The 56,861-nt window shown below is 72.9% G+C and carries 47 protein-coding genes, 3 rRNA genes and 1 pseudogene (2 of these 51 cut by a window edge); 38 read left to right on the top strand and 13 right to left on the bottom strand.

What is annotated here, in order from left to right; all coding sequences use genetic code 11:
• The 15 genes from rplT to argH form a co-directional block, all read left to right on the top strand.
• On the top strand, window positions 1-343 hold the 3' portion of the coding sequence (gene rplT, locus GA0074696_RS21095) for a 50S ribosomal protein L20 (protein WP_030335718.1). It extends 50 nt beyond the left edge of the window; 343 of the gene's 393 nt are visible here — the last part of the coding sequence; its start codon lies off the left edge, out of view; the stop codon is at window positions 341-343.
• A gap of 29 nt (window positions 344-372) precedes the next feature.
• A complete protein-coding gene (locus GA0074696_RS21090) occupies window positions 373-1,212 on the top strand; it encodes a TrmH family RNA methyltransferase (protein ID WP_088962700.1) in 840 nt (279 codons plus the stop codon).
• Window positions 1,213-1,425: 213 nt separating this feature from the next.
• Window positions 1,426-2,505, top strand: coding sequence for a phenylalanine--tRNA ligase subunit alpha (gene pheS, locus GA0074696_RS21085; protein WP_088962699.1), 1,080 nt, complete (start codon window positions 1,426-1,428; stop codon window positions 2,503-2,505).
• 40 nt (window positions 2,506-2,545) lie between these two features.
• Window positions 2,546-5,092: a phenylalanine--tRNA ligase subunit beta gene (gene pheT, locus GA0074696_RS21080; RefSeq protein ID WP_088962698.1), complete on the top strand. Its 2,547-nt coding sequence runs from the start codon at window positions 2,546-2,548 to the stop codon at window positions 5,090-5,092.
• Window positions 5,093-5,363: 271 nt separating this feature from the next.
• Window positions 5,364-6,575, top strand: a complete 1,212-nt coding sequence (locus GA0074696_RS21075) for a nucleotide sugar dehydrogenase (protein ID WP_088962697.1) — start codon at window positions 5,364-5,366, stop codon at window positions 6,573-6,575.
• Window positions 6,572-7,360 (top strand): glycosyltransferase family 2 protein, encoded by a 789-nt coding sequence (locus GA0074696_RS21070; RefSeq protein WP_088962696.1) that lies wholly within the window; start codon window positions 6,572-6,574, stop codon window positions 7,358-7,360. The genes GA0074696_RS21075 and GA0074696_RS21070 overlap by 4 nt, the downstream gene beginning before the upstream one ends.
• An 8-nt stretch (window positions 7,361-7,368) precedes the next feature.
• Entirely contained in the window at window positions 7,369-8,394 is a 1,026-nt protein-coding gene (locus GA0074696_RS21065) for an NAD-dependent epimerase/dehydratase family protein (RefSeq protein WP_088962695.1), read from the top strand.
• Window positions 8,395-8,567: 173 nt separating this feature from the next.
• Window positions 8,568-9,569, top strand: coding sequence for an N-acetyl-gamma-glutamyl-phosphate reductase (gene argC, locus GA0074696_RS21060; protein ID WP_088962694.1), 1,002 nt, complete (start codon window positions 8,568-8,570; stop codon window positions 9,567-9,569).
• Entirely contained in the window at window positions 9,566-10,738 is a 1,173-nt protein-coding gene (gene argJ / locus GA0074696_RS21055; RefSeq protein ID WP_088962693.1) for a bifunctional glutamate N-acetyltransferase/amino-acid acetyltransferase ArgJ, read from the top strand. The genes argC and argJ overlap by 4 nt, the downstream gene beginning before the upstream one ends.
• Window positions 10,735-11,676, top strand: coding sequence for an acetylglutamate kinase (gene argB / locus GA0074696_RS21050; RefSeq protein ID WP_088962692.1), 942 nt, complete (start codon window positions 10,735-10,737; stop codon window positions 11,674-11,676). Before argJ ends, argB begins: the two co-directional genes overlap by 4 nt.
• The gene (locus GA0074696_RS21045; RefSeq protein WP_088962691.1) at window positions 11,673-12,938 is read left to right on the top strand and encodes an acetylornithine transaminase; all 1,266 of its coding nucleotides are present in this window, start codon (window positions 11,673-11,675) and stop codon (window positions 12,936-12,938) included. The genes argB and GA0074696_RS21045 overlap by 4 nt, the downstream gene beginning before the upstream one ends.
• Complete coding sequence (gene argF / locus GA0074696_RS21040) at window positions 12,935-13,861, top strand: ornithine carbamoyltransferase (protein WP_088962690.1); 927 nt, start codon at window positions 12,935-12,937, stop codon at window positions 13,859-13,861. The genes GA0074696_RS21045 and argF overlap by 4 nt, the downstream gene beginning before the upstream one ends.
• On the top strand, window positions 13,858-14,373 hold the full coding sequence (locus tag GA0074696_RS21035; protein WP_088962689.1) for an arginine repressor: 516 nt from the start codon (window positions 13,858-13,860) through the stop codon (window positions 14,371-14,373). Before argF ends, GA0074696_RS21035 begins: the two co-directional genes overlap by 4 nt.
• The gene (locus GA0074696_RS21030; RefSeq protein WP_088962688.1) at window positions 14,370-15,572 is read left to right on the top strand and encodes an argininosuccinate synthase; all 1,203 of its coding nucleotides are present in this window, start codon (window positions 14,370-14,372) and stop codon (window positions 15,570-15,572) included. The genes GA0074696_RS21035 and GA0074696_RS21030 overlap by 4 nt, the downstream gene beginning before the upstream one ends.
• A 17-nt stretch (window positions 15,573-15,589) precedes the next feature.
• Window positions 15,590-17,053: an argininosuccinate lyase gene (gene argH / locus GA0074696_RS21025; RefSeq protein WP_088962687.1), complete on the top strand. Its 1,464-nt coding sequence runs from the start codon at window positions 15,590-15,592 to the stop codon at window positions 17,051-17,053.
• 38 nt (window positions 17,054-17,091) lie between these two features.
• On the opposite strand, the gene GA0074696_RS21020 is transcribed toward argH, so the two are convergent.
• On the bottom strand, window positions 17,092-17,445 hold the full coding sequence (locus GA0074696_RS21020; RefSeq protein WP_088962686.1) for an MmcQ/YjbR family DNA-binding protein: 354 nt from the start codon (window positions 17,443-17,445) through the stop codon (window positions 17,092-17,094).
• Between the two features lie 22 nt (window positions 17,446-17,467).
• On the bottom strand, window positions 17,468-20,053 hold the full coding sequence (locus GA0074696_RS21015) for an AMP-binding protein (protein ID WP_088962685.1): 2,586 nt from the start codon (window positions 20,051-20,053) through the stop codon (window positions 17,468-17,470).
• 74 nt (window positions 20,054-20,127) lie between these two features.
• On the opposite strand from GA0074696_RS21015, the gene GA0074696_RS21010 reads away from it, so the two are divergent.
• The 6 genes from GA0074696_RS21010 (at window position 20,128) to GA0074696_RS20985 (ending at window position 24,726) form a co-directional block, all read left to right on the top strand.
• Window positions 20,128-20,751, top strand: a complete 624-nt coding sequence (locus GA0074696_RS21010; protein WP_088962684.1) for a DNA-3-methyladenine glycosylase — start codon at window positions 20,128-20,130, stop codon at window positions 20,749-20,751.
• Window positions 20,752-20,834: 83 nt separating this feature from the next.
• Entirely contained in the window at window positions 20,835-21,911 is a 1,077-nt protein-coding gene (locus GA0074696_RS21005; protein ID WP_088962683.1) for a WD40/YVTN/BNR-like repeat-containing protein, read from the top strand.
• 2 nt (window positions 21,912-21,913) lie between these two features.
• Complete coding sequence (locus GA0074696_RS21000; protein ID WP_088962682.1) at window positions 21,914-22,189, top strand: ubiquitin-like small modifier protein 1; 276 nt, start codon at window positions 21,914-21,916, stop codon at window positions 22,187-22,189.
• Between the two features lie 70 nt (window positions 22,190-22,259).
• Window positions 22,260-22,673 carry a hypothetical protein gene (locus GA0074696_RS31455; protein ID WP_088962681.1) on the top strand — a complete coding sequence of 138 codons (414 nt, stop codon included), beginning with the start codon at window positions 22,260-22,262 and terminating at the stop codon, window positions 22,671-22,673.
• A gap of 326 nt (window positions 22,674-22,999) precedes the next feature.
• On the top strand, window positions 23,000-24,106 hold the full coding sequence (locus GA0074696_RS20990; RefSeq protein ID WP_088964700.1) for an LLM class flavin-dependent oxidoreductase: 1,107 nt from the start codon (window positions 23,000-23,002) through the stop codon (window positions 24,104-24,106).
• Entirely contained in the window at window positions 24,103-24,726 is a 624-nt protein-coding gene (locus tag GA0074696_RS20985) for an FMN reductase (RefSeq protein WP_088962680.1), read from the top strand. The genes GA0074696_RS20990 and GA0074696_RS20985 overlap by 4 nt, the downstream gene beginning before the upstream one ends.
• 4 nt (window positions 24,727-24,730) lie before the next feature.
• Here the strand turns inward: GA0074696_RS20985 and GA0074696_RS20980 are convergent, their stop codons facing one another.
• Window positions 24,731-25,612, bottom strand: a complete 882-nt coding sequence (locus tag GA0074696_RS20980) for a universal stress protein (RefSeq protein WP_088962679.1) — start codon at window positions 25,610-25,612, stop codon at window positions 24,731-24,733.
• Between the two features lie 258 nt (window positions 25,613-25,870).
• Here GA0074696_RS20980 and GA0074696_RS20975 point away from each other — a divergent pair, with 258 nt between their 5' ends.
• Complete coding sequence (locus GA0074696_RS20975; RefSeq protein ID WP_088962678.1) at window positions 25,871-26,341, top strand: cyclic nucleotide-binding domain-containing protein; 471 nt, start codon at window positions 25,871-25,873, stop codon at window positions 26,339-26,341.
• Here GA0074696_RS20975 and GA0074696_RS20970 read toward each other — a convergent pair.
• The 3 genes from GA0074696_RS20970 to GA0074696_RS20965 are packed head-to-tail and all read right to left on the bottom strand — an operon-like array spanning window position 26,317 to window position 29,180.
• Window positions 26,317-28,371 carry a M48 family metalloprotease gene (locus tag GA0074696_RS20970; protein WP_172894365.1) on the bottom strand — a complete coding sequence of 685 codons (2,055 nt, stop codon included), beginning with the start codon at window positions 28,369-28,371 and terminating at the stop codon, window positions 26,317-26,319. The two genes, GA0074696_RS20975 and GA0074696_RS20970, sit on opposite strands and share 25 nt — an antisense overlap.
• Window positions 28,368-28,838 (bottom strand): hypothetical protein, encoded by a 471-nt coding sequence (locus GA0074696_RS31220; RefSeq protein ID WP_172894362.1) that lies wholly within the window; start codon window positions 28,836-28,838, stop codon window positions 28,368-28,370. The genes GA0074696_RS20970 and GA0074696_RS31220 overlap by 4 nt, the downstream gene beginning before the upstream one ends.
• Window positions 28,839-28,889: 51 nt before the next feature.
• On the bottom strand, window positions 28,890-29,180 hold the full coding sequence (locus GA0074696_RS20965) for a hypothetical protein (protein ID WP_088962676.1): 291 nt from the start codon (window positions 29,178-29,180) through the stop codon (window positions 28,890-28,892).
• A 273-nt stretch (window positions 29,181-29,453) separates the two neighbouring features.
• Between GA0074696_RS20965 and GA0074696_RS20960 the strand changes: the two genes are divergently transcribed.
• From GA0074696_RS20960 to GA0074696_RS20950, 3 genes are all read left to right on the top strand, one after another.
• Window positions 29,454-29,957 carry a GNAT family N-acetyltransferase gene (locus GA0074696_RS20960; protein ID WP_088962675.1) on the top strand — a complete coding sequence of 168 codons (504 nt, stop codon included), beginning with the start codon at window positions 29,454-29,456 and terminating at the stop codon, window positions 29,955-29,957.
• 10 nt (window positions 29,958-29,967) lie between these two features.
• Window positions 29,968-30,600: a YgjV family protein gene (locus GA0074696_RS20955; protein ID WP_088962674.1), complete on the top strand. Its 633-nt coding sequence runs from the start codon at window positions 29,968-29,970 to the stop codon at window positions 30,598-30,600.
• Between the two features lie 112 nt (window positions 30,601-30,712).
• Entirely contained in the window at window positions 30,713-32,041 is a 1,329-nt protein-coding gene (locus GA0074696_RS20950; protein WP_088962673.1) for a hemolysin family protein, read from the top strand.
• 112 nt (window positions 32,042-32,153) lie between these two features.
• On the opposite strand, the gene GA0074696_RS20945 is transcribed toward GA0074696_RS20950, so the two are convergent.
• From GA0074696_RS20945 to GA0074696_RS20930, 4 genes are all read right to left on the bottom strand, one after another.
• Window positions 32,154-32,465: a hypothetical protein gene (locus tag GA0074696_RS20945; protein ID WP_088962672.1), complete on the bottom strand. Its 312-nt coding sequence runs from the start codon at window positions 32,463-32,465 to the stop codon at window positions 32,154-32,156.
• On the bottom strand, window positions 32,452-32,832 hold the full coding sequence (locus tag GA0074696_RS20940; RefSeq protein ID WP_088962671.1) for a hypothetical protein: 381 nt from the start codon (window positions 32,830-32,832) through the stop codon (window positions 32,452-32,454). Before GA0074696_RS20940 ends, GA0074696_RS20945 begins: the two co-directional genes overlap by 14 nt.
• Complete coding sequence (locus tag GA0074696_RS20935; RefSeq protein ID WP_088962670.1) at window positions 32,829-34,055, bottom strand: NRAMP family divalent metal transporter; 1,227 nt, start codon at window positions 34,053-34,055, stop codon at window positions 32,829-32,831. Before GA0074696_RS20935 ends, GA0074696_RS20940 begins: the two co-directional genes overlap by 4 nt.
• An 88-nt stretch (window positions 34,056-34,143) precedes the next feature.
• On the bottom strand, window positions 34,144-34,527 hold the full coding sequence (locus tag GA0074696_RS20930; protein ID WP_172894699.1) for a PaaI family thioesterase: 384 nt from the start codon (window positions 34,525-34,527) through the stop codon (window positions 34,144-34,146).
• A gap of 106 nt (window positions 34,528-34,633) precedes the next feature.
• Here GA0074696_RS20930 and tyrS point away from each other — a divergent pair, with 106 nt between their 5' ends.
• From tyrS to rrf, 4 genes are all read left to right on the top strand, one after another.
• Window positions 34,634-35,917, top strand: coding sequence for a tyrosine--tRNA ligase (tyrS, locus tag GA0074696_RS20925; RefSeq protein WP_088964699.1), 1,284 nt, complete (start codon window positions 34,634-34,636; stop codon window positions 35,915-35,917).
• A gap of 734 nt (window positions 35,918-36,651) precedes the next feature.
• A 16S ribosomal RNA gene (locus tag GA0074696_RS20920) occupies window positions 36,652-38,168 on the top strand.
• A 377-nt stretch (window positions 38,169-38,545) separates the two neighbouring features.
• A 23S ribosomal RNA gene (locus GA0074696_RS20915) occupies window positions 38,546-41,656 on the top strand.
• A gap of 88 nt (window positions 41,657-41,744) precedes the next feature.
• Window positions 41,745-41,861 (top strand): 5S ribosomal RNA (rrf, locus tag GA0074696_RS20910).
• The 16S, 23S and 5S rRNA genes sit together here, the layout of an rRNA operon.
• Before the next feature lie 90 nt (window positions 41,862-41,951).
• Here the strand turns inward: rrf and GA0074696_RS20905 are convergent.
• Entirely contained in the window at window positions 41,952-43,910 is a 1,959-nt protein-coding gene (locus GA0074696_RS20905; RefSeq protein WP_157746079.1) for a hypothetical protein, read from the bottom strand.
• 3 nt (window positions 43,911-43,913) lie between these two features.
• Between GA0074696_RS20905 and GA0074696_RS32665 the strand changes: the two are divergent.
• A pseudogene (locus tag GA0074696_RS32665) lies at window positions 43,914-44,505 on the top strand (hypothetical protein); the annotation flags it as partial.
• A 418-nt stretch (window positions 44,506-44,923) separates the two neighbouring features.
• Entirely contained in the window at window positions 44,924-45,946 is a 1,023-nt protein-coding gene (locus GA0074696_RS20895) for an HAD-IIA family hydrolase (RefSeq protein ID WP_088962666.1), read from the top strand.
• A gap of 49 nt (window positions 45,947-45,995) precedes the next feature.
• Here GA0074696_RS20895 and GA0074696_RS20890 read toward each other — a convergent pair whose 3' ends face one another.
• On the bottom strand, window positions 45,996-46,331 hold the full coding sequence (locus GA0074696_RS20890; protein ID WP_088962665.1) for an SCP2 sterol-binding domain-containing protein: 336 nt from the start codon (window positions 46,329-46,331) through the stop codon (window positions 45,996-45,998).
• A gap of 112 nt (window positions 46,332-46,443) precedes the next feature.
• Between GA0074696_RS20890 and GA0074696_RS20885 the strand changes: the two genes are divergently transcribed.
• The 5 genes from GA0074696_RS20885 to GA0074696_RS20865 all read left to right on the top strand — a co-directional run bounded on the left by GA0074696_RS20885 (window position 46,444) and on the right by GA0074696_RS20865 (window position 53,151).
• Complete coding sequence (locus tag GA0074696_RS20885; protein ID WP_088962664.1) at window positions 46,444-47,061, top strand: phasin family protein; 618 nt, start codon at window positions 46,444-46,446, stop codon at window positions 47,059-47,061.
• A 25-nt stretch (window positions 47,062-47,086) separates the two neighbouring features.
• Entirely contained in the window at window positions 47,087-47,341 is a 255-nt protein-coding gene (locus GA0074696_RS20880) for a hypothetical protein (protein ID WP_088962663.1), read from the top strand.
• Window positions 47,342-47,361: 20 nt separating this feature from the next.
• Window positions 47,362-48,222: a TlyA family RNA methyltransferase gene (locus GA0074696_RS20875; protein ID WP_088962662.1), complete on the top strand. Its 861-nt coding sequence runs from the start codon at window positions 47,362-47,364 to the stop codon at window positions 48,220-48,222.
• A gap of 97 nt (window positions 48,223-48,319) precedes the next feature.
• Complete coding sequence (locus tag GA0074696_RS20870; RefSeq protein ID WP_088962661.1) at window positions 48,320-49,204, top strand: NAD kinase; 885 nt, start codon at window positions 48,320-48,322, stop codon at window positions 49,202-49,204.
• A gap of 212 nt (window positions 49,205-49,416) precedes the next feature.
• On the top strand, window positions 49,417-53,151 hold the full coding sequence (locus tag GA0074696_RS20865) for a S8 family peptidase (RefSeq protein WP_088962660.1): 3,735 nt from the start codon (window positions 49,417-49,419) through the stop codon (window positions 53,149-53,151).
• Window positions 53,152-53,394: 243 nt separating this feature from the next.
• Here the strand turns inward: GA0074696_RS20865 and GA0074696_RS20860 are convergent, their stop codons facing one another.
• Window positions 53,395-54,375 carry a helix-turn-helix domain-containing protein gene (locus tag GA0074696_RS20860; RefSeq protein WP_088962659.1) on the bottom strand — a complete coding sequence of 327 codons (981 nt, stop codon included), beginning with the start codon at window positions 54,373-54,375 and terminating at the stop codon, window positions 53,395-53,397.
• A gap of 79 nt (window positions 54,376-54,454) precedes the next feature.
• On the opposite strand from GA0074696_RS20860, the gene recN reads away from it, so the two are divergent.
• Complete coding sequence (recN, locus tag GA0074696_RS20855; protein ID WP_088962658.1) at window positions 54,455-56,212, top strand: DNA repair protein RecN; 1,758 nt, start codon at window positions 54,455-54,457, stop codon at window positions 56,210-56,212.
• Between the two features lie 119 nt (window positions 56,213-56,331).
• On the top strand, window positions 56,332-56,861 hold the beginning of the coding sequence (steA, locus tag GA0074696_RS20850; protein ID WP_088962657.1) for a putative cytokinetic ring protein SteA. Its footprint extends 649 nt past the window's final position; the window shows 530 of its 1,179 coding nt (coding positions 1-530); the start codon lies at window positions 56,332-56,334; its stop codon lies off the right edge, out of view.

Genomic DNA, 56,861 nt, shown 5'->3' with positions numbered 1-56,861 from the left:
GCTGGAGACCGCGAGTGGTTACCGCGGTCAGCGCTCCCGGCTGTACCGCAAGGCCAAGGAGCAGGTGCTGCACTCGATGCAGTACGCCTACCGGGACCGTCGTGACCGCAAGGGCGACTTCCGGCAGCTCTGGATCCAGCGCATCAACGCTGGCGCCCGGGCCAACGGCATGACCTACAACCGGCTGATCCAGGGCCTGCGCCTGGCCGGCATCGAGGTCGACCGCAAGATCCTGGCCGACCTGGCCGTCAACGACGCCGCGGCCTTCGCCGCGATCGTCGAGCTGGCCCGGGCCGCCGTGGCGGCCGAGGGCACCGGTGGCGCCGCGGCCCAGGCCGCCTGATCCACCCACAGCAGATCGAGGCGTCTCCCATGCAGTCAGCATCGCGCGGGAGGCGCCTCGACGCTGTCGCCGGCCCGTTCACCCCGCGTACCCCGCGTATCGTCGCCGCCCGCCGGCTCCAGCGCCGCCGGGACCGCGACGCCGCGGGCCGGTTCCTGGCCGAGGGGCCGCAGGCGGTCCGCGAGGCCCTCGCCCGGGCCGGCACGGTCACCGAACTCTTCGGTACGCCGGCCGCCCTCGACCGGCACCCCGACCTCGCGGCGCAGGCCGCCCACGCCGACGTGCCCGTCTCCGAGGTGACCGACGAGGGGCTGGCGGCGCTCGCCGAGACCGTCGCCCCGCAGGGCCTGGTCGCCGTCTGCCGGCACCTCGACGTGCCGCTGGAGACCGCCCTGGCCCACGGCCCGCGCCTGGTCGCGGTGCTCGCCGAGATCCGCGACCCGGGCAACGCCGGCACGGTGCTGCGGACGGCCGACGCGGCCGGCGCGGGCGCGGTGATCTTCGCCGGCGACGCCGTCGACCCGTACAACGGCAAGTGCGTGCGGGCCTCCGCCGGCAGCCTCTTCCACGTCGACGTGGTCCGCGCCCCCGACCCTCTCGACGTGGTCGCCGCGCTGCGGGCCGCTGGGCTCACCGTGCTCGCCACGACCGGGTACGGCGACAGCGACCTCGACGACCTCATCGACTACGGGCGACTCGCCGCCCCCACCGCGTGGCTGTTCGGCTCCGAGGCGCACGGCCTGCCCGAGGAGCTCACCGCCGCCGCCGACGCCCGGGTCCGGGTGCCGCTGCACGGCCGCGCCGAGAGCCTGAACCTGGCTGCGGCCGCCGCCGTCTGCCTGTATTCTTCAGCCAGAGCACTGCGCTGACCTCGTCACGCGCGCTACTGAGCACAGGGGAGTCGTCCGCATGGTGAACGCGTCACGGCGTTCGTTTAGCCAGCCCGCCGGTGTCGGCGGGCGGCGGGCCTGACCCTTCCCCCGCGTAACTCCCACCGGCGGGCTGCGGCACAGCCGCGCGTCCGTAGACTCGCCTAGCCGCCCGCGAGGGCCGGCGCCGCCGTGAGGGAGTGCCCGTACGCCATGAGCTACCGCAACGATCCGTACGACCCGAAGCAGGTCGCCCTGCTGGACCCGGCCGCCCTGGCCGAGGCCGTCGCCGCCGCCGAGAAGGCGTTCGCCGACGCCGCCGACCCGGACGCGCTGACCGCGCAGCGCCCCGCGCACCTCGGGGACCGGGCCCCGGTCTCGCTCGCGCGCCGGGAGATCGGCGCGCTGCCGCCGGCCGCGAAGTCCGACGCGGGCAAGCGGGTCAACGAGGCCCGCCGGGCGATCGAGAGCGCCTACGCCGCCCGCCAGGAGGTCCTGGAGCGTGAGCAGGCCGCCCGGGTGCTGGTCGAGGAGCGGGTCGACGTGACCCTGCCGTACGACCGGCACCCCCGGGGCGCCCGCCACCCGTTGAGCACCCTGATGGAGCAGATCAGCGACCTGTTCGTCGGGATGGGCTACGAGGTGGCCGAGGGACCCGAGGTCGAGCTGGAGTGGACCAACTTCGACGCGCTGAACATCCCCGCCGACCACCCGGCGCGGGGCCTGATGGACACCTTCCACATCGCACCTTCGGACGGCGCGGCAAGTTCCGGCCTGGTGCTGCGCACCCACACCTCGCCGGTGCAGGCGCGCACCATGCTCACCCGCAAGCCGCCGATCTACGTGGTGGTGCCCGGCCGGGTCTACCGCACCGACGAGCTGGACGCCACCCATGCGCCGGTCTTCCACCAGGTCGAGGGCCTGGTGGTGGACAAGGGCATCACCATGGCGCACCTGCGGGGCACGCTCGACCACTTCGCCCGGGCGATGTTCGGCGAGGGCGCGAAGACCCGCTTCCGGCCGCACTACTTCCCGTTCACCGAGCCGTCGGCCGAGTTCGACGTCTGGTTCCCGGAGCACCGGGACGGGCCGCGCTGGGTGGAGTGGGGCGGCTGCGGCATGGTCAACCCGCGGGTGCTGCGCGCCTGCGGCATCGACCCGGAGGCCTACTCCGGATTCGCGTTCGGCATGGGCATCGACCGCACCGTGATGTTCCGGCACGGGGTCAGCGACATGCGGGACATGGCCGAGGGCGACGTGCGGTTCACCCGCGCGTTCGGGGTCGGGGCGTAGGCGATGCGGGTACGAGTCACGGGAACGGTGGTCTGAAGTCATGCGAGTTTCTGTCAGTTGGCTGCGGGAGTACGTCGATCTCCCCGCCGACCTGCCCACCGGCGACCTGGAGCAGGCCCTGGTCGACCTCGGCATCGAGGTCGACTCCGTGGTGGACCTGCGGGAGACCGTCACCGGTGCGCTGGTGGTCGGCGAGGTCCTGGAGATCGAGGAGCTGACCGGCTTCAAGAAGCCGATCCGGTTCTGCCGGGTCGACGTCGGCGCCGCCAACGGCACCGGCGAGCCGCAGGAGATCGTCTGCGGGGCGCGCAACTTCGCCCAGGGCGACCGGGTGGTGGTGATCCTCCCCGGTGGCGTGCTGCCGGGGGACTTCGTCGTCGGCGCGCGCAAGACCTACGGGCGCAACTCCGCCGGCATGATCTGCTCGGCCAAGGAGCTTGGCCTGGGTGACGACCACTCCGGCATCATCGTGCTGCCGCCGGACACCCCGGCCAAGCCGGGCGACGACGCGCGCCCCGTCGTGGGGCTCGACGACGTCGTGGTCGAGCTGGACATCACCCCCGACCGGGGGTACGCGCTGAGCGTGCGCGGCCTGGCCCGCGAGCTGGGGCACGCCCTCGGCGTACCGTTCCGCGACCCGGGTCTGGCGCCCGCGCCCGGCGGCACCGCCGAGCCGGCGTACCCGGTCGAGGTGCGCGACACGGTCGGCTGCGACCGGTTCGCCGCCCGGATGGTGCGGGGCATCGACCCCACCGCCGTGACGCCCGGCTGGATGTCGCGGCGGCTCACCGTGGCCGGCGTGCGCAGCATCTCGCTGCCGGTCGACATCACCAACTACGTGATGCTCGAACTCGGCCAGCCGATGCACGCCTTCGACGCCGACCGGATCAGCGGCCCGCTGGTGGTCCGCCGCGCCGAGGCGGGGGAGAAGCTGACCACCCTGGACGGGGTGGCCCGCACCCTGACCGCCGAGGACATGGTCATCTGCGACGACACCGGGCCGATCTCGCTCGCCGCGGTGATGGGCGGCGAGACCAGCGAGGTCGTCGGCGGCACCACCGACGTGCTCTTCGAGGCCGCCCACTGGGACCCGGTGATGGTCGGGCGCACCGCCCGCCGGCACCGGCTGTTCAGCGAGGCGGCGAAGCGCTGGGAGCGGGGCGTCGACCCGGCCCTGCCGCTGGTCGCCCTGGAGCGGGCGGTGCGGCTGCTCACCGAGCACGCCGGTGGCACCGTCGGCGAGCAGATCCTGGACATCGACCACGTCCGGCCGGTGCGGCCGGTCGTCCTCCCGGCCGACCTGCCGTCCCGGCGGGTCGGGGTGGCGTACTCCCCGGAGCGGGTGGTCGCCCTGCTGGAGCAGGTCGGCTGCACCGTCGTCCGGGGCGCCGACCGGCTGGCCGAGGACCCGGGCGAGGTCGGCGTGGCCGCCGGCGCCGGCGACGTGCTCACCGTGACCCCGCCGACCTGGCGACCCGACCTCACCGACCCGGCCGACCTGGTCGAGGAGGTGGTCCGCCTCGACGGGTACGACCGGGTGCCGTCCGTGCTGCCCACCGCGCCCGCCGGGCGTGGCCTCACCTGGCAGCAGCGCCGCCGCCGGGCGGTGGCCCGCGCGCTGGCCGAGCGCGGCCACGTCGAGGTGCTGGCCCACCCGTTCACCGCGCCGGAGCTCGCCGACCAGCTCGGCCTGCTCGCCGACGACCCGCGCCGGGCGGCGGTCCGGCTGGCCAACCCGCTGTCCGAGGAGGAGCCGGTGCTGCGGACCACGCTGCTCGGCCCGCTGCTCGGCATCCTCAAGCGCAACCTGGGCCGGGGCCAGCGGGACCTCTCCATCTACGAGATCGGGACGGTCTTCCACCCGCGCCCTGGCGCCGGCACCCCGCCGGCGATGGGCGTGGACCGGCGGCCCACCGAGGCCGAGTTCGCCGCCGCCGACGCGGTGGTGCCGTACCAGCCGCGGCACGTCGCGGTCGTGCTGGCCGGCGACGTCGACCCGGCCGGTTGGTGGGGTCCGGGGCGGGCGGCCGGCTGGGCGGACGCGGTCGAGGCCGGCCGGGTGGTGCTCGCCGCCGCCGACATCCCGGCGGACCGGATCGAGGTGCGGGCCGTCGAGTACGCGCCCTGGCACCCGGGGCGCTGCGCGGAGCTGCTGGTCGACGGGGCGATCGTCGGTCACGCCGGCGAGCTGCACCCGGCCGTGGTGGCGGCGCTGGAGCTGCCCCGCCGCACCAGCGCCATGGAGCTGGACCTGGACGCGTTGCCGGCCCCGCCGGTCGCGCCCGCGCCGACCGTGTCCGGCTTCCCGCCAGCACTGATCGACGTGGCGCTGGTGCTGGACGAGTCGGTGCCCGCGGCGCAGGTGGAGCAGGCGCTGGTCGAGGGCGCCGGCGAGCTGCTGGAGAGCGTCCGGCTCTTCGACGTGTACGCCTCGGAGCAGCTCGGCGCGGGACGCCGCTCGCTGGCGTACAAGCTCACCTTCCGGGCCCCGGACCGGACGCTGACCGTCGAGGAGGCGGTGGCCGCCCGCGACGCGGCCGTCGCCCTCGCGGCGCAGCGGTTCGGCGCCACGCTGCGCGGCGCCTGACCGGCGAGCGAGGGCCCCTTCCACGACGGTGGGAGGGGCCTCGTCGTGTCTGTCGCCGACCGGTGTCGGTAGCGCGCGGTCCCGGCCCCCGCCGCGTTCCGGCCAGGGTGACCGGTTCCTCACACACGGTGAGGCATCGGCCGAAAGGCCATCGCCGACGGCATGTTCGGCTACCCACGGGTCACATGTGAGCGGTTAACCTGCTTGGATTCCGACCACCACCCCGATCACACCCCCACCACCCCCACCACCCCCACCGGGAGCTGACCCCATGTCCGAGGATCCGGGCCCCGCGCCGCTCTCCGTCGACGTCTGCATCGTCGGGGGTTGCGGCCGGGTCGGCTTGCCGCTGGGCATCGCGTTCGCCGCCCGCGGCCTCTCCGTCGTGCTGTACGACATCAACGCCGACGCGGTGGCCACGGTCAACGCGGGCACCCTGCCCTTCGCCGAGCCGGGCGCGGCCGACGCGCTGGCCGAGGCGGTCTCCGCCGGCCGGCTGCGGGCCACCACCGACCCGGTCGCCGTGGGCGCCTCTGAGCACCTGGTGGTGGTCGTCGGCACGCCCGTCGACGAGCACCTCAACCCGGACCTGGGCGCGGTGCCCCGCGCGCTGGAGCGCTGCGCCGAGCACCTGCGCGACGGGCAGCTGGTGGTGCTGCGCAGCACCGTCTACCCCGGCGTGACGGCGCTGACCGAGAAGCTGCTGGCCGGCAAGGGCGTCAAGGCCGACGTGGCGTTCTGCCCGGAGCGGATCGCCGAGGGCCGGGCGATGACCGAGCTGTTCACCCTGCCGCAGATCGTCGCGGCCCGCACACCGGCCGCCCTGGCCCGGGCGGAGAAGCTGTTCCGGCACCTCACCGAGCAGATCGTCCCGCTCGAGCCGGAGGAGGCGGAGCTGGCGAAGCTGTTCACCAACACCTGGCGGTACATCAAGTTCGCCACCGCCAACCAATTCTGGATGATGGCCAACGACTTCGGGCTGGACTTCGCCCGGATCCGGCACGCGGTCGCCCACGACTACCCGCGCGCGGCGGACCTGCCGATGCCGGGCTTCGCCGCCGGGCCGTGCCTGTTCAAGGACACCATGCAGCTGGCCGCGTTCAACCGGAACAACTTCGTGCTGGGCCACTCCGCGATGCTGATCAACGAGGGGCTGCCGCTCTACCTGGTGTCCCGGTTGGAGGACCGGTTCGACCTGTCCGAGCTGACCGTGGGCATCCTCGGAATGGCCTTCAAGGGCGGCTCGGACGATCCGCGGGAGAGTCTGGCGTACAAGCTGCGCAAGATCCTGGCGCTGAAGACCCGGGAGACCATCTGCACCGACCCGTACGTGGCCGACGAGCGCCTGATCGACCTGGACGAGGTGCTGCGCCGGGCCGACCTGCTGGTCATCGCCGCCCCGCACGAGCAGTACGCCCGGCTGGACACCGACAAGCCGGTGATCGACATGTGGGGCCTGACCGGGACGGGGGTGCGGGTGTGAGGCCCCGGGTGTCGGTGATCGTGCCGGTCTACAACGAGGGCGAGGCCATCCTGCGCTGCCTCGAACGGATGCTGCGCGAGATGCTGCTCCCGGCCGAGGTGCTGATCGTGCACGACATGCCGGAGGACACCACCGTCCCGTACGTCGAGCAGATCGCCCGCACCGACCCGCGGGTGCGCGCGGTGCTCAACACGTACGGGCGCGGGCCGGCCAACGCCATCCGGTTCGGCATCGACGCCGCGCTCGCCCCGGTCGTCGTGGTCACCATGGCCGACGGCTGTGACGACCCGCGCCAGATCGACGAGCTGGCCCGGCTGGTGGACCGGGGCGTGGTGGTCGCCGCCGCCTCCCGCTACATGCCCGGCGGGCAGCAGGTCGGCGGGCCCCGGCTGAAGCGGATGATGTCCCGCTGGGCGGGGCGCAGCCTCTACACGCTGGCCCGGGTGGGCACCCGGGACGCCACCAACAGCTTCAAGGCGTACGACACGGCGTTCGTCCGGGAGGTCGGCATCGAGTCGCGCACCGGCTTCGAGATCGGGCTGGAGTTGACCGCGAAGGCCACCCGGCTGCGGCTGCCGGTCGCCGAGATCCCCACCATCTGGCTGGACCGGCCGCTCGGGGAGTCCCACTTCGACCTGGGCCGGTTCCTCCCCGGCTACCTGCGGTGGTACTTCTTCGCCTACGGTCGACGGCTGAGCCCGGAGAAGCTGACCGTCCGCACGGCGCCGGCCGTGCCCGCCCCGCGCGGCGAGCGGGACAGCACCGAGTACGAGAAGACCGCATAGGAGCGCACGTGGCGAAGGTCCTGGTAACTGGTTCGGCCGGCTTCATCGGCGGTTACCTCGTCGAGGAGTTGCTGGGCCGGGGCCATGAGGTGGTCGGCATCGACAACTTCTCCAAGTACGGCCCGGTCACCCACAGCTACGACAGCCATCCCCGGTTCCGGTTCGTGGAGGGCGACGCCCGCGACGTCGACCTGCTCACCGAGCTGCTGGACGGCTGCGACCACCTGGTCGCCGGGGCGGCGATGATCGGCGGCATCTCCTACTTCCACGCCTACGCCTACGACCTGCTCGCCACCAACGAGCGGATCATGGCGGCCACCTGCGACGCGGCCATCCGCGCCCACCGCGACGGCAGCCTGGCGAAGGTCACCTACCTCTCCTCCTCGATGGTCTACGAGTCCACCGAGCACTGGCCGAGCCGGGAGGGCGACGAGCGGCGCATCCCGCCGCCGCTGTCCTCGTACGGCTTCCAGAAGCTGGCCGTGGAGTACTACGCCCGGGCCGCCTGGGAGCAGTACCAGCTGCCGTACACGATCGTCCGGCCGTTCAACTGCGTCGGCGTGGGGGAGGGGCGGGCGCTGGGCCAGGCGGAGGTGCTCTCCGGCAACGTCAAGCTCGCCATGTCGCACGTCGTGCCGGACCTGGTGCAGAAGATCGTCAAGGGTCAGGACCCGCTGCACATCCTCGGCGAGGGCCACCAGGTGCGGCACTACACCTACGGCGGGGACCTGGCCCGGGGCATCGCCACCGCGGTGGAGCACCCGGCGGCCCGCAACGAGGACTTCAACCTCTCCACCGCCGAGTCGACCAGCGTGCTGGAGTTGGCCGAGCTGATCTGGCACAAGATCAAGGGTCCGGACGTGCCGTTCCGGTACGTCTCCGACGAGCCCTACCAGTACGACGTGCAGAAGCGGGTGCCGGACGTGACCAAGGCCCGCCAGGTCCTCGACTTCACCGCCACCACCTCTCTGGACGAGATGCTCGACGAGGTCGTGCCGTGGGTGACCCGGGCGGTCGAGGAGGGCCGCCTGTAGTCCCGGCCCGTTGTCGTCCCGCCCGGCCCGGTTCGCGTCCCGCGACCCGGGCCGGGCCTTTTGCTGCCCGGTGACCGGAGTCACGATCACATGCCCATGCAGTGGGACGCATGAACTTGCAGTGAGGGGGTCGGTGCCGTTAGCCTTTTCCGCATAGTCATGCGGAGGTGAGTATGGGCATTCAAGTCGCGGTCGCCGGGGCGAGCGGATACGCCGGGGGTGAACTGCTGCGCCTGGTCGCCGGGCACCCCGAGCTCGACCTCGTCGCCGCCACCGCCCATTCCCAGGCCGGCCAGCCCGTCAGCGCCGTACACCCGCAGCTCGCGGGCCTCGACCTGACGCTCACGGCGACCGACCCGGCGGCCCTGGCCGACGCGGACCTGGTCTTCCTGGCTCTGCCGCACGGCCAGTCGGCGGCCCTCGCCGCCGCCCTGCCGGCGACGGTCAAGGTGGTCGACCTCGGCGCCGACCACCGGCTGCACGACGCCGACGCCTGGACCCGCTACTACGGCGGCCCGCACGCCGGCGCCTGGACCTACGGCCTGCCCGAGCTGCCCGGCCAGCGGGCGGCGATCGCCGCCGCCACCCGGGTGGCCAGCACCGGCTGCTACGCCGTGGCCACCACGCTCGCCCTGGCCCCGCTGATCGCCGCCGGCGCGGTCTTCCCCGCCGACGTGGTGGTGGTCGCCGCCTCCGGCACCTCCGGCGCCGGCCGGGCCGCCAGGGCCCACCTGCTCGGCAGCGAGGTGATGGGCGACCTGTCGCCCTACAAGGTCGGCGCCCACCAGCACGTACCGGAGATCAAGCAGGCCACCGGCGCGACCAGCCTCTCCTTCACCCCCGTGCTCGCGCCCATGCCGCGCGGCATCCTCGCCACCGTCACCGCGGTGCCGACCGGCGACGCCGACCCGCGCGACGTGCTGGCCCGGGCGTACGCGGACGCGCCGTTCGTGCACGTCCTGCCCGAGGGCGCCTGGCCGCACACCGCCGCCACGGCCGGCTCGAACTCCTGCCACCTGCAGGCGGGCGTCGACGTCGACTCCGGCCGGGTGATCGTGGTCAGCGCGATCGACAACCTCGGCAAGGGCGCCGCCGGCCAGGCCGTGCAGTGCGCCAACCTCATGCTCGGCCTGCCCGAGACCACCGGCCTGACGACCTTCGGAGTGGCACCATGACCGTCACCAACCCCCGGGGATTCCGGGCGGCGGGGGTCGCCGCCGGGCTCAAGACCAGCGGCGCCGCCGACCTCGCCCTCGTCGTCAACGACGGCCCGGACGCCGGGATCGCCGGCGTCTTCACCGCCAACCGGGTCAAGGCCGCGCCGGTGCTCTGGACCCAGCAGGTGGTCCGGGGCGGCGTGGTCCGCGCCGTGGTGCTCAACTCCGGCGGCGCCAACGCCTGCACCGGCCCGGCCGGCTTCCAGGACACCCACGCCACCGCCGAGCACACCGCCGCCGCGCTGACCTCGTTCAGCCCTCGGCTGATGCTCGGCGCCGGCGAGGTCGCGGTCTGCTCCACCGGCCTGATCGGCGAGCGGCTGCCGATGCAGAAGCTGCTGCCCGGCGTGCGCAGCGCCATCCGGGGGCTCGGCCGCGACGGCGGCACGGCGGCCGCCGAGGCGATCATGACCACCGACACCCGCCCCAAGACCACGGTCGCCCGGGGCAGCGGCTGGACCGTCGGCGGCATGGCCAAGGGCGCCGGGATGCTCGCCCCGGCCATGGCCACCATGCTCTGCGTGCTCACCACCGACGCGGTCGCCGGGCCGGAGGCGCTCGACGCCGCGCTGCGGGCCGCCACCGCGGTCACCTTCGACCGGATCGACTCCGACGGCTGCATGTCGACCAACGACACGGTGCTGCTGCTGTCCAGCGGCGCGTCCGGCGTCGAGCCCACCGCCACGGAGCTGACCGCCGCGGTCACCGCCGCCTGCCACGACCTGGCCCAGCAGCTCATCGCCGACGCCGAGGGCGCCACCAAGCAGATCACGATCGACGTGGTCGGCGCCGCCACCGAGGCCGACGCGGTCGAGGTGGGCCGGTCGGTGGCCCGGAACAACCTGGTCAAGACCGCGCTGTTCGGCAACGACCCGAACTGGGGGCGGATCCTCGCCGCCGTGGGCACCACCGCCGCCGCCTTCGAGCCGGACGGCGTCGACGTCGCGGTCAACGGGATCTGGGTGTGCCGCTCCGGCGCCGCCGCCGAGGACCGCGCCAAGGTCGACCTGTCCGGCCGGGACGTCACCATCCGGATCGACCTGCACGCCGGCTCCTCGGCCGCGACGATCTGGACCAACGACTTGTCGCACGCGTACGTGCACGAGAACTCGGCGTACTCCTCATGAGCCTCTCCGCCGATCTCACCCGGGCCCAGGTCAAGGCCGAGACGCTGATCGAGGCCCTGCCCTGGCTGGCCCGCTTCTCCGGCGCCACCGTCGTGGTCAAGTACGGCGGCAACGCCATGGTCGAACCCGCGCTCCAGCGTGCCTTCGCCGCCGACATGGTCTTCCTCCGCTACGCCGGCCTCAAGCCGGTCGTCGTGCACGGCGGCGGCCCGCAGATCTCCGCCATGCTCGGGCGGCTCGGCATCGCCAGCGAGTTCCGGGGCGGCCTGCGGGTCACCACCCCGGAGGCGATGGACGTCGTCCGGATGGTGCTGGTCGGCCAGGTCGGCCGGGAACTGGTCGGGCTGATCAACGCGCACGGCCCGTTCGCCGTCGGCCTCTCCGGCGAGGACGCCGGGCTGTTCACCGCCGTCCGCCGGCCCGCGTACGTGGACGGGGAGCCGGTGGACGTCGGGCAGGTCGGCGACGTGGAGTCGGTGGACGTCTCGGCGGTGACCGACCTGATCGCGGCCGGCCGGATCCCGGTCATCTCGACCGTCGCGCCGGACGTCGACGGGGTGCTGCACAACCTCAACGCCGACACCGCCGCCGCCGCGCTCGCCGTCGCCCTCGACGCCCGCAAGCTGGTCGTGCTCACCGACGTGGCCGGCCTGTACGCCGACTGGCCGGACACCACCAGCCTGGTCAGCGAGATCACCGACGACGAGCTGGCGAAGCTGCTGCCGTCCCTGGAGTCGGGGATGGTCCCGAAGATGGAGGCCTGCCTGCGGGCGGTGCGCGGGGGCGTACCCGCCGCGCACGTCGTCGACGGCCGGGTCGCCCACTCCACGCTGCTGGAGGTCTTCACCTCCGAAGGCTTCGGCACCATGGTCGTGACCGCGTCGGGTGGGCCCGCGAGCCCCACCGTCGCCAACGAGGAAGGCACGGTTCCCGCATGAGCACGCTGGTCGAACGCTGGGGCCAGGCCCTGATGGACAACTACGGCACGCCGCCGCTGGCGCTGGTCTCCGGCTCCGGCGCCGTCGTGGTCGACGAGGCCGGCCGGGAGTACGTCGACCTGCTCGGCGGCATCGCGGTCAACGCCCTCGGCCACGCCCACCCGGCCGTGGTGGCCGCCGTCTCCCGGCAGGTCGCCACCCTGGGCCACGTCTCCAACCTGTTCGTCGCCGAACCCCCGGTGGCCCTGGCGGAGCTGCTGCTGGCCCTCGCCGGCCGGCCCGGCCGGGTGTTCTTCGCCAACTCCGGCGCGGAGGCCAACGAGGCGGCGTTCAAGCTCTCCCGGCTCACCGGCCGCACGCACGTGGTGGCCGCCCGGGGCGGCTTCCACGGCCGGACCATGGGGGCGCTCGCGCTCACCGGCCAGCCCGCCAAGGCCGACCCGTTCCGCCCGCTGCCCGGCGACGTCACCCACGTGACGTACGGCGACACCGCCGCCCTCGACGCGGCCGTCAGCGACGCGACCGCGATGGTGATCCTGGAGCCGATCCAGGGTGAGAACGGCGTCGTCGTGCCGCCCGCCGGCTACCTGGCCGATGCGCGGCGGATCACCGCCCGGCACGGCGCCCTGCTCGTCCTGGACGAGGTGCAGACCGGGATCGGCCGCACCGGGCACTGGTTCGCCCACCAGGCCGACGGGATCGAGCCCGACGTGGTGACCCTGGCCAAGGGGCTCGGCGGCGGGCTGCCCATCGGGGCCTGCCTCGCCTTCGGCCGGGCCGGGGAGTTGCTCGCCCCCGGCTCGCACGGCACCACCTTCGGCGGCAACCCGGTCAGCTGCGCCGCCGCCCTGGCGGTGGTCGCCACCATCGCCAGCGAGGGGCTGCTCGACCACGTCAAGCGGACCGGCGAACGGCTGCGCCGGGGCGTCGAGGCGCTCGGCCACCCGCTCGTCGCCGAGGTCCGGGGCGCCGGCCTGCTGCTCGGGATCGTGCTCACCGCTCCGGCCTCCGGCCCGGTCACCGCCGCGCTGCGCGAGGCGGGCTTCCTGGTCAACCCGGTGCAGCCGGACGTGGTCCGGCTCGCCCCGCCGCTGATCCTCACCGCCGACCAGGTCGACGCCTTCCTGGCCGCCCTCCCCGCCGCCCTCGACGCGGCGGCGCCGGCCGACACGGCAGCGCCCGCCGACACGGCAGCGGCGGCCGACCTCGCGCCGGCCGCCGCCGACTCGACCACCACCAGCGCCACGGAGGTCAACGCATGATCCGGCACTTCCTGCGCGACGACGACCTGAATCCCGCAGAGCAGTCCACCGTGCTCGACCTGGCCGCTCGGATGAAGGCCGACCGGTTCGCGTACACGCCGCTGGCCGGGCCGCGGTCGGTGGCGGTGCTCTTCGACAAGCAGAGCCTGCGCACCCGGATCTCCTTCGACGCCGGCATTGCCGAGCTGGGCGGCCACCCCCTGGTCGTGGACACCCAGGTGACCCACTTCGGGCGGGGCGAGACCCTCGCCGACGCCGGGCGGGTGCTCTCCCGCTACGTCGCCGCGATCGTGCTGCGCACCCACGGCGACGACCGGATCGCCGAGGTCGCCCAGGGGGCCACCGTGCCGGTGATCAACGCGCTCACCGACGACTACCACCCCTGCCAGCTGCTGGCCGACCTGCTCACCGTCCGCGAGCACTGCGGCGGCACCCAGGGCCGGATCCTGGCGTACGTGGGGGACGCCGCCAACAACATGTCCCACTCGTACCTGCTGGCCGGGGCGACCGCCGGGATGCACGTGCGGGTCGCCGGCCCGGCCGGCTTCCAGCCCGACCCCGACGTGGTGGCCCGGGCCGAGAAGATCGCCCTGGGCACCGGCGGATCAGTCCGGGCGCTCGTCGACCCGGTCGAGGCGGTCCGCGGAGCCGACGTGGTCGCCACCGACACCTGGACCTCGATGGGCCAGGAGGACGACGGGCTGGACCGGATCACCCCGTTCCTGCCGTACCAGATCAACGACGCGCTGCTCGCCCACGCCGCGTCCGACGTCATCGCGCTGCACTGCCTGCCCGCGCACCGGGGCGAGGAGATCACCGACGAGGTGCTGGACGGGCCGCGCAGCGCGGTCTTCGACCAGGCGGAGAATCGCCTGCACGCCCAGAAGGCGCTGCTGACATATCTCCTGGAGGCCTCCACATGACCGCCCCGCTGACCCGCGCCGCCCGGCACGGCCGCATCGTCGAGCTGATCCGCGACAAGGCCGTCCGGTCGCAGACCGAACTGGCCGACCTGCTCGCCAGCGACGGGATCCAGGTCACCCAGGCAACCCTGTCGCGGGACCTGAAGGAACTCGGCGCGGTCACCGCCCGCGGCGGTGACGGGCGGGCCGTGTACGTGATCCCCGAGGACGGCCACTGGCCGCTGCGCGACGCCGAGGCCGCCCCGGCCCGGCTGGTCCGGCTGCTGCGCGAGCTGCTCAACGGGGTCGACTCCAGCGGCAACATCGCCGTACTGCGCACCCCGCCGGGCGCAGCCCACTACCTGGCCAGCGCGTTGGACCGAGCGGGCCTGCCCGAGATCGTCGGCACCATCGCCGGCGACGACACCATCCTCGTCGTGGCCCGCGAGGCCGTCGGCGGGGCCGCGCTCGGCGACAAGCTCGCCGGGTGGGCCCGCCGGGAAGAACATGTTGAAGGGAGCACCACACCATGACCGAGCGGGTCGTCCTTGCCTACTCCGGAGGTCTCGACACCTCCGTCGCCATTCCGTACCTCGCCGAGCAGACCGGCGCCGAGATCGTCGCGGTGGCCGTCGACGTCGGGCAGGGCGGCGAGGACCTCGACGCCATCCGGCAGCGCGCGCTGGACTGCGGCGCCGTCGAGTCCGAGGTGGTCGACGCGCGCGACGAGTTCGCCGCCGACTACTGCCTGCCGGCGATGCGCGCCAACGCCCTCTACATGGACCGCTACCCGCTGGTCTCTGCGCTGTCCCGGCCGCTGATCGTCAAGCACCTGGTGGCCGCGGCCCGCAAGCACGGCGGCACGATCGTCTCGCACGGCTGCACCGGTAAGGGCAACGACCAGGTCCGCTTCGAGGTCGGGCTGAGCGCCCTCGCCCCCGACCTGAAGATCATCGCCCCGGCCCGGGACTTCGCCTGGACCCGGGACAAGGCCATCGCCTTCGCCGAGGAGAAGGGCCTGCCGATCGACGTGTCGGCCAAGTCGCCGTACTCCATCGACCAGAACCTCTGGGGTCGCGCGGTGGAGACCGGCTTCCTGGAGGACATCTGGAACGGTCCCATCGAGGACCTGTACTCCTACACCGCCGACCCGGCCGAGCCGCGCGACGCCGACGAGGTCGTGATCACCTTCGACGCCGGCAACCCGGTCGCCATCGACGGCGAGACCGTCACCCCGTACCAGGCGATCCTGGAGCTGAACCGGCGCGCCGGCGCCCAGGGCGTCGGCCGGCTCGACATGGTCGAGGACCGCCTCGTCGGCATCAAGAGCCGCGAGGTGTACGAGGCTCCCGGCGCGATCGCGCTGATCACCGCCCACCAGGAGTTGGAGGCGGTCACCGTCGAGCGTGACCTGGCCCGGTTCAAGCGCGGCGTCGACCAGCGCTGGGGCGAGCTGGTCTACGACGGGCTCTGGTTCTCGCCGCTGAAGGACAGCCTGGACGCCTTCATCGACGACGCCCAGCGGCACGTCTCCGGCGAGGTGCGGCTCACCCTGCACGGTGGCCGGGCCACCGTCACCGGCCGGCGCTCCGAGGCCAGCCTCTACGACTTCGGCATGGCCACCTACGACACCGGCGACACCTTCGACCAGTCCCTGGCCAAGGGATTCGTGCAGCTGTGGGGCCTGCCGAGCAAGATGGCCGCCGCACGCGACGCCCGGCTGGGCGGCTAGGAACGGTGGCAACCACAATGGGCGGCGTGGACGACAAGAGCCTGACCGAGAACAGCGCCGCCACCAACCGGACGAGCCTGTGGGGTGGCCGGTTCGCCGGCGGCCCCGCCGAAGCCCTCGCGCGGCTGTCGGTGAGCGTCCAGTTCGACTGGCGTCTCGCCCCGTACGACATCGCCGGCTCCCGGGCGCACGCCCGGGTGCTGGCCGGCGCGGGCCTGCTCGACCCGGAGGAGCTGGGCCGCATCCTGGCCGCGCTGGACGACCTGGAGGCGGCCTGCGCCTCCGGGCAGTTCCGCCCGACCATCGACGACGAGGACGTGCACACCGCCCTGGAGCGCGGCCTGCTGGAGCGGCTCGGCAGCCTCGGCGGCAAGCTGCGCGCCGGGCGGTCCCGCAACGACCAGGTCGCCACCGACCTGCGGCTCTACCTGCGCGACCACGCCCGGGGCGTGGCCGCCCGGCTGGTCGAGCTGGCCGAGGCGCTGGTCGAGCAGGCCGAGCGGCACGTGGACACCGCCGCGCCCGGGATGACCCACCTCCAGCACGCCCAGCCGGTCACCTTCGGGCACTGGCTGCTGGCCCACGTGCAGCCGCTGCTGCGCGATCTGGAGCGGCTGCGCGACTGGGACCACCGGGCCGCGATCAGCCCGCTCGGGGCGGGCGCGCTGGCCGGCTCCGGCCTGCCGCTGGACCCGGTGGCCGTCGCCAAGGAGCTGGGCTTCCGCACGTCCTTCGCCAACTCGATGGACGCCGTCGCCGACCGGGACTTCGTCGCGGAGTTCCTCTTCGTCACCGCGCTGGTCGGGGTGCACCTGTCCCGCCTCGGCGAGGAGGTGGTGCTCTGGACCTCGCACGAGTTCGGCTGGGTGGAGCTCGACGACTCCTTCGCCACCGGCTCGTCGATCATGCCGCAGAAGAAGAACGCGGACATCGCCGAGCTGGCCCGGGGGAAGTCCGGCCGGCTGGTCGGCGGGCTGATGAGCGTGCTCACCATGCTCAAGGGCCTGCCGATGACCTACGACCGGGACATGCAGGAGGACAAGGAGCCGGCCTTCGACGCGGTCGACACCCTGGAGCTGCTGCTGCCGGCGCTCGCCGGGATGATCTCCACGATGACGGTACGGGTCGACCGGCTGGTCGCCGCCGCGCCGGTGGGCTTCTCGCTGGCCACCGAGGTGGCCGACTGGCTGGTCCGCAAGGGCGTGCCGTTCCGTGACGCGCACGAGATCACCGGCAAGCTCGTCGCGCTCTGCGTGGCCCGGGACTGCGCCCTGGACGAGGTCTCCGACGACGACCTCGCCACGGTCAGCGAGCACCTGGACCGGAGCGTGCGCGACGTGCTCTCGGTCCGCTCCGCGCTGGCCGCCCGGACCACGCCCGGCTCGACCGGGCCCGGCCCGGTGGCCGACCAGCTCGCCGCCGCCGCGGACAAGCTGGCCGGTTGGCGGGAGTGGGCCAGCGAGCGGGTCGTACCCCGCTGAGGTCGAAGGGTCGGCGCGGCGCGACGCCGCGCCGACCCTCACACCGTCGGCCGCTCCCGTTTCGGCAGCTTCGCCACCACCGCCTCGTACGAGCCGTCGACGGCCTCGATCAGCTCGTCGTCCGGGATCGCGCCGTCGAGGCGCAGCGAGTTCCACCCCGATCGCCCGATGTACGCCGACGCCTTCGCGTCGTTCGGGAACCGGTGGATCCACTCGTCGGCGACCTCCCGGTTCGGGCCGCACTTCACGCCGACCCGCGCCTCCCCGCCCGGCGAGCCGAGGAAGGCGAAGATCCGGCTCCCCACCTTCACCACCTCGTCGCCCTCCCAGGGCTGGTCCAGCCGGGCGCCCGGCTTCCCGAGGCAGTACGCCAGCATCTCGTCGCGCGTCATCGCGTCCTCCCGGTGGCAGCGGTCACCGGCACAGTCTCTCCGACCCGTCCACCCCCGGGGCCCCCTCCGCGCCGGCGGGGCGGCGCCGTCGACGTAATCTCGTCCACAGTCCCTTGACGGCCGGCCCGGCCCGCTGCACCAGGGCCGCGTACCCGACGCCCAGCGCCAGCGACGCCAGCAGGGCCAGCAGCGGCTGGTCGCGCAGGTGCGGGTAGACCTGCCAGTGGGTCAGGTAGATGTACAGGGAGCTGCCGGCCAGGACGCCGGCCACCCGGTTCAGCGGACCGAGGCTCGGCACGGTCGGCAGCCAGACCAGCAGCGCGAACCCGGCCACGATCAACGCCTCCCGCTGCGGCTGGCCGAAGAAGCCCGGCACGGTGGCCGCCGCGGCGGCGGTGACCAGCAGCCGCTGCCGTATCCCGTCGGCGCGGGCCGCCGCCCATCCGAGCGCGAAGAGCCAGAACGCCACGATCGCCGTCGGGAGGTCGTACCGGGCGTCCAGGCCGAACACGTCGTAGCGGCTGAGCAGCCCGAGCCCGGCGAGGGTCAGCGGCAGGCCGAACGGGTGGCGGCGTTCCAGCCGGTCCATTCCCGGCACCGCCAGCAGGGCGGCCACCGCGACCAGGATGTAGACCAGCGCCTCGATGAACCAGAAGTGCCACTCGGTGCGCCCGTCGTCCGGGCCGACGAGGCTGTTGAGCAGCAGCAGGTTGCTCCACCGGTACTGATCGGTGAGCACCAGCATCGCCGCGATCCAGGCCGTCGTGGGCAGCACGATCCGGGCCAGGGCGGAGCGGACCTGCCGCAGCCGGTCGGTCCGTCCGGCGTCGGTGAGCAGGAACCGGGCGAAGTTGAAGCCGGCCACCCCGAGCAGGAGGTGCGCCCCCCCGGTGAGGGTGAACATCGGGATGTGCGAGCCGACGACCAGCACGATCGCCACGGCCCGCAGCGCCACGCTGGTTTCCAGCGTCCGCCGGCGGCGCGGCCGCCCGCCGCGTGGCGCGGGCAGCGCCCCGATCGGCAGGGTGTGCCAGTTCGGCGGCAGCTGGCCGAGCACCCGCTCCAGGCGGACCGACATCTCGACGTACGACAGCGAGTCGCCGCCGAGGTCGACGAAGCTGTGCTCCGGGGTCACGTCGGTGCGGTCCAGCACCTCGGCGAAGAGCCGGCACAGGTCGTCGTCGGGGGCGGGCGCCGACGGCGCGGGCGGGGCGACCGGCCCGGCCGCCGACTCGCGCAGCGCCGGGTAGTCCACCTTGCCGGTGGCCAGCCGGGGCAGCCGCGGCAGCGCCAGCACCCGCACCGCCCGGGGTGGCAGGGCCAGCTCGCCGGCGACCAGCCGGCGGACCCGTGCCGGGTCCACCTCGCCGGCCACCGCCACCAGCAGCTCGTCGTCCGCGCCGAGGCAGGCCGCGTCCACGTCGTGCGCGGCCAGCAGCGCCTCCACCCGCTGCGGGTCCACCCGCAGGCCCAGGATCTTGGCGAACCGGCTGCGCCGGCCGACCAGCTCGTACAGGCCGTCCGGGCCGCGGCGGGCCAGGTCGCCGGTGTGCAGCTCGGTCACGGTACGCCCCGACGCCAGGTCGGCCGGGCGCTCGGCGTAGCCGAGCATCACGTTCGGGCCGGCGTACACCAGTTCGCCGACGCCGTCCGGCTGCTCCGGCAGCGCAGCCAGCCGGAACTCGCCGCCCGGCACCGGCACGCCGATCGCCTCCGGTCGGGTGGCCGCCAGGTCCGGCGGCAGGTACGCCATCCGGGCCGTCGCCTCCGTCTGCCCGTACATGACGAACAGGTCCCAGCCGCTGCGCCGGCCCAGCTCGGCGAAGCGCACCACCTTCTCCGGCGCCAGCCGGCCGCCGGCGGCGGTGACGTAGCGCAGGTGCGGCAGGTTCATCGCGGCGAAGCCGACCCGGTCCAGCAGATCGAAGGTGTACGGCACCCCGGCGAAACTGGTGGCCCGGGCCTGGCGGAACAGCTCCCAGAAGCAGTCGTCGGCGACCGAGCGGTCGGTCAGTACCAGCGCGGCGCCCCGGGCGAGGTGGCTGTTCACCACCGACAGGCCGTAGCAGTAGTGCAGCGGCAGGCTGGTCGCCGCCCGGTCGGTCTCCCGCACCCCCAGGTACTCGGCGATCGACTCGGCGTTGGCCTGGAGGTTGGTGTGCGACAGCCGGACCAGCTTCGGCGAGCCGGTCGACCCCGACGTGCTCAGCAGCAGCGCCAGGTCCGGGTGCAGCTCGTGCGCCGACCCGGCCCGGCGCTCGTGCAGCGTCCACACCCCGCCGACCGGCCCGATCACCACGTCCGGGTCGTACGCCTCGGTCAGCGCCCGCGTCGCCGGGCCGTCGCCGGGCACCAGCAGGACCGGGTGCCCACCGTGCAGGCCGGCCAGGTAGCCCACCAGCGCGTCGACCGTGTTGGCGCCGGTGACGAGCACCAGCCGGCGCCGCGGACCCAGCCGGCGCGCGGTCTCGGCGACCCGGCCGGCGAGCTCGGCGTACGACAGCACGCCGTCGGCGGTGACCACGGCGGGGCGGTCACCGTGGTCGGCCAGGTCGCGGGCGAAGGGCACCCCGCGCACGGCCGGCAGCAGGTCAGGCGGGTGCGTCACGGGGCCACTCTAAGGTGAGGCAACCCTAAGCAGAAGGGCGGGTGGCGAGACACACGGCTGGGTACCGTGGTCGCGTGACATCCTCCCGCACCGACCTCTCGCCGCTGGCCGACCTGCTGGCCGGGCCGCTGGTGCCCGCCGCGCGCGGGCTGCTCGGCTGCCGGCTCTCCGCCGGTGGCGTGACCGTCCGGATCACCGAGGTCGAGGCGTACGCGGGGACGGCCGGCGACCCCGCCTCGCACGCGCACCGAGGGCGCACCCCGCGCAACGCGGTCATGTTCGGCCCGGCCGGGCACGCCTACGTCTACTTCACCTACGGCATGCACTGGTGCATGAACGTGGTCACCGGCCCGGACGGCGAGGCCGCAGCGGTGCTGCTGCGCGCCGCCGAGGTGGTCGACGGCGTCGAGGTGGCCCGTGCCCGCCGGCCGGCCGTACGCCGGGACGTCGATCTGGCGCGCGGCCCGGCACGGCTCTGCGCGACCCTCGGCATCGACCGCTCGGCGTACGGCCTGGACCTGCTCGGCGACGGCCCGGTCCGGCTGCGGCCGGCGGTGGCGCCGGTGCCGGAGGCGGCGATCTCCGCCGGCCCCCGGGTCGGGGTGACCGGGGCGCACGACGTGCCCTGGCGGTTCTGGATCACCGGCGACCCGACGGTGAGCAGCTACCGACGGCACGTGCCGCGCCGGCGGGGTTGAGCTTCCCGGCGTGGCCGGGCGATTCTGTCGGGGGGTGTGGCCATAATCACGCCACGCGCTCATCGACTGATCGGAGGACGGTCATGCCCACGCTGCTCGCGATCGGCACCGCCAAGGGGCTCTTCCTCGCCACCAGCACGGGCGGGCGCGGCTGGGAGGTGAGCGGCCCGCACTTCCCGATGACCGGGGTCTACGCCGTCGCCGTCGACCCCCGCCCCGGCACGCCTCGGCTGCTCGCCGGGATGACCAGCTCGCACTTCGGGCCGAGCGTCGCCACCAGCGACGACCTCGGTGCCTCCTGGGCCGAGCCGGAGCTGGCGCCGGTGGCCTTCCCGGCCGACACCGGCGCCAGCCTCGGCCGGGTCTGGCAGATCGTTCCCGGCGGCGCGGACGCGCCGGACGTGGTCTGGGCGGGCACCGAGCCCTCGGCGCTGTTCCGCTCCACCGACGGCGGGCGCAGCTTCACGCTGGTCCGCTCGCTCTGGGACCATCCGCACCGGGAGCAGTGGGGTGCCGGCTTCGGCGGCCAGGCGGTGCACACCGTGCTGCCGCACCCGCGCGACCCCGACCGGATCCTGGTCGCCATGTCCACCGGCGGGGTCTACCGCTCCGAGGACGCCGGCCAGAGCTGGTCGCCGGGCAACACCGGCATCCGGGCCTACTTCCTTCCTGACGAGTGGCCCGAGTTCGGCCAGTGCGTGCACAAGGTCGCCCGGGACGCGGCCAACCCGGAGCGGCTCTACGCGCAGAACCACCACGGCGTCTACCGCTCCGACGACGACGGCCGCACCTGGACGTCGATCGCCGCCGGCCTGCCCAGCGACTTCGGCTTCCCGATCGTGGCCCACCCGTCGCGCCCCGGCACGGTCTTCACGTTCCCGCTGGTCGCCGACTCGCAGCGGTACCCGGTCGACCACCGGTGCCGGGTGTTCCGTTCGACCGACGCCGGCGACAAGTGGGAGCCGCTGTCGGTGGGGCTGCCGGACGAGCCGTTCCACCCCTCAGTGCTGCGCGACGCGATGTGCGCCGGCGGAGCGGGCGACGTCTACTTCGGCACCCGCTCCGGCGAGGTCTACGCCAGCCGCGACGACGGCGACTCCTGGTCGCTGGTCGCCGCCCACCTGCCGGACGTGCTCTGCGTCCGCGCGGCGGAGGTCTGACGATGGTCACCGTGCTGGTGCCGGGTCCGCTGCGCGGCGAGGCCGGCGGCGCGAGCCGGCTCACCGTGGAGGCCGCCGGATCGGTGGGGGCCGTCCTCGACGCGCTCGCCGACTCCTGGCCCCGACTGGCCCGCCGGATCCGCGACGAGCGGGGCGAACTGCGCCGGTACGTCAACGTCTACGTCGACGGGGAGGACTGCCGGCACGCCGGGGGAGTGGCCGCGCCGGTCGCCGACGGGGCCGAGGTGCAGGTGCTGCCCTCGGTGGCCGGCGGCTGACGGGGCAGCCGCCGTGTCCATGATCCGCTAGCATTCGGCGCTCACCCACGACGGACAGGGGAGCGACGGCATGGACGCGTACCAGGCGGGCTACGTCGTGGGCCGACTGGCCTGCCTCGTCGTCCCGCTGCTGCTGATCGTCGGGCTGGTCGTGCTCGGCGTGGTCCTGCTCGTCCGCAAGGGCCGCCCGGCCACGCCGGCGCACCAGCCCGGCGGGTTCCACCCCGCGCCCCGGCCTTTTCCCACTCCGCCGTATCCGACCCCGCCGCTGCCCGGCCAGGCCTACCCTCTGCCCGGGCCGCCGCACCCCGCTCACCCGGGGCCCCACGGCGCGGCCTATCCCGTGCCGGGGCCATTCGGTCCCGCTCGCCCGGGCCCGGTGCCGGAGCCGCACGGCGGGGCGTATCCGCCGCCAGGGCCGCACGGGGCGGCGTATCCACCGCCTGCGCCGCAGGGTGGGGCGTATCCGCCGTCCGGCCCGTAGGTCGGATCGCCCGAGCCGCCGGGCCGTAGCTGCCGCCTGCGCCCGACAGGGCGGCATGTCGCCGCCCGGCCCGTGCCAGCCGCCGGGCGGCAGCTATCGGTGGTGTAGCCATGGCGGGACGTCCCGTCGCACGGCTGTCGCCGCCACGGGAAAGGTTCGCAGTGAGCGGCCGGGCGAGCGGGGTGCGGGTCCGGGACGGTGGCTGCGTCGGTGACCCGGGCCACCCCACGACACTTCGGCGACGGAATAGTTGACTCGTCAAATATGTTGTGGGCAGCGTCCGGGTGGCCACCGCGGCCCCGGTCTTCCCACGCGAGGAGCTGGTCATGCAGTTCGGAGTCTTCACCGTCGGTGACGTCACGGTCGACCCGACCAACGGTCGGGAACCGACCGAGCATGAGCGGATCAAGGCGATGGTGGCCATCGCGCTGAAGGCCGAGGAGGTCGGCCTCGACGTCTTCGCCACCGGCGAGCACCACAACCCCCCGTTCGTGCCGTCGTCGCCCACCACCATGCTCGGCTACATCGCGGCCCGTACCGAGCGGCTGTTGCTCTCCACCTCGACCACGCTGATCACCACCAACGACCCGGTGAAGATCGCCGAGGACTACGCCATGCTCCAGCACCTGGCCGACGGCCGGGTGGACCTGATGATGGGTCGCGGCAACACCGGGCCGGTCTACCCGTGGTTCGGGCAGGACATCCGCAACGGCATCCCGCTGGCCATCGAGAACTACGACCTGCTGCGCCGGCTCTGGCGCGAGGACGTGGTCGACTGGCAGGGCCGTTTCCGTACCCCGTTGCAGTCGTTCACCTCGACGCCGCGCCCGCTCGACGGCGTGCCGCCGTTCGTCTGGCACGGCTCGATCCGCAGCCCGGAGATCGCCGAGCAGGCCGCGTACTACGGCGACGGCTTCTTCGCCAACCACATCTTCTGGCCCAAGGAGCACACCCAGCGGATGGTCGGGCTCTACCGGCAGCGCTTCGCCCACTACGGGCACGGCAGCCCGGAGCAGGCCATCGTCGGCCTCGGCGGGCAGCTGTTCGTCCGGAAGAACTCGCAGGACGCGGTCCGGGAGTTCCGGCCGTACTTCGACAACGCCCCGGTCTACGGACACGGCCCGTCGCTGGAGGAGTTCAGCCGGGAGACCCCGCTGACCGTGGGCAGCCCCCAGCAGGTCATCGACCGCACGCTGGGCTTCCGCGAGTACGTCGGTGACTACCAGCGGCAGCTCTTCCTCGTCGACCACGCCGGCCTGCCGCTGAAGACCGTCCTGGAGCAGCTGGACATCCTCGGCGAGGAGGTCGTTCCCGTGCTGCGCAAGGAGTTCGACGGGCTGCGCCCCGCGCACGTGCTCGAGGCGCCCACCCACGCCTCGTTGCTCGCCGCCCGGGACGCCGCCGGCCTGGCCGGTAGGGAGGCGACCCGATGACCCGGCGCACCCTGGCCGTGGTCTCGGCCGGCCTCAGCCAGCCCTCCTCGACCCGACTGCTCGCCGACCAGCTCGCCGCGGCCGCCCGCGACGAGCTGGTCCGGCGCGGCCACGAGGTCGAGCTGCGCACCGTCGAGCTGCGCGACCACGCGCACGACGTGGTGAACAACATGCTCACCGGGTTCCCGTCGGCGGCGCTGCGCGATGCCCTGGACGCGGTGAGCGGCGCGGACGGGATCGTGGCGGTCACGCCGATCTTCAACGCGTCGTACAACGGGCTGTTCAAGTCCTTCTTCGACGTGGTGGAGTCCGGGTCGCTGGTCGACCGGCCGGTGCTGATCGCCGCGACCGGCGGCACCGCGCGGCACTCGCTCGCCCTGGAGCACGCTCTCCGCCCGATGTTCGGCTACCTGCGGGCCGTGGTGGTCCCCACCGCGGTCTTCGCCGCTCCGGAGGACTGGTCGGGCGGCACCGCCGACGGCGCGCTGCGCGGCCGGATCCGGCGCGCCGGCGCGGAGCTGGCCGACCAGGTCGAGCGGCGACCGCCGTCGACCGGCCCGGCCGACCCGTTCGCCCTCACCACCGACTTCGCGCAGCTCCTCGGCCGCCGGGACAGCTGAGCGGTCACTCCACCCGGTCGTACGGGTGGGCGACCAGGACCGGGCAGTGCGCGTGGTGCACCACCGCCTGGCTGACCGAGCCGAGCAGCAGCCCGGCGAAGCCGCCCCGGCCCCGGGTGCCGATCGCCAGCACCGAGGCCGCACCGCTCGCCTCGATCAGCCCCTGCGCCGCGCCGGCCGCCCGGACCGGGTGCTCGCGCACCACCAGGTCCGGGTGATCGGCCCGGACGGCGGCGGACGCCTCGGCCAGCAGCCGTACCGCCTCGGCCTGGTACGCGGCCTGGGACTCCTCGACCTCCTCCGGCACCGGACGGTCCCCGTCGGGCGGGCCGACGTGCACCAGCACCAGCGGCACGTCGCGGCGGGCCGCCTCGTCGGCGGCGTACCCGGCGGCCAGCCGGGCCGGCTCCGAGCCGTCCACGCCGACCACCACCGGCCCGTCCACCGGGATCGGCTGCTCCTCAGGGCGGACCACCAGCACCGGGCAGTGCGCGTGCGCGGCGACCTGGGCGCCGACCGAGCCGAGCAGCAGCCCGGCGAAGCCGCCCAGTCCCCGGCTGCCCACCACCACCAGCTCGGCGCGGCGGGACTCCTCGATCAGGGTGGCGCCCGGCCCGCCGGCCACCTGGCGTACCTCGACGGCCAGTCCGGGCCAGCGGTCGGCGAGCTCCGCCGCGGTCCGCTCCAGCATCTTCTCCGACTCCTCGGTCGGCGCCGGCAACCCCAGGTCGTACGGGTTGAGCGGCACCCCGTACCCGAGCGGGTGCAGGTAGCCGTGCACCAGGTGCAGCGGCCGGCGGCGCAGCGCGGCGGCGCGGGCCGCATGCTCGGCGGCGACCAGGCTGGACGGCGATCCGTCGACGCCCGCCACGACCGGTCGGTTCATCAGCCCTCCCACGACTCGTCAGCTCATTGTCGACGTACCCGGCGCACGGCACGGGCATTCGGCGCCGGCCCGCGCGCCGCCACCGGGCGTCAGTGCCCGGGCGTCTTCGCCCGGGGGCGTCGGCGGCGGCCGGACGGCGGCGGCCTTTCGGTCGCCGGGGCCGGGACCATCGGCCCTGACGTCGTCGGCCCTCACGGTGTGCAATGGAGTCAGGACACCGAGGTCCCCCGGCCCCGCCGAGGTGAGGAGGACCAGCCCATGACCCCGCTGGACATGCTGCGTGAGCACCCGTTCCTGGCCGGGCTGCCGCCGGAGTGGCTGCCCCGGCTGACCGGGTACGCCCGGCCGGTGGCCTGGCATCCCGGCCACCGGCTGTTCCGCGCCGGCCAGCCGGCGGAGCGGTTCTGGCTGGTCCGGGGCGGCGAGGTGGCGCTGGACTTCCCGGTGCCCGGGCGGGGCGACGTCGGCATCGAGATGATCGGTCCGGGCGGGGTGCTGGGCTGGTCCTGGCTCTTCCCGCCGTACCGCTGGCAGTTCGGCGCGGTCGCCGTGCGGCGCACCACGACGGTGGAGTTCACCGCCGCGGGGGTGCGCCGGTTGATGGACTCCGACGACGTGCTCGGCCGGCAGCTCACCACCCGGTTCATGAGCGTGGTGGTGGACCGGCTCCAGGCGTCCCGGGGGCGGCTGCTGGACCTGTACGGCTACCCGACCTCGTCGGCGAGCTGATAGGTCCGCTTCCGCTGCCGGGGGCGTGGCGCGCCGGCCGGCCTCCGCCCGCGCCGCCGGCCGATCAGGATACCCGCGGCGACGCCCAGCAGGACGACCGCGAGCGCCTGACCGAGGAAGGTCCCCACCGCGTACGTCAGGTCCTCGGGCCGGGCCGCCACGGGACCGTCGGCCCACTCGGCCAGCTGTGCGTCCAGCCCCGCCGCCAGCACCAGCCACCCCGCCCCGGCGGCGAGCGGGCCGGCCGAGGCCCGGGGCAGCAGGATCGCCAGTGGCACGGCCACCAGCAGCGCCACCTGGAGGGCGAGCGCGGCGACCGGGGTGCCGAGCCGGGGGTCCAGCGACGTCCAGACGTCGAGCGCCAGCGCGTCGGCGACCCCCAGCCGGGGCAGCGCCAACACGAGCAGCGCGCCCGACAGGGCCGCCCCGGCCGCCGTGACCAGGGCACCCCGGGTGCTCCGGCGCAGCGTCACCACCAGCAGCGCGAGGGTGGCCAGCGACAGCACCGCGACCGCCCACGGCGTGCCGGCCACCCGCAGCGCCAGCCGTCCGGTGTCCAGCGGTCCGCACTCGACCGGGTAGTGGTCGCACTCGTACGCCCGGCCGCCCACCCACAGCAGCGTCTCCCAGGCCAGCAGCAGCACGCCGACCCCGACCGGCAACGCCGGCAGCAGCAGGACCCGGCGACCCACGGAGGTGGTCGGGGCGGCCCGCCGCACCAGCCCGGTCAGCCACCGGCAGAGCAGCACCGCCGCCGCAACGAGCACGACCAGGCTCGGCAGCAGCGGCCACCCGTCCGGCCGTGGCTGGTGGACCAGTCCGGCGTACGGGGCGAGGCACGCCCCGGCGAGCAGTCCGGCGGCGAAGACCGCCCCGAGCGCGGCGGGTCGCCCCGGGCGCCCCGCGAGCTGCCGTCCTCGTACGTCGCGCCACACGCCGTCGGCCAGGAAGATCGCCGGCTGGATCGCGGCGAGCGCCAGTACGGCGAGCCCACCCCAGAGCACCTCCTCGCCCGCCGGTACGGCCAGCACCTCGTCGTCGATCATCAGGTCGACCAGGAGTTGCGCGTTGGTCAGCGCGACCGCGGTGAACACGCCGCCGGCGAAGAGCTGCCCGAGCGGGAAGGTGAGCGCGGCGGTCGGGTCGGCCAGCGCGGCGAGGCGGGTCGCCACGCTCGGGTGCCGGTCCCACAGCCGCTCCCACAGCCGGCTCGGCAGCCCCCGGGGTGCCTCAGGCCCCCGGTGCAGGGCGACCCGGATGCCGTCCGGGTCGCCACCGGCGGCGCGGACGTCGGCCTGGTGCTCCCGCAGCCGTAGGAACGCCCGGCTGGCGAGTTCGGCGAGGACGGCCAGCAGGGCCGCCCGCACCACCACGCCGAGCGCCCCGCCCGCCGTGAGCGGGCCCGGCACCCAGATCAGCTGGGCGAGCAGCAGCAGCCCGGTGCCCAGCGCGGTGGCCCGGGTGCTGATCCGCAGCACGGTGGCGAAGCGCAGCCGCAGCAGATCGTGGTTCTGCACATGGGCCAGCTCGTGCCGGAGCACCGCCTCGAAGACCGCCCGGCCCTCCGGGCCCTTCGCCGCCGTGGCGAGCAGTTCCGGCCCGAGCGCCACGTACGGCTTGTCGCCGGTGCCGCCGGTGAACGCCCGCCGTCCCAGCCGGGTGCCGAGCAGCACCGGGGTCGGCCGGCGCAGGGCGACCGAGGCGAGCACCTCGGCGATCACCTCCTCGGCGGCGCGGAACATGCCCGGTTCCAGCGGCCGGGTGTGGCGCCGCTGCCGCAGGGTCTGCCAGGCGAACAGCACCACGCCGGGCACCGCCATCAGGTTGAAGAAGTTCGACATCCGCACGAACATCTCGCTGCACGGGTGATTGAGCACGTCGCCGAGGCCGCAGCCGGGCCGGGCGAGCACGGTCAGCCCGAAGACGACGGCGAGCAGCACCGCCGAGCTGAACACCAGCGCGCCGAGCGGGAGCAGCAGGAAACCGGTCTCGTCCGGCCGTCCGCGCCAGACCGTGGCCGGCGCACTCACCGGTCGGGCTCCGGGTCGAGCACCAGGGCCGCGACCACGGCGTCGGCGATGGCCGCGGCGAGGGCCGGTTCGGCGCCCAGCGCGGTGGCCCGCGCGGACGCCATGGTCCGCACCCGGGCCAGCCGCTCCCGGCTGAACTCGGCCGGCGGGGGCGGCGCCGGCCGCCGGCGCAGCGCGCCGAACAGGCCGCGGGTGGCCCGGCCGCCGAGCTGTTCCAGCTCGCCCTCGGCGCCGCGCAGCAGCGCCCCGGTCACGGTCGCGCAGACCAGCGTCACCACCGGCGTCACGGTGGCGACCGCGTCGAGCACCCCGAACTCCAGCCGGCCGCCGTCGGTGGCGGTGTCCACCCCGGTCAGGTACGGCGCGGACAGCATCTCGAAGGCCGGCAGCTCCTCGGGAGCGAGGCGGGCGACGACGGTACGGGCGAGCGCGGCGGTCCGGTCGACATCGACGGGTCTGCGTGGCATGCCTCATTGGTAGCGGGCGGTGACCACCCGTGCCACGGTGGGCACTGTCCGTTATCCGTCGCCGTTTCGCGCCGGGTCGGCGCGCCGGTGCACGATCAACTCGTCCACCTCCAGCCGGCCGATGCGCAGCTCCCGGAGCACGGCTCGGCGTACCGCCAGCCGGCCGATCGCCAGCACGCCCAGCGCGGTGGCCCCGCCGGCGAGCGCGGACACCGCCAGCGACCCGATCGCCGCGGCGCCGATCGCCCGGGCGCCCACCGCCAGTGCGCCGGTCGCCACCGCGCCCACAACGCGCGGACCGACGACGCCCCGTCGACCCCGCCGCTCCCCGATCCCACGCATGTGCCGATCCTTCCCGCCAACGCCCCGCGCCACCCCATGGCCACCCCCACCTCCACCGGCCGGGTGACCCCCCCCCGACCGCCGAACGCCCCGACCCCGCCGGCCGAATCCGGGCGCACTTTCACGGAAAGCGTGGCTATCCGGCCCCGAATAGCCACGCTTTCCGTGAAAGTGCCGCCCCGCTGCGCAGGCGGACGGGGGCGGTGCCGGAAGGGGCGGGCGGGGTGGTTGGCGGTGCGGGGGTGTCGGAGGGGGTGCGTATCGTCCGGGGGCGTGACGGCCGACCTCCAGCTGCGCCCGGTGCGCGACGACGACCTGCCCGTGATCTTCGCCTACGAGCAGGATCCGCAGGCGAACTGGATGGCGGCCTTCGGCCCCGCCGACCCGACCGACCGGGCGGCCTTCGACGCGCACTGGGCGCGCATCCGCGCCGACCCGCGGATCGTGGCGCGCGCCGTCACCGTCGGCGGCGAGGTGGTGGGGCACGTCGCCGCCTTCCCGGTCGAGGAGCGCACCGAGGTCAGCTACTGGATCGACCCGACCCGCTGGGGCCGGGGGTACGCCACCGCCGCGCTCGCCGCGCTGCTGCGCGAGGTGCCGCAGCGGCCGGTGCACGCCCGCGCCGCCAAGGACAACCGCGCCTCCCTCGCCGTGCTGCGCAAGTGCGGCTTCGTCGTGGTCGGCGAGGACTCCGGGTACGCCGCCGGCCGCGGCACGGAGGTGCAGGAATGGGTGCTGGAGCTGCCCGCCGAGGCGGCTGACCAGCGCAACCACTAGTGTCCCCGGGGTGAACTGGCTGGAACTCGTCGGCTGGGCCGGCTCCGCGCTGTTGGTCTGGTCCCTGCTGCAGACGCGCATCCTGCGGCTGCGCGCGCTCAACCTCGTCGGCTGCCTGATCCTCATCGGCTACAACGCCGCCGTGCACGTGTGGCCCATGGTCGGTCTGAACGTGGTGCTCGCCGTGATCAACGTGTGGTACCTGCGGAAGATGCTGGCCACCCGGCACGACGAGGAGACCTATCAGGTGGTCGAGGTGGGCGTGGACGACCAGTTCCTGGCGCACACGCTGCGGGTGCACGCCGCCGACATCGCCCGGTTCAACCCCGACTTCCGGTGGGCGGCGCCCGCCGCCGAGCGGTCGGCGTTCCTGGTGGTCCGCGCCGACGAGGTGGTCGGCGTGGTGCTCTCGCACGCCGAGCCCGACGGGGTGGCCCAGATCGACCTGGATTACGTCACCCAGCGGTTCCGCGACTTCACCCCGGGGGAGTTCGTCTACCGCCGCAGCAGCCTCTTCACCGACCGCGGCTTCCGCCGGGTGGTCAGCCCGCCCGGCATGGTCGCGCCCTACTACCACCGGCTCGGCTTCCGCCCCGAGGGCGGCTCGTACGTGCTGGACCTGCCGACCTCCACCCCGGCGTAGGTCCGGACCCGCCCGGAGAGGATTCACCCGGGCCCGCGCTGGGCACTGACAGGCCTACGCCGGCCGGGTCCTCCGTCCGGCGGCGTCGGTCGCGTGAGGGAGAGAACCGGGCGTGCAGAGCTACTGGAGCCAACTGGCCCTGGTCGGAGTCCTGGTGGTCCTGAACGCGATCTTCGCGGGCAGCGAGATGGCGCTGGTGTCGCTGCGCGACAGCCAGGTGCAGCGGCTGGAACGCGCCAGCCGGGCCGGGCAGGTGCTGGCCCGCCTCGCCAAGGACCCGAACCGGTTCCTCGCCACCATTCAGATCGGCATCACGCTGGCCGGCTTCCTGGCCTCCGCCGCCGCGGCGGTCTCGCTGGCCAAGCCCCTGGTGCCGCTGCTCGGGTTCGTCGGCGGCGCCGCCGAGACGGTCGCCATCGTGGCGGTCACTCTGGCGCTGACCTTCGTCACCCTGGTCTTCGGCGAACTGGCGCCGAAGCGGATCGCCATGCAGTCCGCCGAGCGGTGGGCGCTGCTGGTGGCCCGCCCGCTGGACCTGCTGGCCACCTTCAGCCGGCCGGCCGTCTGGGCCCTCGGCGCCACCAGCGACCTGGTGGTACGCCTGGTCGGGCTCAACCCGAAGCACCAGCCCGAGGAGATCGGCCCGGACGAGCTGCGTGACATCGTCGCCGGCAACCACGGCTTCACCAAGGAGCAGCGCATCATCATCGCCGGCGCGGTGGAGATCGCCGACCGGCAGCTCCGGGCGGTCCTCGTACCCCGGTTGCAGGTCTTCACGCTCGACAGCGGGACCACCGCGGAGGCCGCCCGGCTGGTGCTGGCCGCCACCGGCCACTCCCGGGCCCCGGTGGTCCGGCACGGCGGCCTGGACGACGCGGTCGGTGTGATCCACCTCCGTGACCTGGTCGGCGTCCCCGACGACCGCCCGGTCGACGAGTGCGCCCGCCCGCCCATGCTGCTGCCCGACTCGCTGCCGGTGGTGGACGCGCTGCGCCAGTTCAAGGCGGAGCGGCAGCACATCGCCCTGGTGGTGGACGAGCGCGGCGCCGTCGACGGGATCGTCACGCTGGAGGACATCCTGGAGGAGATCGTCGGGGAGATCTACGACGAGACCGACCGGGACGTCCGTTCGGTGCGCACCGAGGCCGACGGCGCGCTGCTGCTGCCCGGCACCTTTCCCGTGCACGACCTGCCGGACATCGGTGTCGAGGTGCCCGCCCGCCCGGCCGGCGACTACACCACCGTCGCCGGCATGGTGCTGGCCTGCCTCGGGCACATTCCCACCGTCGCGGGGGAGAGCGTCACCATCGACGCCTGGGAACTGGAGGTGTCCGCGATCGACCACCGCGCCATCACCCAGGTCCGGCTGCGCCGCGTCGCCCCGCCCGCCGACGAGAGCACCGTCCAGGAGGAACAGCTCCTGGACGAGGCCCGCAGCTGACCCGACCGGCGGCGGGGCGTCCACCCGCCCGCCGGCCATCCGTGCCGGGGAGGACGACGGGAACCGGCGGCCGGACGAGCCGCGCCCCGCGAGCCGGGGCGGTGGGACCGGGTCAGGATCCCGGGTCCCCGAACGGGAAGCCGCGCACCGGCGGCAGGAGCTGCACCTGGTCGGCGGGGAGCTGCCGGCTGCTGCGGCTCCCCGCCCGCGCCACCACCCGGATCACCCACGGCCCCGACGGGTGCCGCTCCGCCCCGATCAACCGCCCCACCACCCGGCTCCACCAGTGTCGGGTGACGATCACGTCGGTCAGCCGCAGCCGGCCGTCCGGGAAGCCCCCGCGCACCACCACGTCCACCACCCGGCCGAGCCGCCGGCCGTGCAGGTCGTACGCGGCGCGGCCGAGCAGCTCACCCGCTCGCACGGTCGGCTCCGGGAATCCGGTCGATCAGGTGCCGGCGCAGCCAGGCCTCCGCCGGCGGCAGGGGCAGCTCGTCCGCGCGGATGCGCAGCCGTACCGCGCTGTCGATCCGGGCGACCTGGGCGAACGGGATCCGCAGCGCCCGCACGGGCGGGTCGTCGGCGAGCCGGTCGGCGACCGCGACCAGGAATCGGCCCGTCCGCCCACCGATCCGCCGGGCGAGCGCCGCCTGGCCGGTGAGCAGGAAGGCCACGTACGGGAACCCGTCGGCGTCGACGGCGAACTCCACGTCGTCGACCTTGCCGATAAGCCGGCCGTCGCGATCCACGATCTGCCGGTCCAGCAGCTGCCGGCCCAGCTGGAGCCTCATCGGCCCATGCCCGTCGTGACGGCCAGCGGGATCGCGGCCACCGACGCCGCCACGATCACCACCAGGAACACCGCGCCGAGCAGGTTCAGCAGCGGGCCGTTGACCCGGTCGCCGAGGTACGTCCGGTCGTTGGCGACGATCAGGATCGGCAGGTACGTCAGCGGCAGCGCCACCGCGCTGACCACCAGCATGTACTCGGTCAGCCGCACCGGGTCGACCGTGGTGAGGAGCACCAGCACCCCGAGCAGCACGCTGACCAGCAGCACGCTGTGGAAGCGGGCCGCGTCCCGGGGGCTGACCCGCTTGCCCCACTGCCAGCCGAAGTACTGCGCCGCCGTGTACGCCGCCGACAGCCCCGTCTCCAGCGCGGCGCCGAAGGTGACCGCGAAGAACGCCAGCGCGGCGATCGCCAGCCCCACCCCGCCGAACGCGATGACCACCGGCGCGGCCACCTGGTCGAGCGTCGACAGCGTGGTCCCTGTCGGGTGGAAGACCACCGCGGCGGTGGCCACCAGCGACAGGGCGAGGAACCCGCCCACGGGAAAGCCGACCAGCACGCTCGCCCGGGCGTCGGCCAGGTCCGCGGCGCTCCACTTCTCCTCCACCCCGCCCGAGGAGAAGAAGAACACCTCGTACGGGCTGACCGTGGAGGCGAACAGCGCCACCGCCACGAACCAGTACGCCGCCCAGCCCTGCCCGGCCGCGCCGGGGTGCAGCGCGCCCCGGGCCAGCGCGCCCCAGTCGGTCGGCAGCCGGAACAGCGCCACCGCGAACACCACCAGGGCCAGCCCGGCCAGCCCGAAGACCCGCTCCATCAGCTGGAAGCGCATCCGCCACAGCACCAGCCAGACCCCGAACGCGGCCACCGGCACCCACAGCAGGTAGCTCACCCGGGAGGCCAGCTGCAGGGCGAGCGCCACCCCACCCAGCTCGGCGGCCAGGGTCAGCACCGTGACCAGGTAGGAGGCGACCAGGTTGAGCAGCGCGACGCGCGGCCCGAGCCGCTCCCGGACCAGGTCGAACACCGCCCGGCCGCTCACCGCCGCGATCCGGCCGGCCATCTCCGCGTACGCGCAGATGCCGACCACCCCGGCCACCAGCACCCAGGCGTGCCCCATGCCGAAGCGGGCGCCCGCCTGGCTCGCCGCCACGAGGTCGCCGATGTCGACGAAGCCGCCGATGGCCGACAGCACGCCGAGCGTGGCGGCCAGCAGCTTCTTCACCTCGGGTACGCGTCGGCCGGCGTCATCGAGGCCGACGATAGCGGCGTGCGGACCCGCTTTCCCGGCAAACCGGGCAGGCCCGGTCGGGTCAGCCGGCGGTGAGGTTCTGCAGGCGGACCTGGCCGCGCGAGACCAGCCGGCCCTCCCCGTCGGTGATCTCCACCTGCCAGAGCTGCTGGCTGCGCCCCCGGTGCACCGGAGTGCCGACGGCGGTCAGCTCGCCGTCGCGGACCGCGCGGAGGAAGTCCGTCTGGTTGGACACGCCTACCACGGTGCCGCGGCCGCCGAGCCAGATCGACCCGCCGACGCTCGCCGCCGTCTCCACCACCGCGCAGTACACGCCGCCGTGCTGGATGCCGAACGGCTGGTGCAGCTCGGGGCGGACCTCCCAGCGGATGACCACCCGGTCCGGGCCGACCTCGTCCAGCTTCAGCCCGAGCAGGGCGACCAGCCCGCCCGTCAGGTCCGGCATCTCCACGACGTTCCTCCTCGTTTCGCGGAGCCGCCAGCCTAGTCAACCGCCGGAACGACCAAACCCGGTACGGTCCGATGCCCGGCATGGGGGAGAATCGGTGACCGTGACCGACAGCAACCTCCCGCACGGGCGGGACTCCCTGACCGAAGACCTGCGGTGGCGGGGCCTGATCCAGGACTCGACCGGCCTCGACGAGCTGCGCGAGCTGCTCGACAGCGGGAGCGCCACCTTCTATGTGGGCTTCGATCCGACCGCGCCCAGCCTGCACATCGGCCACCTCATGCAGGTCACCACCGCCCGCCGGCTCCAGCTCGCCGGCCACCGCCCGCTGCTGCTGGTGGGCGGGGCCACCGGGCAGATCGGCGACCCGAAGGAGAGCGCCGAGCGGACGCTCAACCCGCCGGAGGTGGTGGCCGGCTGGGTCCAGCGCATCCGCGACCAGCTCTCGCCCTTCGTGTCGTACACCGGGGAGAACGCGGCGCAACTGGTCAACAACCTGGACTGGACCGGCGAGATGTCGGTGGTCGAGTTCCTCCGCGACGTCGGCAAGCACTTCCCGGTGAACAAGATGCTCGCCCGGGAGGTGGTCAAGGCGCGGCTGGAGACCGGTATCAGCTTCACCGAGTTCAGTTACCAACTGCTGCAGGCCAACGACTTCTTCGAACTGCACCGCCGGCACGGCTGCCAGCTCCAGTACGGCGGCTCCGACCAGTGGGGCAACATCACCGCCGGCGTCGACTACGTGCGGCGCCGGGGCGCCGGCCCGGTGGAGGCCTTCACCACCCCGCTGGTGACCCGGTCCGACGGGACGAAGTTCGGCAAGACCGAGGGCGGGGCGGTCTGGCTCGACCCCGAGATGACCAGCCCGTACGCCTTCTACCAGTTCTGGGTCAACGCCGACGACCGGGACGTCACCCGCTACCTGCGCTACTTCAGCTTCCGCTCCCGTGAGGAGATCGAGGCGCTGGAGAAGGAGACCGCCGAGCGGCCGGCCGCCCGGTCGGCCCAGCGAGCCCTCGCGGAGGAGCTGACCACCCTGGTGCACGGTGAGCGGGAGATGGCCCAGGCTGTCGCCGCCAGCCAGGCGCTCTTCGGTCGGGGGTCGCTCGACGAGCTGACGCCCGAGACGCTGCGCGCCGCGCTGACCGAGGCCGGCCTGGTCCACCTGGACCAGCTGCCCGACGTGGCCGGGCTGCTGCGCGACTCCGGCCTGGTGCCGAGTCTCAAGGAGGCGAGGCGGGTGATCGCCGAGGGCGGCGCCTACGTCAACAACACCCGGGTGACCGAGGTGGACGCAACGGTCGCACCGGAGGACCTGCTGCACGGTAGGTACCTGGTGCTGCGCCGTGGCAAGCGGTCGTTCGCGGGGGTTGAGCTGCGCGGATAGTCGCCGCTTGATGGTGTGACGGGGGACGCGCCCGGCCGAGTTGACGATCAACTCGCCGGGCGCGTAACTTTCTCTCTGCCAGCGCGGAACGGACGAAACAGGCGAAAGTCCTGGTAGGCCGGAGCGCGGGAATGGTCTGGGGGTCGGCCGGGTTGCTATCCGGTACGGTCCTGGACCGGGCTCCCGAGGTTTGCGAAAGCCGGTGGGAGTGCGGGAATGACTCCGGGGTCGGATGGGTTGAGTCCCATGTGAGCTTGGACCGGGCGGTGCCCCGGATCGACCTGAGGGCCGATTTGGTGAGGCGGAACCGACCGGGTATGGTTCATCGCCGGTAGGGAACCGGGCGAGCGTGCGGGAGACCGCAGCGGCCGGCCTGTCGGAAGCCATGAGGACAGCGGTGAGAGCCGGTGGATTTGTGGTGCCCGTAATTGCGGTGGAAGTGGTGTGGATCGCGACAGAGCGGTTTGACACGGCGGATATCAGCGGGTAACGTGGTAAAAGTGCCCGGCGCGGAAAGCGCCGGTCGCGACAGAGCGTAAATGCCCCGGGTCGGGGGTCCTCTTCGGGGGTTTCCGGGCGGTGTGTGGTTGTTCTTTGAGAACTCAACAGGGTGCTTGAAAAGCCAGTGCCAATTATGATTTATACCCCGGACTGGCAGTTCTTCTTCGGGAGTGCTGTTGGTTGGGATTCCTTTGGCAACACTTTTGTTGTCAGGACAGTTTTTCGACAAGTTTTTGTTGGAGAGTTTGATCCTGGCTCAGGACGAACGCTGGCGGCGTGCTTAACACATGCAAGTCGAGCGGAAAGGCCCTTCGGGGTACTCGAGCGGCGAACGGGTGAGTAACACGTGAGCAACCTGCCCTAGGCTTTGGGATAACCCCGGGAAACCGGGGCTAATACCGAATACGACTGCTGACCGCATGGTTGGTGGTGGAAAGTTTTTCGGCCTGGGATGGGCTCGCGGCCTATCAGCTTGTTGGTGGGGTGATGGCCTACCAAGGCGACGACGGGTAGCCGGCCTGAGAGGGCGACCGGCCACACTGGGACTGAGACACGGCCCAGACTCCTACGGGAGGCAGCAGTGGGGAATATTGCACAATGGGCGGAAGCCTGATGCAGCGACGCCGCGTGAGGGATGACGGCCTTCGGGTTGTAAACCTCTTTCAGCAGGGACGAAGCGTAAGTGACGGTACCTGCAGAAGAAGCGCCGGCCAACTACGTGCCAGCAGCCGCGGTAAGACGTAGGGCGCGAGCGTTGTCCGGATTTATTGGGCGTAAAGAGCTCGTAGGCGGCTTGTCGCGTCGACCGTGAAAACTTGGGGCTCAACCCCAAGCCTGCGGTCGATACGGGCAGGCTAGAGTTCGGTAGGGGAGACTGGAATTCCTGGTGTAGCGGTGAAATGCGCAGATATCAGGAGGAACACCGGTGGCGAAGGCGGGTCTCTGGGCCGATACTGACGCTGAGGAGCGAAAGCGTGGGGAGCGAACAGGATTAGATACCCTGGTAGTCCACGCTGTAAACGTTGGGCGCTAGGTGTGGGGGGCCTCTCCGGTTCCCTGTGCCGCAGCTAACGCATTAAGCGCCCCGCCTGGGGAGTACGGCCGCAAGGCTAAAACTCAAAGGAATTGACGGGGGCCCGCACAAGCGGCGGAGCATGCGGATTAATTCGATGCAACGCGAAGAACCTTACCTGGGTTTGACATGGCCGCAAAACTCACAGAGATGTGAGGTCCTTCGGGGGCGGTCACAGGTGGTGCATGGCTGTCGTCAGCTCGTGTCGTGAGATGTTGGGTTAAGTCCCGCAACGAGCGCAACCCTCGTTCGATGTTGCCAGCGCGTTATGGCGGGGACTCATCGAAGACTGCCGGGGTCAACTCGGAGGAAGGTGGGGATGACGTCAAGTCATCATGCCCCTTATGTCCAGGGCTTCACGCATGCTACAATGGCCGGTACAATGGGCTGCGATACCGTGAGGTGGAGCGAATCCCAAAAAGCCGGTCTCAGTTCGGATCGGGGTCTGCAACTCGACCCCGTGAAGTCGGAGTCGCTAGTAATCGCAGATCAGCAACGCTGCGGTGAATACGTTCCCGGGCCTTGTACACACCGCCCGTCACGTCACGAAAGTCGGCAACACCCGAAGCCGGTGGCCCAACCCCTTGTGGGAGGGAGCCGTCGAAGGTGGGGCTGGCGATTGGGACGAAGTCGTAACAAGGTAGCCGTACCGGAAGGTGCGGCTGGATCACCTCCTTTCTAAGGAGCACCTTCACCCGAAAGGGTGTAAGGAGCCCGCGCCATCCGAATGTGGTGGCGGGGTGCTCAATGGCGGAGACACTGGCGAGTTCGTGCTCGGCAACGGCCGGGATCATCTAGTACAGCTGCCCCTCGGGGTGGTGGGAACGGTGTCCTGGTGCGGCTGGGGAGGAACGCAGAGCACCCTGTTGGGTCCTGAAAGAACAACCGATGGTTGTCTTTCAGAACCATGACCCCCGCCGTGAGTGGTGGGGATGGTTGCCAGGCATGACCTGGCCTCGCATACCGCCGGCGGATCGTCGGGTTTGGTGTGGGGCGGATCTGGTTGTGGGTTGGTCGTTTGTTGAGAATTGCACAGTGGACGCGAGCATCTTTGTGGTCAAGTTGTCAAGGGCGAACGGTGAATGCCTTGGCACCAGGAGCCGATGAAGGACGTGGGAGGCCGCGATAGGCCTGGGGGAGCTGTCAACCAAGCTGTGATCCCAGGGTGTCCGAATGGGGAAACCCGGCACCAGTCATGTGGTGTCACCTGCACCTGAACACATAGGGTGTATGGAGGGAACGCGGGGAAGTGAAACATCTCAGTACCCGTAGGAAGAGAAAACAAATTAGTGATTCCGTGAGTAGTGGCGAGCGAAAGCGGATTGAGGCTAAACCGGCTGCGTGTGATACCTGTCAGGGGTTGCGTGGTCGGGGTTGTGGGACCCTACTGAACAAGCTGACACTTGTTCGAGGAGTTACAAAGTCAGTGGCTAGTCGAACAGTCTGGAATGGCTGACCGTAGACGGTGAAAGTCCGGTAGGTGAAAGTTGCTGACCTTCTGTGGGTGTTCCCGAGTAGCGGCGGACCCCTGAAATCTGCCGTGAATCTGCCAGGACCACCTGGTAAGCCTAAATACTTCCTGGTGACCGATAGCGGACGAGTACCGTGAGGGAATGGTGAAAAGTACCCCGGGAGGGGAGTGAAATAGTACCTGAAACCGTTCGCCTACAATCCGTCGGAGCCTTACGGGGTGACGGCGTGCCTTTTGAAGAATGAGCCTGCGAGTTAGTGGCATGTGGCGAGGTTAACCCGTGTGGGGGAGCCGTAGCGAAAGCGAGTCTGAATAGGGCGATTCAGTCGCATGCTCTAGACCCGAAGCGGAGTGATCTAGCCATGGGCAGGCTGAAGCGCGGGTAAGACCGCGTGGAGGGCCGAACCCACCAACGTTGAAAAGTTGGGGGATGACCTGTGGTTAGGGGTGAAAGGCCAATCAAACTCCGTGATAGCTGGTTCTCCCCGAAATGCATTTAGGTGCAGCGTCGCGTGTTTCTTGCCGGAGGTAGAGCACTGGATGGTCTAGGGGGCCCACAAGCTTACCGAAATCAGCCAAACTCCGAATGCCGGTAAGTGAGAGCGCGGCAGTGAGACTGCGGGGGATAAGCTTCGTAGTCGAGAGGGAAACAGCCCAGATCACCAGCTAAGGCCCCTAAGCGTGTGCTAAGTGGAAAAGGATGTGGGGTCGCATAGACAACCAGGAGGTTGGCTTAGAAGCAGCCACCCTTTAAAGAGTGCGTAATAGCTCACTGGTCAAGTGGTTCCGCGCCGACAATGTAGCGGGGCTCAAGCACACCGCCGAAGCTGTGGCATTCACATTTCAACCTCGCTTGGACTTGATTCCTTGTGCAGGTGTGTGGATGGGTAGGGGAGCGTCGTGCCGCGGGTGAAGCAGCGGGGTGACCCAGTTGTGGACGCGGCACGAGTGAGAATGCAGGCATGAGTAGCGAAAGAAGGGTGAGAAACCCTTCCGCCGGATGACCAAGGGTTCCAGGGCCAGGCTAATCCGCCCTGGGTGAGTCGGGACCTAAGGCGAGGCCGAGAGGCGTAGTCGATGGACAACGGGTTGATATTCCCGTACCCGCGAAAGAGCGACCCTGACGAACCTCGCTGTGCTAACCACCCGAACTTGGTGAGGTCTTCGGACTGATCCGAGGGAGCGTGGGAACCTGGTGGGTAGTAGTCAAGCGATGGGGTGACGCAGGAAGGTAGCTGAGCCCGGCCGGTGGTTGTGCCGGGGTAAGCGTGTAGGCCGCACCATAGGCAAATCCGTGGTGCATGAAGGCTGAGACGTGATGCCGAGCCGATTCAGGTGAAGTCAGTGATCCTATGCTGCCGAGAAAAGCCTCTAGCGAGTTCTTAGCGGCCCGTACCCCAAACCGACACAGGTGGTCAGGTAGAGAATACCGAGGCGATCGGGCGAACTGTGGTTAAGGAACTCGGCAAATTGCCCCCGTAACTTAGGGAGAAGGGGGGCCGGAGACGTGAAGCCCCACGCGGGTGGAGCGTTGTATGGCCGCAGAGAGCAGGGGGAAGCGACTGTTTACTAAAAACACAGGTCCATGCGAAGAAGTAATTCGATGTATATGGACTGACGCCTGCCCGGTGCTGGAACGTTAAGGGGACCTGTTAGCTCTTCGGGGCGAAGCGGAGAACTTAAGCGCCAGTAAACGGCGGTGGTAACTATAACCATCCTAAGGTAGCGAAATTCCTTGTCGGGTAAGTTCCGACCTGCACGAATGGCGTAACGACTTCCCCACTGTCTCAACCACAGGCCCGGCGAAATTGCATTACGAGTAAAGATGCTCGTTACGCGCGGCAGGACGGAAAGACCCCGGGACCTTTACTATAGCTTGACATTGGTATCCGAATTAGCTTGTGTAGGATAGGTGGGAGCCGGTGAAGTCCATACGCCAGTATGGGTGGAGGCAATCTTGAAATACCACTCTGGTTGATTTGGGTATCTAACTTCGGACCGTTATCCGGTTCAGGGACAGTGTCTGGTGGGTAGTTTAACTGGGGCGGTTGCCTCCTAAAGGGTAACGGAGGCGCCCAAAGGTTCCCTCAGCCTGGTTGGCAATCAGGTGTTGAGTGCAAGTACACAAGGGAGCTTGACTGTGAGACTGACAGGTCGAGCAGGGACGAAAGTCGGGACTAGTGATCCGGCACTTGCGAGTGGAAGCGGTGTCGCTCAACGGATAAAAGGTACCCCGGGGATAACAGGCTGATCTTCCCCAAGAGTCCATATCGACGGGATGGTTTGGCACCTCGATGTCGGCTCGTCGCATCCTGGGGCTGTAGCAGGTCCCAAGGGTTGGGCTGTTCGCCCATTAAAGCGGTACGCGAGCTGGGTTTAGAACGTCGTGAGACAGTTCGGTCCCTATCCGCCGTGCGCGTAGGATACTTGAGAAGGGCTGTCCCTAGTACGAGAGGACCGGGACGGACGAACCTCTGGTGTGCCAGTTGTCCCGCCAGGGGCACGGCTGGTTAGCTACGTTCGGAAGGGATAACCGCTGAAAGCATCTAAGCGGGAAGCTCGCTTCAAGATGAGGTATCCCACCCACCTTTGGTGGGGTAAGGCCCCCAGCTAGACGACTGGGTTGATAGGCCGGAAATGTAAGCCCGGTAACGGGTTCAGTTGACCGGTACTAATAGGCCGAGGACTTGACTACAAAGCTGCTACGCGTCCACTGTGCAACTCCCGACAAACGAACAACACCCAGCAGAAGCTGGTCGAGTTGTTTGACATGTCGATAGAGTTACGGCGGTCATGGCGGAGGGGAAACGCCCGGTAACATTCCGAACCCGGAAGCTAAGCCCTCCAGCGCCGATGGTACTGCACTCGGGAGGGTGTGGGAGAGTAGGACACCGCCGGACAATCTTCCAGTCGAGGGCCGCCCCATCCGGGTCGGCCCTCGACTGCGTAGCGCCACTGATGGCGCAATGAGGAAGGATGTACCTGTGAGTTCAGAACCGCAGGGCGGAGATCGTCCGCGCCGTTACCAGGATCGCGCCGACCGCCCCGAAGGGCGAGGCGCCGGCCCGCGTCGGGATGACCGTCCCCCGTACCGGGGAGACCGCGACGACCGGGGCGGCCAGCGCGGCGGCTCCGGCGCCGACCGCGGCGGCCGTGAGAGCGGTGGCTTCCGCGGCGGTGACCGTCGTGAGGGCGGTTTCCGTTCCGGTCCGCGTGAGGGTGGCTTCCGCCGCGACGGCGACGCGCCGAGCGGTGAGCGTCGTGAGGGCGGTTTCCGTCGCGACGGTGACGCCCCCCGCAGCGGCGGCTTCCGCGGCGGTGACCGCCGTGAGGGTGGCTTCCGTTCCGGGCCCCGTGAGGGTGGCTTCCGCCGCGACGGCGACGCGCGGGGCGGTGAGCGCCGTGAGGGTGGTTTCCGCCGGGACGGTGAGGCGCCGCGTGAGGGTGGCTTCCGCGGTGGTGACCGCCGCGAGGGCGGCTACCGGGGCGGCGAGGCGCCGCGTGGTGGCGGTTTCCGTGGTGGCGAGCGCCGCGAAGGTGGCTTCGGTGGCGGTGACCGCCGTGAGGGCGGTTTCCGTTCCGGTCCGCGCGAGGGTGGTTTCCGCCGCGAGGGCGAAGCCCCCCGTAGTGGTGAGCGCCGTGAGGGTGGTTTCCGCCGGGACGGTGAGGCGCCGCGTGAGGGTGGCTTCCGTGGTGGTGACCGCCGCGAGGGCGGCTACCGGGGCGGCGAGGCGCCGCGTGGTGGCGGTTTCCGTGGTGGCGAGCGCCGCGAAGGTGGCTTCGCCGGCGGTGACCGTCGTGAGGGCGGTTTCCGCCGTGACGGCGAGGCGCCGCGCGGCGGTGGCTACCGGGGCGGGGAGCGCCGTGAGGGCGGCTTCGCCGGCGGCGACCGTGACCGTCGCGAGGGTGGCTTCCGCCGCGACGGCGACACCCGTGGCGGTGAGCGCCGTGAGGGTGGTTTCCGCCGGGACGGTGAGGCGCCCCGTGAGGGTGGCTTCCGTGGCGGTGACCGCCGCGAGGGCGGCTACCGGGGCGGCGAGGCGCCGCGTGGTGGCGGTTTCCGTGGTGGCGAGCGCCGCGAAGGTGGCTTCGGTGGCGGTGACCGTCGTGAGGGCGGTTTCCGCCGTGACGGCGAGGCGCCGCGCGGCGGTGGCTACCGGGGCGGGGAGCGCCGTGAGGGCGGCTCCGCCGGCGGCGACCGTGACCGTCGTGAGGGTGGCTTCCGCCGTGACGGCGAGGCACCCCGTGGTGGTGACCGTCGCGAGGGCGGTTTCCGCCGGGACGGCGAGGCGCCCCGTGGTGGTGGCTTCCGTCGCGACGGCGACACCCGAGGCGGTGACCGTCGCGAGGGCGGTATCCGTCGCGAGGGCGACACGCGTGGCGGCGAGCGCCGTGAGGGTGGTTTCCGCCGCGAGGGCGAGGCGCCCCGTGGTGGTGGCTTCCGTCGCGACGGCGACACCCGAGGCGGTGACCGTCGCGAGGGCGGTATCCGTCGCGAGGGCGACACGCGTGGCGGCGAGCGCCGTGAGGGTGGTTTCCGCCGTGAGGGCGAGGCGCCCCGTGAGGGTGGCTACCGTGGCGGCGAGCGCCGTGAGGGCGGCTACCGCGGCGGTGACCGCCGTGAGGGTGGCTACCGGGGTGGCGACCGGCCCGAGCGTGGCGGCGAGCGTGGCGGCTACGGTGACCGGCCGCGGCGTGACGACCAGCGGGGCTTCGAGGACCGGCGTCGCGAGGGTGGCTTCGGCCCCGACCGCGAGCGGCGGGACGAGGCCGAGGGTGGCCGTGCGGTCGCGCCGGCGCTGCCGGACGAGATCTCCGCGACCGACCTCGACACGGCCGTCCGCGCCGAGCTGCTCTCGCTGAACAAGCCGGTGGCGGAGACCGTCGCCCGGCACCTGGTCGCGACCGGTCAGCTGATCGACGAGGACCCCGCCGAGGCGCTCGCCCACGCGATGGCGGCCCGCCGGCTGGCCTCGCGGATCTCCGCGGTACGGGAGGCGGTCGGGCTGGCCGCGTACCACGCCGGGGAGTGGCAGACGGCCATCGCCGAGCTGCGGACGTACCACCGGATGACCGGGTTGCAGAGCCACCTGGCGGTGCTCGCCGACTGCGAGCGGGCGCTGGGGCGTCCGGAGCGGGCCATCGACCTGTTCCGGGGCGCCGACCGGGAGAAGCTCGACCAGGCTGTCGCCGTCGAGCTGCTGATCGTGGCCGCGGGTGCCCGGGGTGACCTCGGGCAGAAGGACGCCGCGGTGGCCATGCTCCAGGTTCCCGAGCTGACCACCGACTCGACCGACCCGTGGACGGCCCGGCTGCGCTACGCCTACGCCGACGCGCTGCTGGCCGTCGGCCGTCGGGAGGAGGCCCGCGAGTGGTTCTCCCGCGCCGCCGACGTGGACACCGACGGTGAGACCGACGCGGCGGAGCGGCTGCTCGAACTCGACGGCGTGCTGATCGAGGGCGACGAGGAGGACGACGAGCCGGCCGAGGAGGTGGCCACCGGTCCGGATGCGCCCGGCGCCGTGCCGGCCCAGCCGGACGTCGACCTGACGGCCGCCGCCGGCGACCTCACCGACGAGGACGACGACCGCGACGACGAGGACGAGGACGACGACCGCGACGAGGACGACGACTTCGACGACGAAGAAGACGACCACGACGAGGACGACGACTTCGACGAGGACGACGACCGCGACGAGGACGACGACCGCGACGAGGACGACGACCGCGACGAGGACGACGACCGCGACGAGGACGACGACCGCGACCAGGACGACGACCGCGACCAGGACGACGACCGCGACGCGGACGGGCTCACCGACGACGAGCTCACCGACGAATCGGCCACGGCCGTCGCGGCCGAGCCGCGCGCGACCGACGCCGAGCCGACCGTGAGCGACGCGGTGCCGCCGGCCGGCGACGAGCCGACCGGGCGCGGGTCGGAGTCGGAGTCGGACCAGCGATGACCGAGGTCGCCGGGGATCGGCTGGTCGACGGGTACACCCTGGTCGTGTTCGACCTGGACGGGGTGATCTACCTGATCGACCGGCCGATCCCCGGCGCTGTCGAGGCGGTCGGCCGGCTGCACGCCGACGGCCACGCGGTCGCGTACGCGACCAACAACGCCTCGCGCCGGTCGAGCGAGGTCGCCGACCTGCTCACCGGCATGGGTGTGCCGGCCGAGCCGCAGGAGGTGCTGACCTCCGCCGCGGCCGCCGCCGAGCTGCTCCGCGACCGGTTCCCCGCCGGGGCGCCGGTCCTGGTCGTCGGCGCGGAGGCGCTGCGGGCCGAGATCCGCGCCGCCGGGCTCACCCCGGTCGCCCGCGCCGACGAGTCGCCGGTCGCGGTCGTTCAGGGGTACGGCCCGCAGGTGGGCTGGGCGGACCTGGCCGAGGCGTCCGTGGCGATCCGTGCCGGGGCGATCTGGGTGGCCACCAACACCGACCGGACGCTGCCCAGCGGCCGTGGCCCGCTGCCCGGCAACGGCTCGCTGGTGGCCGCGCTGCGGCACGCCCTCGACCGAGCGCCGGACGTGGTCGTCGGCAAGCCCGAGGCCGCCCTGTTCGCCACCGCCGCCCGCCGCGCCGGTGCGGGCCGGACGCTGGTCGTCGGCGACCGCCTCGACACCGACATCGAGGGTGCCGGCCGTGCCGGGCTGGACAGCCTGCTGGTGCTGACCGGCGTCAGCGACGTATCCGAACTGCTGGCGGCGCCCGAGTCGCGCCGCCCGACGTACGTGGCGATGAACCTGGCCGGGCTCTTCGACCCGGCGGCGGTGGCCCGGGTGCCGGGCGAGCCGGACACCGGCGGCTGGTCCGCCGCCCGGGTCGACGGCGGCCTGGAGTTGCGCGGCGCGGGACGGCCGCTGGACGCCCTCGTGGCGCTCTGCGCGGCGGCCTGGTCGGCGCCGGTGGACGCCGCGGACGTGCGCCCGGTGACGCCGGAGGCGCAACGCGCCCTCGCGGCGCTCGGCCTGGCGGCCTGACCGGCCTGACCGGCCCGGCCGTCGCGGCCGGCGGATGCCGCGCCGGCCGTCAGAGCAGCTTGCGGAGCTTCATCAGGTCGAACGGGTTCGCCTTGATCGAGACCCGGCGGGAGGCGACCGCCCTGGTGACGTCGAGCTGACCGTGCACCAGGGCGACCAGGTCGTCGCTGCCGGTGATCAGGGCGATCTTGGCCTTGGGGTCGTCGCCGTCGGCCAGGTCGACCAGCCGACCGCCGGTGATCCGGCCGTGGAACGCGGTGTCCAGGTCGGTGACGCGGCAGGCGAGCGTGCGGTCCAGGTCGATGCGCTGGCCCACCTCGGCGTGGCGCTCCAACCGGCTCGCCAGATCGTGCAACGCCTGCCGGCACTCGTCCACGCTGGCCACATCGTCTCCTCACACCCGCCACGCCGTTCCTCGGCACCGTACCGCAATGGGTCGTCCGGGGCGCCCGGTAGCGTGAGACCCGCACACCCCGCCCCGCGGAAGGAAAACCGGCATGCAGGATGCGTGGCGCGCCTACCTCGAGCTGGCCATGGGCCTGACGGAGGCGCCCCGGAAGAAGGCCCAGGACGCCGCGCGGCGGCTGGTCGGCACGGGCGGCGCGACCGCCGCCCAGCTCCAGGCGCTCGCCGAGGAACTCGTCTCCACCGGCGCGGCCAACCGCGAGGCGCTGACCAAGCTGGTCCGCTTCGAGGTGGACCGGGCGCTCGGGGCGGTCGGTCTGGCCACCGCCGACGAGGTCGCCGAGCTGACCCGCCGGGTGCACGAGCTGGAACGGCAGCTGCGCGAGGCCAAGGGCGGCCCGGGCGGGCCGTTGCCGGGCACGTCGCCGGTGGGCGTCACCCCGTCGGGTGTCGCCCCCACCGGCGCGACCGGTCCGGCCACCGCCGGCCCCAGCGGTGGTGCGGCGGCCGGGGCCACCGGCACCGCCCCGTCGGCCCCGCCGGTCCCCGCCCCGGGCAAGGCGGTGGCGAAGAAGGCCGTGGCCAAGAAGGCCATCGCCAAGAAGCCACCGGCGTCGGTGAGCACCACCACCGGCGACGGCGTGACGTCGCCGGCCCGGCCGGTGAAGAAGGCCGCCCCGCGCAAGCGGACCACCGGCGGCGCGGAATGACGCCCGCCGACGGCCGGAGTGCCCGGTGAGCGCCCCCTTCCGCCCCGGGCCACCGCCCGGTGCGCGGCCGGGGGCGCGTCCCGGTCCGCCGTCCGGGCCTCGGCCGGGGCCGCCGCCGAGCGGGTACGAGGACGTCGAGGAGGCGCACCACCCGGCCGTCGACGCCGCCGTGCAGGCGATGATCAACGCCGAGGGGCTGCCCCCGGCCGACCAGATCGCCCAGTACGAGGCGGCGTACCAGACGCTGCGGGAGACCCTCGCCACCATCGACCAGGCCTGAACCGACCGGAGAACCACCCCATGGCACGTCGTACCCGCCTCGACGCCGAACTCGTCCGCCGCGGTCTGGCCCGCTCCCGGGAGCAGGCCGCCGCGCTGGTCGAGGCCGGCCGGGTCCAGCTGCGCGGGGTGCCGGCGCGCAAGGCCGCCGCGATGGTCGACCCGGCCGACCCGCTGCTGGTCACCGGCGAGCACCCCAGTGCCGAGTACGTCTCCCGGGGCGGCCACAAGCTGGCCGGCGCCCTCGCGGCGTTCGCGCCGGGCGGGCTGACCGTCACCGGGCGGCGCTGCCTCGACGCGGGCGCCTCCACCGGCGGCTTCACCGACGTGCTGCTGCGCGCCGACGCCGCCGAGGTCGTCGCGGTGGACGTCGGGTACGGCCAGCTCGCCTGGCCGCTGCGCACCGACGAGCGGGTGCGGGTCTTCGAGCGCACCAACGTCCGTACCCTGACCCCGGAGGTCATCGGCGGCGAGGTGGACCTGACCGTGGCCGACCTGTCGTTCATCTCGCTGCGCCTGGTGCTGCCGGCGCTGGCCGGCTGCACCCGCGCCGACGGCGACCTGGCGTTGATGGTCAAGCCGCAGTTCGAGGTGGGCAAGGAGCGGGTGGGTGCCGGCGGCGTGGTCCGCGACCCGGCGCTGCGCGCCGAAGCGGTGCTCGACGTGGCCGCCGCCGCAGCCGGGCTCGGGCTGGGCCTGGCCGACGTGGCGGCCAGTCCACTGCCGGGGCCCAGCGGCAACGTCGAGTTCTTCGTATGGTTACGCCGGGACGCCCCGGCGGCCGACCCCGAGCGGGTGCGGGCCGTGGTGGCGGCGGGGCCCGAGGGCTCGGCCACCGCCGGCGATCTGCCGGCGGACCGGACCGGGGAGGTGACAGGGTGAGCGACGAGCCGAACCCGACGAGCGGGGGACGAGAGGCGGATCCGGTGGGCGACAGCGACGGGGTCAGCCCCGGCGGCACGCACGGGCGGGTGGCCCGGTGAGCCGCACCGCCCTGCTGGTGACACACACCGGGCGGCGGCGCAGCACCGAACACGCCCGGGCCGTGGCCGCCGACCTCATCGCCGCCGGCTTCGAGGTGCGGGTGGTGGCCGAGGAGGCCGACGACCTCGACCTGCCCGGCGTGGTGCCGGTGACCGGGCCGGAGGCGGCCGAGGGCGCCGAGATCGTCTTCGCCCTCGGCGGGGACGGCACCTTCCTGCGCGCGGCCGAGCTGGCCCGGCCGGCCAAGGCGCCGCTGCTCGGCATCAACCTCGGCAAGGTCGGCTTCCTCGCCGAGGCCGAGATCAACGACCTCGACGTGGCGGTGCGCGACGTGGTCGGGCGCAACTACACCGTGGACGAACGGCTCACCCTCGACGTGACCGCCGAGTTCGACGGCGGGCCGACCATCGAGTCCTGGGCGCTCAACGAGATCAGCGTCGAGAAGGGCGAGCGGGCCCAGATGCTGGAGCTGCTCGTCGACGTCGACGGCCGCCCGCTGTCCCGGTACGGCTGCGACGGGGTGGTCTGCGCGACCCCCACCGGCTCCACCGCGTACGCGTTCTCCGGCGGCGGGCCGGTGGTCTGGCCGGAGGTGGAGGCACTGCTGCTGGTGCCGATCAGCGCGCACGCGCTGTTCAGCCGCCCGCTGGTGACCGCGCCGACCTCCACGTTCTCGATCACCGTGGACCCGTTCACCACCCTCGCGGTGCTCTGCTGCGACGGCCGGCGGGTCTTCGACCTGCCGCCGGGCGCCCGGGTGACGGTGCGCCGCGGCGCGTTGCCGGTGCGCATCGTCCGGCTGCGGGCCCGGCCGTTCACCGACCGCCTGGTGGCCAAGTTCGGGCTGCCGGTGCAGGGCTGGCGCGGCAGCCGGCGCTGAGCGCCCACCGGGCGGGGCGGCGCACGTACCCCGCCGGCCCGTGCCGGCCACGCGCCGGCCACGCGACCGTCCGGTCGCCGTCGCCCCGTGTCCACCTGGCGACATGTCGCCGGTACGGCGCGCCTGCCCTAGTGACCCAGCGATGATCTTCGGCGCAGACTCCGGAGCGCCGACCTCCCCGAGGCCGGCCTCGGAGTAGAGGAGTACATCGCATGCACCGATCCCCACGCTGGCTCAGTGCCGGCGCGGTCGGCGCGTTGGTGGTCGGACTCACCGCACCGGCGTCCGCCGACCCGCCCGCCCGGCCCAGTGGCCCGAGTTCGGCCACGACCGCCACGAGCGGCGCGCCCGCCCGCATCACCCTGATCACCGGCGACCAGGTGGAGCTCGCTTCCGCCGCACCCGGTCGGGTCGCCGCCACCGTCCACCCCGGCCCCGGCCGGGAGCGGATCACCTTCCACACCATCGAAGCCGACGGTGGGCTGCGGGTGCTGCCCAGCGACGTCGTGCCGTACGTCAGCTCCGGGGTGCTCGACGCGGACCTGTTCGACGTGCAGGAACTGGTCGCCGACGGGTACGGCGACGACGCCCAGGGCGCGTTGCCACTGATCGTGCGCTACCAGCAGCCGGCCGGCGGGCGGGTCCGTCCGCTCGCCGGGGCCACCGCCGCCCGCGCGCTGGAGAGCATCAACGGCGCCGCGCTGAAGGTCGGCAAGAAGGAGCTCGGCGGGCTGTGGACGACGCTGCGCGGCACGCCGCAGGCGCGTACCGCGGCCGGTGCGCCGGCCCGGCTCGGCGCCGGCATCGACCGGGTCTGGCTGGACGGGCGGGTGCGCGCGGACCTGGAGCACAGCGTGCCGCAGATCGGCGCCCCGACGGCCTGGGCGGCCGGGCGGGACGGCGCCGGTGTCGAGGTCGCCGTGCTGGACACCGGGGTCGACGCGAACCACCCCGACCTGGCCGGGCGGATCGTCGAGGCGAAGGACTTCAGCGGCACCGGCAGCGCGCAGGACGGGCACGGCCACGGTACCCACGTGGCGGCCACCATCGCCGGCAGCGGCGCCGCCTCCGACGGGCTGCGCAAGGGCGTCGCGCCGGGTGCGCGGCTGCTCATCGGCAAGGTGCTCGCCGACAACGGCACCGGCTACGACTCGGGGATCATCGCCGGCATGGAGTGGGCCGCCCACTCCGGCGCCAAGGTGGTCAGCATGAGCCTCGGCGGGTCCCCGACCGACGGCACCGACCCGATGAGCCAGGCGGTCAACGACCTCACCGCCGAGACCGGCACACTGTTCGTGATCGCCGCCGGCAATTCGGGCGCGGCGCAAACCGTCGGCTCGCCGGGCGCCGCGACCGCGGCGCTCACCGTCGGCGCGGTGGACCGCGACGACAATCTGGCCGAATTCTCCAGCCGCGGTCCCCGGCTCGGCGACAACGGCCTGAAGCCGGAGATCACCGCCCCGGGCGTCGGCATCGTCGCCGCCCGCGCCGCTGGCACCACCATGGGTACGCCGGTGGACGACGCGTACACGCGGGCGTCCGGGACGTCGATGGCGACCCCGCACGTCGCCGGCGCGGTGGCGATCCTCTCTCAGGAACACCCGGACTGGACCGCCGGGAAGCTCAAGGACGCGCTGGTCAGCACGACGAAGGCGAACCCAGCCCTGACCGTTTTCGAGCAGGGCGGCGGCCGGGTTGACGTGGCCGGCGCGCTGAGCCAGCGGGTGTACGGCTCGGCCACTGCCGACTTCGGCCGGGTGAACACCGGCGGTGCGGCGGTGGAGCGGACCGTGACGTACACCAACGGCACGTCGTCCCCGCAGACCCTGCGGCTGGCCCTGGAGCTCCGCAACCTGGACCGCGGTGCGGCCGAGCCGGACGGGGTGTCGCTCGACGGCACGGAGGTGACCGTGCCGGCCGGCGGCAGTGTGAACGTCCCGCTGCACGCCGACCCGGCGAAGCTGGACCGGGGAGTGCACGGAGGGTGGCTGGTGGCCACCGGCGCGGACGGTGTCGCGGTACGTACGGCCGTCGGACTCACCCTCAGTGGCCGGATCCACACCGTCACCCTGCGCGCGCTGGACATGGCCGGGGAGTCCGGCGTGGCGACGGTGTTCACCCTCTTCGGCGAACACCGCGAGTCGGACCAGCTCGGTTGGATCCCCGGCGAGGTGCAGGTGCAGGTCGAGGAGGGCCCGTACCTGCTCGAGGGGCTGATCTATCACGGCGCACCGCTGGACGAGCAGCTCACCCTGGTCACCGATCCCGAGCTGATGGTCGACCGGGATCTCACCGTGGTGCTCGACCCGCGCAAGGCCACGCCGGTGCGGATCGAGACGCCGAAGCCGACCGAGCAGCGGGCGGTGATCAGCTTCTTCGAGCACCGGATCTTCGGCAACGGCCGGCAGGTCGACCACGGCGTGATGGAGTTCAGCACGGTCCAGCAGGTGAACGTCACGCCCACCCGGCCGGTGAGCCAGGGCGAGTTCGAGTTCTCCTCGCGGTGGCAGCTGGTCGCCCCCATGGTGGACGCCAAGGTCAGCAACGTCTCCGGTCCGCTGGACATCAACCTGCTGCACCAGTCGCCGGCTCCGGACGGCCGGCGGAAGCTGCCGCTGGTGTGGGCGGGCGACGGCACCCCCGACGAGCTGTCCCGAGCCGGGGTCCGAGGTGCGGCCGCGCTGATCGCCAGCAGACCCGAGGTTGTCGCGGAGGACCAGATCGTCGCCGATGCAGCCGCGGCGGGCGCCGCGATGGTGCTCATGGTCCGCCCGGCGGACTGGAGCGCGTGGACGGTCTGGGCTCCCGACGGGGACCGCCTGCCGATTCCGTCGATGGTGGTCGCGAACGACGACGGGCAGCGGATGATCGCGGCAGCGAAGGCCGGACGCGTGACGCTGGACCTGACGCTGACCCCGAACAGCCCCTACCTGTACGACGTGTGGCAGGTGTCGAAGGGGCGGATCCCGGACCGCATCGTGCACCAGGTGACCGCGGACAACACCGCCGAGGTGACCGCCCGCTACGCCGACACCGGCGGGTTCGACTGGGCCGGCGAGCAGCGGTTCGGCTGGCGGCCCTGGCAGGAGTACTCCTGGATGGACGAAAAGCGGTTGGTGCGTACCGGCACCATGCGGCAGGAGTTCGTCAGTGCCGGGGACAACTGGTGGCAGCAGCGCGTGCTGCACCGGCTCCCCTGGTCCTGGGGCCGGCTGACCGGGGGCTCGACGCAGCAGCCCCGGCAGTACGCCGCCGACGACCGGGTCACCGAAACCTGGCACGCGCCGGTGTCTCGGCCGGCCGTGCCGGCGGGTCCCGGGGTGGCGGTGCCCGCGCGTACCGGGGACAACCTCGACCTGCGGGTGGCCGAGTTCGTCGACGCCGACGGCCACTACAGCCCGGCCGGGTTCAGCGAGGAGCAGGACACCGTCGAGCGCCGGCTGAGCCGGGACGGGCAGCAGATCGCCGATCTCTCCGGCGGCTGGGCACCGGTTCCGACCACCCCGGGTTCGGCCCGCTACCGGCTGGACGTCACCACGCGGCGGTCGTCGGACGAGTGGCGCTGGGCCACCCGGACCGAGACGGCCTGGGAGTTCACCTCGGCCCGCCCGGCCGGGGACGCGGCCCAGCCGCTGTCGCTGCTCCAGGTGGACTACCGGGTACCGGCCGACCTGCGCGGCACGGTCGCCGGCGGCAGTCCGCACCAGCTGGAGCTGACGCTGCGCCAGCCGGCGGGCGTACCGGCCCCGAAGGGCACCAGCCTGCGGGTGGAGGTGTCGTTCGACTCCGGCGCGACCTGGCGGTCGGTGCCGGTGCGCGGCACCGACACCCGGTACACCGCGTCGGTGCCGGCCGGCAAGGGAGCCGTGTCGCTGCGGGTGCACGGCGCCGACAGCGCCGGCAACGTCGTCGACCAGACCGTGATCGACGCGTACGGGCTGCGCTGAGCCGGGCGTCCGCGCGGGTCGACCCCCCCTCCCGCGCGGACGCCTCCGTCGGCCCGTCCGGCTGCCCGCCAGAACATGGTGGGCAACCGGACCGGGCCGCGGCCAGTGGCCGCCGCCGGCACCGCCTTCGGGTGGCGGGACCGGCGGCGGCTCGGCCGGTGGTGGGGCCGGCCGGCGGTCAGTGGCGGGGCCGGCGGTCAGTGGCGGGCCGGCCGGCGGTTGGTGGCGGGGCCGGCGGGCGGATCAGAGCCAGCCGCGCCGGGCGGCCTGGTAGGCCAGGCCGGGGCGGGTGTCCACCCCGGCGACCGTCATCAGGTCGGCGAGCCGGCGTTGCACGGTGCGCCGGCTCACCCCGAGCTGGGAGGCGATGGACTTGTCCGGCACCCCGGCCACGAAGAGCGAGAGCAGCCGGACCTCGTCGGCGTCCGGCAGGTAGCCGTCCGCCTCGCCGGCCGGCGTGGTGGCGGACCGCAGCGGAGTGGCCACCAGCCAGTGGCTCTCGAAGAGGGCGAGCAGCGCGTCGAGCAGTTGGCTGCGGCCGATCACCGCGGCGCTCGGCTCTCCGATGTCCCGGTCGGGCACCAGCGGGCAGATCGCCGTCCGGGCGTCCACGATGGCCAGCCGGACCGGCAGCCGGTCCAGCACCCGGGCCTGCTCGCCGGCGCGTACGCCCTGCTCCACGTCCGCCAGCGCGCCCGGTTCGAGGAGCATCTTCCGCTCGTAGATGGCCCGGTAGCGCACCCCGCGGGCCAGCGCGTCGAACTCCTCGACGTTCTCCGATCCGGGCATCGTCAGCGGGTTCGCCCGGCAGAACCAGAGCACCTCGCTGCGCGCCGAGTTCTGCACGTCGCGCAGCCGTTCCCGGAGCACCCCGGCGCCGGTGATCACCTCCACCAGGTGGTCGGCGTCGTGCCGGCGCAGGCCGGCCCGGTACTCCTCGGTGAGCCGGGTGACCGCCACGCGGGCCGCCTCCAGTGCCTCCTGGCGGCGCAGCAACGCCTCGCCGAGCGCGACGTCGGGGGCCAGCGGCCGCAGCGGTCCGTCCGGGTCGGGACCGGTCGGCAGGACCAGCCCCTTGTCGCGCAGGGTGTCGAGCTGGGCGACGACCTCGGCGCGCGGGCGGCGCAGCCACCGGGCCAGCTCGTCGACCCGCGCCACGGTGAGCTGCACCAGGCGGCGGTACAGCTCCTCCTCGCCCGGGGTCAGGCCGATCACGTCCAACACGGGGCTGAACTGTACGCACGACTCCCCCCGGCGTCGTCGGCTGGTCAAGTGTCGGTGGCCGCGTCTACTGTCGGTTGCTGTGCTGGAAGAGCTGCGCATCACCGGACTGGGCGTCATCGAGGACACCACGCTGCCGTTGACCGGCGGGATGAACGTCATCACCGGCGAGACCGGTGCCGGCAAGACCATGGTGGTGACCGGCCTCGGCCTCCTCTTCGGTGGTCGGGCCGACGCCGGGCGGGTCCGGGCTCAGCCCGGCCGGGCGGTGGTGGAGGGGCGGCTGCGCCTCGGTGGCCGGCTCGCCGACGCGGTGCACGCCCGGATCGTCGACGCCGGCGGCGAGCCCGACGAGGACGGCTCGCTGCTGCTGAGCCGCACGGTCACCGTCGAGGGTCGGTCCCGGGCCCACCTGGGCGGGCGGAGCATGCCGGTGTCGATGCTCGGCGAGGTCGGCGAGCAGGTGGTGGCGGTGCACGGCCAGTCCGATCAGCTGCGCCTGCTGCGTCCGGCCGAGCAGCGCGCCGCGCTGGACCGGTTCGCCGGGCCGGAGCACGAGAAGCTGCTCGACGCGCTGCGCGAGGCGTACGGCCGGTGGCGGCACGTGGTGGACGACCTGGCCGACCGCCGGCGCAACGCCCGCGCCCGCAACCAGGAGGCCGACCTGCTGCGGCTGGGCCTGGACGAGATCACCCGGGTCGACCCGCAGCCCGGCGAGGACGACGAACTGAAGGCCGAGGCGCAGCGGCTGGAGCACGCCGAGGGGCTGCGCACCGCGGCCCAGCTCGCCCACCAGTGCGTCGCCGGTGGCGCGGAGGCCGCCGACGAGACGCCCGACGCCACGGCGCTGCTCGGCACCGCCCGGCGCACCCTCGAGGCGCAGGCCGGCACCGACCCGGCCCTTGGCGAGCTGGCGGTCCGGCTGGAGGAGGCGGCGACCCTGGTGGCCGACGTCTCCGCCGAGCTGTCGACGTACCTGGCGGCGCTGGACGCGGACCCGGCCCGGTTGCAGGTCATCTACGAGCGGCGGGCCGCGCTGCGCGCGCTGACCCGCAAGTACGCCGACGACGTCGACGGGGTGATCGCCTGGGCCGAGCGGGCCCGCACCCGACTGTCCGACCTGGACAGCTCCGACGAGCTGCTCGACGAGCTGGACCGCGAGGCCACCCGGCTCGCCGGCGAGGTGGCCGAGCTGGCCGGCCGGGTGTCCACCTCCCGCCAGGAGGCGGCGACCCGCTTCGCCGAGCAGGTCACCGTCGAGCTGGCCGGGCTGGCCATGCCGCACGCCCGGATCGACGTGGCCGTGGTCTCCCGGCCGGTGGGCCGGGCCGAGCCGAGCCTCACGGTCAACGGCGTCGAGGCCGGCATCGGCCCCGACGGCGCCGACGAGGTCGAGTTGCGGCTGCTGGCCCACCCGGGCGCGCCCTCGCTGCCGCTGCAGCGCGGCGCCTCCGGCGGCGAGCTGTCCCGGGTGATGCTCGCCATCGAGGTGGTCTTCGCCGGCTCCGGCGGCCCGCCTACGCTGGTCTTCGACGAGGTGGACGCCGGCGTCGGCGGCCAGGCGGCGGTGGAGATCGGCCGCCGGCTGGCCCGGCTGGCCCGCAGCCACCAGGTGCTGGTGGTCACCCACCTGCCGCAGGTGGCCGCCTTCGCCGACCGGCACCTGGTGGTGGCGAAGGACACCGGGGGAGCGGTGACCACCAGCGGGGTGCGTGTGGTGGAGGACACCGAGCGGGCCCGGGAGCTGGCCCGGATGCTCGCGGGTTTGCCGGATTCCGACCTGGGTATCGCGCATGCGGAGGAACTCCTGGCGGTGGCGGCCAAGGAAAGGCGGCCCTGACCGTCGCTATTGTGAGCGCAAGCACACCGGCCTGCGCTCCGGTGTGCTTCCCTGGGTAGGCGGCCCTGCTCAGGCATGTCGCGACAGAAAAGCCTGCCTCACATGCCAGGATGGTCACGATGCGTCTACCCACGTTGCGCCGGACCCGGAACGCGGAACCGGGCTCAGTCCTCGGCACCGCACGTCTCGATCGCCGGACCAAACGGCTGGTCGGCCGGCTCCGCCCCGGTGACATCGCGGTGATCGACCACGTCGACCTGGACCGGGTGGCGGCCGACTCGCTGGTCGCCGTCGGCGTCGCCGCGGTGCTCAACGCCAAGCCGTCGGTCTCCGGGCGCTACCCCAACCTCGGCCCCGAGGTGCTGGTGGGCGCCGGCATCCCGCTCCTGGACGACCTGGGCGAGGGGGTCTTCGAGCGGATCCGCGAGGGCGACACGATCCGGATCGAGGGCAACACCGTCTACGTCGGCGACGAGCCGGTCGCCCACGGGGAGCTGCAGGACGCCGAGACGGTGGCCAAGGCGATGGCCGACGCCCGGGAGGGGCTGTCGGTCCAGCTCGAGGCGTTCGCCGCCAACACCATGGACTACCTGCGGCAGGAACGCGACCTGCTGCTCGACGGGGTGGGCGTACCGGACATCCAGACCCA

It is taken from the genome of Micromonospora purpureochromogenes, from assembly GCF_900091515.1.
Taxonomy (GTDB): domain Bacteria; phylum Actinomycetota; class Actinomycetes; order Mycobacteriales; family Micromonosporaceae; genus Micromonospora; species Micromonospora purpureochromogenes.
Note: the sequence above shows the minus strand (reverse complement) of the source record. Positions and strands in the feature narration are given on the sequence as shown.

Excerpts from the sequence above, each read along its gene's own strand:
- GA0074696_RS21090 (WP_088962700.1), top strand. The coding sequence starts at position 373 with ATGCAGTCAGCATCGCGCGGGAGGCGCCTCGACGCTGTCGCCGGCCCG.
- pheS (WP_088962699.1), top strand. The coding sequence starts at position 1,426 with ATGAGCTACCGCAACGATCCGTACGACCCGAAGCAGGTCGCCCTGCTG.
- pheT (WP_088962698.1), top strand. The coding sequence starts at position 2,546 with ATGCGAGTTTCTGTCAGTTGGCTGCGGGAGTACGTCGATCTCCCCGCC.
- GA0074696_RS21075 (WP_088962697.1), top strand. The coding sequence starts at position 5,364 with ATGTCCGAGGATCCGGGCCCCGCGCCGCTCTCCGTCGACGTCTGCATC.
- argC (WP_088962694.1), top strand. The coding sequence starts at position 8,568 with ATGGGCATTCAAGTCGCGGTCGCCGGGGCGAGCGGATACGCCGGGGGT.
- argJ (WP_088962693.1), top strand. The coding sequence starts at position 9,566 with ATGACCGTCACCAACCCCCGGGGATTCCGGGCGGCGGGGGTCGCCGCC.
- argB (WP_088962692.1), top strand. The coding sequence starts at position 10,735 with ATGAGCCTCTCCGCCGATCTCACCCGGGCCCAGGTCAAGGCCGAGACG.
- GA0074696_RS21045 (WP_088962691.1), top strand. The coding sequence starts at position 11,673 with ATGAGCACGCTGGTCGAACGCTGGGGCCAGGCCCTGATGGACAACTAC.
- argF (WP_088962690.1), top strand. The coding sequence starts at position 12,935 with ATGATCCGGCACTTCCTGCGCGACGACGACCTGAATCCCGCAGAGCAG.
- GA0074696_RS21035 (WP_088962689.1), top strand. The coding sequence starts at position 13,858 with ATGACCGCCCCGCTGACCCGCGCCGCCCGGCACGGCCGCATCGTCGAG.
- GA0074696_RS21030 (WP_088962688.1), top strand. The coding sequence starts at position 14,370 with ATGACCGAGCGGGTCGTCCTTGCCTACTCCGGAGGTCTCGACACCTCC.
- argH (WP_088962687.1), top strand. The coding sequence starts at position 15,590 with ATGGGCGGCGTGGACGACAAGAGCCTGACCGAGAACAGCGCCGCCACC.
- GA0074696_RS21020 (WP_088962686.1), bottom strand. The coding sequence starts at position 17,445 with ATGACGCGCGACGAGATGCTGGCGTACTGCCTCGGGAAGCCGGGCGCC.
- GA0074696_RS21005 (WP_088962683.1), top strand. The coding sequence starts at position 20,835 with ATGCCCACGCTGCTCGCGATCGGCACCGCCAAGGGGCTCTTCCTCGCC.
- GA0074696_RS21000 (WP_088962682.1), top strand. The coding sequence starts at position 21,914 with ATGGTCACCGTGCTGGTGCCGGGTCCGCTGCGCGGCGAGGCCGGCGGC.
- GA0074696_RS31455 (WP_088962681.1), top strand. The coding sequence starts at position 22,260 with ATGGACGCGTACCAGGCGGGCTACGTCGTGGGCCGACTGGCCTGCCTC.
- GA0074696_RS20990 (WP_088964700.1), top strand. The coding sequence starts at position 23,000 with ATGCAGTTCGGAGTCTTCACCGTCGGTGACGTCACGGTCGACCCGACC.
- GA0074696_RS20985 (WP_088962680.1), top strand. The coding sequence starts at position 24,103 with ATGACCCGGCGCACCCTGGCCGTGGTCTCGGCCGGCCTCAGCCAGCCC.
- GA0074696_RS20980 (WP_088962679.1), bottom strand. The coding sequence starts at position 25,612 with ATGAACCGACCGGTCGTGGCGGGCGTCGACGGATCGCCGTCCAGCCTG.
- GA0074696_RS20975 (WP_088962678.1), top strand. The coding sequence starts at position 25,871 with ATGACCCCGCTGGACATGCTGCGTGAGCACCCGTTCCTGGCCGGGCTG.
- GA0074696_RS31220 (WP_172894362.1), bottom strand. The coding sequence starts at position 28,838 with ATGCCACGCAGACCCGTCGATGTCGACCGGACCGCCGCGCTCGCCCGT.
- GA0074696_RS20965 (WP_088962676.1), bottom strand. The coding sequence starts at position 29,180 with ATGCGTGGGATCGGGGAGCGGCGGGGTCGACGGGGCGTCGTCGGTCCG.
- GA0074696_RS20940 (WP_088962671.1), bottom strand. The coding sequence starts at position 32,832 with ATGAGGCTCCAGCTGGGCCGGCAGCTGCTGGACCGGCAGATCGTGGAT.
- GA0074696_RS20930 (WP_172894699.1), bottom strand. The coding sequence starts at position 34,527 with ATGCCGGACCTGACGGGCGGGCTGGTCGCCCTGCTCGGGCTGAAGCTG.
- GA0074696_RS20895 (WP_088962666.1), top strand. The coding sequence starts at position 44,924 with ATGACCGAGGTCGCCGGGGATCGGCTGGTCGACGGGTACACCCTGGTC.
- GA0074696_RS20885 (WP_088962664.1), top strand. The coding sequence starts at position 46,444 with ATGCAGGATGCGTGGCGCGCCTACCTCGAGCTGGCCATGGGCCTGACG.
- GA0074696_RS20875 (WP_088962662.1), top strand. The coding sequence starts at position 47,362 with ATGGCACGTCGTACCCGCCTCGACGCCGAACTCGTCCGCCGCGGTCTG.
- GA0074696_RS20865 (WP_088962660.1), top strand. The coding sequence starts at position 49,417 with ATGCACCGATCCCCACGCTGGCTCAGTGCCGGCGCGGTCGGCGCGTTG.